The sequence below is a fragment of the Phaeospirillum tilakii genome, from assembly GCF_042683125.1.
Classification (GTDB): domain Bacteria; phylum Pseudomonadota; class Alphaproteobacteria; order Rhodospirillales; family Magnetospirillaceae; genus Phaeospirillum; species Phaeospirillum tilakii.
The window spans coordinates 1-57671 of record NZ_JBHUIY010000010.1; the positions used below are offsets into that span (position 1 = coordinate 1).

Genomic DNA, 57671 nt, shown 5'->3' on the forward strand with positions numbered 1-57671 from the left:
GGCGCCATCCGGTCCCATTGGTGATCCTTCAGGATCAGACGAACTTCGCTCATTCAAGTCCCCTTCTCGAAAGGAAGCCTTGAACCAGATTTTTCAGCCCATGGGAACCCAGAATGTCAACGCGCCCTAACCATTCGGCAATATTATTTCCGTTGGCCCGATGCGAATCGGTGGGCGGTTCGGCTTGAAAGCGCAACCGTTGCCCCCTTAGAATGCCGGCAGCCGTAAAACCCTTTGGCAACAAGGCCCGCCCGTGACCCACCGTCCCGCCGCCGCTTTGCTGATCGCCGCCGGTCTGGTCGCCGCGCTGTCCCTGTCCCCGGCCCCGGCCGCCGAGACGGGCGCGGCCCGTCAGGCGGTGGCGGCGGCCCGGCACGACCGCCTTGACGAGGCGCTGCGGCTGGCCCGCGCCGCCCATGACCCGGTGCTGGCCCGTCTGGTCACCTGGATCGATTACAGCTCGGGCGGCACCGATGCCGGCTTCGAGCAACTGTCCGCCTTCGTCGCCGCCAATCCCGACTGGCCGCTGCTGGGGCCGATCACCCGCCGGGCCGAGGCGGCGATCACCGCCGCGACGCCGCGCGCCAGGGTGATCGCCTGGTTCGACTCCCACCCGCCGCAGAGCGCCGATGGCGGCATGGCCTATGCCCGCGCCCTGCGCGCCGCCGGTCAGGCCGACAAGGCGGCCAGGGTCGCCCGCGACACCTGGGTCGAGCAGAGCTTCGGCCCGCAGCAGGAAACCCAGTTCCTCGCCGCGCTGGGCGATCTGCTGCGGCCGGAGGATCACTGGCGCCGGCTCGACCGGCTGCTGTGGGACCGCCAGGACGTCTCGGCGCGGCGGATGCTGCCCCGGGTCGAGCCCGGCGCCCGCGCGGTGGCCCAGGCCCGGCTCGGGCTTCAGGCCGACGAGGCGCCCGAGCCGCTGCTGGCGGCGGTGCCGGCCCATCTGCGCGACGATCCCGGCCTGATCTACGAGCGGGTGCGCTGGCGCCGCAGCCACGACCGCGACGAAGAGGCGATCGAGCTGCTGACCCACCCGGCCGGCAACAAGGTCCGCCCCGATCTGTGGTGGCAGGAGCGGGCGATCCTGGCCCGCCGCGCGTTGCAGAAGGGGTTGGTGTCGCGCGCCTACCAGACCGCCGCCGAGCACGGGCTGGAGGGCGGCACCCCCTATGTCGAGGCCGAGTTCCTCGCCGGCTGGATCGCCCTGCGCTTCCTCGACGACCGCGAGGTGGCGCTCGGCCATTTCCTGCGGCTGGAGGAACAGGCCAGCCACCCGATCGCCCGCGCCCGCGCCGCCTATTGGGCCGGGCGCGGCTGCGAGAGCCTCAACGACGGCCGCGCCCGCGAGTGGTTCGCCCGCGCCGCCCGCTATCCCACCACCTTCTACGGCCAACTGGCGGCGGCCCGCCTCGGCGAGCCGACCGGGGCGATGCCCGAGGATCCCCAGCCGAGCGAGGAGGATCTGGACCGCTTCCGCCAGCGCGACACCGTCCAGGCGGCGCGGATCCTGCTGTCACTCGACGAGGATGATCTGCTGCGGCCGTTCTTCCTCCGCCTCAACGACATCGTCCAGAGCCCGGGCGAGCGGGTGCTGGTGGCCCGGCTGGCCCGGCAGGCCGGCCGCGACGACCTCGCCTTGCTGGTGGCGCGCCGCTCCGACCGCGACGGCGTCACCCTGCTCGACGCCGGCTGGCCGCTGCCCAGCTTCACCGCCCAGGACGTCTCGGCCGAAAAGGCGCTGGTGCTGGCGCTGATCCGCCAGGAAAGCGGCTTCATGCCCGAGGTGGTGTCACGCGCCGGCGCGCGCGGCCTGATGCAGCTGTTGCCCGAAACCGCCGAGCGGGTGGCCCGGCGCGAGGATGTCGCCTACAGCCCGAAGCGGCTCGACGATCCCGCCGTCAACATCCGGCTCGGCTCGGCCTATCTCAAATCGCTGATCGACCGCTTCGACGGCTCCTACATGCTGGCGCTGGCCTCCTACAATGCCGGCCCCGGCCGGGTGCGGCGCTGGATCCAGGAAAACGGCGACCCGCGCGATCCCAACATCGACGTGGTGGACTGGATCGAGATGATTCCCTTCGGCGAGACCCGCAATTACGTTCAGCGGGTGATGGAAAGCGTCGCGGTTTACCGCGCCCGTCTCGGCCGCCCGGTCGAGGCCAGCCTTGAGGACGACCTGCGCCGGTGGAACCGCCGCGTGTCGCAGGCGACGCCATGACCCCCCCCGCCGCCGCCGCCAATCCCTTCTCCGGGGTGCGGGTGTGGGTGTTCGACGCCTTCGGCACCCTGCTCGATGTCGGCGATCTGGTCGCCGCCGCCCGCCCGCGCCTGGGCGACCGCGCCGGGGCGCTGGGCGAGCTGGTCCGGCGCAAGCAGCTCGAATATAGCTGGCTGCGCAGCCTGATGGGCCGCCACGCCGATTTCCTCCAGCTCACCGCCGACGCGCTCGATTACGCGCTGGAGGCGTTCGGCTGCGCCGACGATCCCGCCTTGCGCGCCGCCCTGCTCGAAGCGTGGCGTCATCCGCGCCCCTATCCCGACGCGGTGGCGCTGCTCGGCCGGCTGCGCGCCGCCGGCCGCGCCACCGCGATCCTGTCCAACGGCCCGCCCGCGATGCTGACCGGGGCGATCGCCAGCGCCGGGCTGGGCGACAGCCTCGACGCGGTGCTGTCGGTCGAAAGCGTCGGCCGCTACAAGCCCCATCCCGACGTCTACGCCCTGGCCCCGGCCCATTTCGGCCTCGCCCCCGCGGCGATCGGCTTCGTCTCCGGCAATGGCTGGGATGCCGCCGGCGCCGCCGCGTTCGGCTTCCGCGTCGCCTGGGTCAACCGCGCCGGCGCCCCGCGCGAACGCCTGCCGGCCGGCCCGGCCGCCACCGTCGCCAGCCTGGCCGAGATCGCCACGCTGGCCGGCGTATAATTCGCGGGCTCCCGCCCGCACCCGGCCGGGGCGATGCCCCGGACCCCCTTTGTTTTCGAAAAAAGGAGGGGTTCGGGGAGCTTGCTCCCCGAGCGGGTGCGGGCGGCAGCCCGCCAACAGGAGAGAGAGTTGAGATGAGTGAGACCGAGGCGCTGCGCGCCGAAAACGAGGCGCTGCGGCAGCGGATCGAGGAGCTGGAGATCGAACTGGCCGAGGCGCTGCACGAGGCCGACCTCGATGCCTGCCACGTCGCCGGCCTGACCGCGCAGATCAAGGCGCTGATCGCCGAGGGCGATGCCTGTCCCAACCGCGCCGCCCATCCGCTGCTGGCGCGCGAGACCTACACCCACGCCCAGACCGGCGAGACGGTGACCAAGACCCGGGCCTTCCCGCTCTACCGCGAGGCGTTCGACGCCGAGGCCGCCCGGCTGGGGATCGAGTCGCCCGAACAGTTCCGCGCCTGACCCATCGGGGCCAGACTTTCCACGGGGCCGCCCCGTGGCACCTTGAAAGGATCGAACCGTCATGCCTGCCTATCGTTCGCGCACTTCCACCCACGGCCGCAACATGTCGGGCGCCCGGGGCCTGTGGCGCGCCACCGGGATGACCGACGCCGATTTCGGCAAGCCGATCATCGCCGTCGCCAATTCCTTCACCCAGTTCGTCCCCGGCCATGTCCACCTTCAGGACCTCGGCCAGCTGGTGGCGCGCGAGATCGAGCAGGCCGGCGGCGTCGCCAAGGAATTCAACACCATCGCCATCGATGACGGCATCGCGATGGGCCATGGCGGCATGCTCTATTCGCTGCCCTCGCGCGACCTGATCGCCGATTCGGTCGAATACATGGTCAATGCCCACTGCGCCGACGCGCTGGTGTGCATCTCCAACTGCGACAAGATCACCCCCGGCATGCTGATGGCCGCGCTGCGGCTCGACATCCCGACCATCTTCGTCTCGGGCGGGCCGATGGAGGCCGGCAAGGTCAAGGTCGCGGGCCAGACCCACGCCGTCGATCTGATCGACGCGATGATCAAGGGCGCCGACAAGAACGTCTCCGACGACGTCGCGCTCGAATACGAACGCAATTCCTGTCCGACCTGCGGCTCCTGCTCGGGGATGTTCACCGCCAACTCGATGAACTGCCTGATGGAGGCGCTCGGCTTCGGCCTGCCCGGCAACGGCACCCTGATCGCCACCCACGCCGACCGCGCCGGCCTGTTCCGCGAGGCCGGCCGCCGCATCGTCGAGCTGGCCCGCCGCTGGTACGAACAGGACGACGTCACCGCCACCCCGCGCGGCATCGCCACCAAGGCGGCGTTCGAAAACGCCATGACGCTGGACATCGCGATGGGCGGCTCGACCAACACCGTGCTCCACCTGCTGGCCGCCGCGCGCGAGGCCGGGGTGGACTTCACCATGGCCGACATCGACCGCCTCAGCCGCCGCGTCCCCTGCCTGTGCAAGGTCGCTCCCAACGTCCATGACGTCCATGTCGAGGACGTGCACCGCGCCGGCGGCATCTTCGGCATCCTCGGCGAACTCGACCGCGCCGGCCTGATCGCCCGCGACTGCGCCACCATCCACGCCCCCAGCCTCGGCGCCGCGATCGAGCGCTGGGACGTCGCCCGCGCCAACGACCCGGCGGTGGCGACCTTCTACCGCGCCGCCCCGGCCGGCTTCCGCACCACCAAGGCGTTCGGCCAGGATCGCCGCTTCGCCGCGCTCGACACCGACCGCGCCAAGGGGGTGATCCGCTCGGCCGAGCACGCCTTCTCCAAGGATGGCGGCCTCGCCGTGCTGTTCGGCAACCTCGCCGAGGAAGGCTGCATCGTCAAGACCGCCGGCGTCGATGAAAAGGCCCTGGTCTTCGCCGGCCCGGCCGTCCTCTGCGACAGCCAGGAAGAGGCGGTCGACAAGATCCTCGGCGGCGTCGTCAATGCCGGCGACGTGGTGATCGTCCGCTACGAAGGCCCCAAGGGCGGCCCCGGCATGCAGGAGATGCTCTACCCGACCAGCTATCTCAAAAGCGTCGGCCTCGGCAAGGAATGCGCCCTGATCACCGACGGCCGCTTCTCCGGCGGCACCTCGGGCCTGTCGATCGGCCACGTCTCGCCCGAGGCGGCCGAAGGCGGCCTGATCGGGCTGGTCGAACCCGGCGACCGGATCGAGATCGACATCCCCGCCCGCCGCATCGTCCTGGTGGTGCCGGAAGACGAACTCGCCCGCCGCCGCGCCGCCCGGGGCCTCGCCCCCTGGTCGCCCGCCGGCCGCGACCGCGTCGTCTCGCCCGCGCTGCGCGCCTATGCCGCGATGACCACCAGCGCCGCCCGCGGCGCGGTGCGCGACGTCAGCCAGGTCGAACGCCGCGAAGGCTGACGGCCACCCGAACGGCGCCCGCCCCGGGGAGGGGGCGGGCGTCCGCCGGCATACCAAGGGGGGCGGGAATGTCGCTGCACTGGAACGAGATGATGAGCGTCGGCGTTCCCAGCCTCGACGCCGACCACCGCTTCCTGATCACCCTGATCAATCACCTCAACCGCGCCATCGGCGACGTCGAGGAATATCTCGCCGTCGCCAGCGTGCTGCGCGGAGTCGAGGATTACGCGGCGGTCCATTTTGCCCGCGAGGAACGGCTGATGCTGGCCTGCGGCTTCCCCCAGTTCGCCCGCCACCGCCAGACCCACCAGGGCTTCATCACCTCCCTCGCCGCGCTGCGCCACCGCTACGACCAGGACCGCGCCGGCGCCCGCGACAGCCTGGGCTTCCTCAATCGCTGGCTGATCGACCATATCTGTAGCTCGGACATGGGCTACCGCTCCTGGCTGGTGCTCCAGGACGCCGCCCTCGCCGCCGTCGGCCCCGAGCCGCTGTTCGCCCCGCCCGGCCCCGAGGCCGATTGGCGCCAACTCACCCTGCTGCTGGCCGAGGACAACCTCACCCTGCGCGAGATCCTGCTGACCTTCCTCCAGGGCGCCGGAGTCCGGGGCGATAGGGTGATGATGGTCGCCCACGCCGACGCCGCCCGCCGCGCCCTCGCCAGCGGCCGCGTGGACCTGATGCTGTGTGACGACGATTTCGAAGGCGGCGGCCTCGCCTTGATCGAACACAGCCGCCGCGCCGGCCTCGCTTTGCCGATGGTGCTGCTGACCACCGGCGGCCCCGACCGCCGCACCGCCGCCCGCGCCGTCGGCGCCGACGCGACCCTCGATAAGCCGGTCTCCGCCGCCGCCCTCGTCGCCACCCTCGCCGCGTTGACCGCCGGACTCTCGTTAAGAGGGTAGGGGAGGGGGTATAAAAGGGGAGAAAAACGCGGGCTCCGCCCGCCCCCGCCAGGAGCCAGCGGCTCCTGGACCTGCATCAATTGTCGGGCGCGGTTGGTGCCTTTCAGCTTGGGCGCTGGGGTCTTGTTCGCGCCCATCATGGTCAATCTGATCGGCTTTCCCTGCGTCCAAAAGTAGTCTGCTGAGGTCCTTGATGGTGCCCCTTGGGGATAGGTGGCGATTGCTATGCAACATTCTTGATGGTATCTTTATCAACATGGACTACGATCTTAAGCGATGTCGCTACCAGCCAAAGGCTAATATTGATGGCCGCCCTATAAAGCATAAATGGAAAAAGAACGAGCCTGGGTTTAGCTATGAGAAAGATAATCATCCCGAGGGGAATTGTCCAAGCACGATCAACACCAACATTGCGGAAAAAATTTTGCGCGATGGTATCCCCTATTCGCCGCAGGGTTGGCTGAAATCCCATCCGAAATGGGTGTTCAACATCTATCAGGGCGCCGTGTATAAAGCTGTCGAAACCGTGCCTGGGGAGTCGTATCATGGCTTTCCGTGCCCGGGGCCTAGAACACACCAAAGGAAGCCTGATATGCCCAAGCTCATAAAAGAAAAGCTTCTTGAGCGGGCTCAGGAGCGCGGTTGCTTGTCCGAGATCGAGGCTTGGTTCAAGGATCATCCGTAATGTATACGGCAACCTTCGACCTAAGCATCCAGTGGAGAAATACCGCCCCCGAGGGAACCGCTTTTGAGGCGACGGAAGGTTATGCGAGTCTGAGGCTTGGCGATAAAGAAGTATGGGCCGACGTTCATTGGCATTGGGTTGATCTACTTGCGTTTCTGGCGGAGAACTGGGTGTTCCTGAAAATGGAGCAAACCTATCCGGTTGGCTTGAGACCGAAGATGCCTCATCTGTTGAGGTGTGAGGCGGAGACGCGCTGGAAATTGGGGGAAAAAAGCGGAACAATCCTCGAAACTCAGGTCGAGGCTGAGGAAGAAAATGTATTTGCCTTTGAATATCGACATGACCTTGCCTGCGCCCTAGAAGGAAAATGGGTTCCATCGGTCTTTGTGTTGCGTGAAGGAAATCATATGATGATTTCCGGAGACGGGATTCTGATTCGTGAAAAATATTTATCTGTAATTTCTCTTTTGAATGACCTTGGTGACAAAATCGCCGAAAGGTTGAGGCAGATTGATGACGAACTAGCACGACTTCGGCTGGCGGAATGGGAACAAAGGGAAAAGCGCCCCTTCTCTCTGGAACTTGCCAGCTTGGTGACTGGGGCGTCGGTTGATTTCCTTGATGAAATCTTTAGCAATATAAACGCGGGCGTTAATCTTAACGACAACAGTCCAGAAATCCAAGATACGGTATTCATGGCCGTTGCACGGATGGCATATGGCGCCTCTCTATCAACTGTTAGTGCAACCACAATCTTGTCCATTGTCGCCAAAACCCCAAAATGTCGATCGCAGAACCTCCGTTGCTTGCAAGCAGAGGCCATGAACAAGCTGGATAATTTGTCGAGCAAGCTATCCGCTGCTGAAGAAGGCCGATTGTTGGCAGAGTGGGCGCGTGAACGGATTCTGCTATCGCAGCAGGAAAAAAAACATCCTGACCCGAAGGCTCTTTTTGACCGGTGGCAGGTGCCCGTACACAATATAGGGCTGTCTCACGATGGTGTGGACGCAATGCTCTGCTGGGGTGGCGAGCATGGACCCGTCGTTATCATAAATACGGGAAGTACACGCAATCGAAAATCAAGCGGACAGCGGGCAGCTCTGGCTCACGAGTTATGCCATTTGCTTTTTGACCTAGAAAATTCCCTCCCATTCGCCGAAGTCATTTCCGGATACAGCGACGACTGGGTGGAAAAACGGGCGAGAGCGTTTGCTGCCGAATTTCTTTTTCCGCGCCGGATCTGTGAGCGATATTTTAAAAATAATTCCGTCGCGTTTTTTATTGAAAAAATGTCGTCTGATTTCGATGTCAGCACTGAGGTTGTCGCATGGCAACTTTTTAGGTCTAATATCGGAAATACACTGTCAACTGAACAGAAGCGTGACATTAAAGGTTTTGTTTCGAATCCAGATGTTCTTGAATAGATTCTTTATTCTGATTGTTGCGAGCGATCGCCGCGCAGTCATCGCAGTCAGTGTTCTCTTTTCCAGGATCAACTCAGAAACCCGCCTTCCGCTTCCGCCCCAACCCTGCCATAGAAACGGAAGCCCATTGAGAGCCACGCAATCAATGATGCCTTGATATTACCAGCCCTCTCCCGACCCGCCAGCGCCCAAGCTGAGAGGCGCCGGCCACACCCGACAAACCGAAGCAGGTCCAGGAGCCGCTGGCTCCTGGCGGGGGCGGGCGGAGCCCGCGTTTTGTTCGGGACCTTTGAAACCCTTTCTCTTTCGGCTGGCGTGGGGGCGGGGGGGCTCCTATCCTTGGGGGCATCATGACCACTCCCTCGCTGACTCTCTGCGCCGACGATTACGGCCTGGCCCCCGGGGTGGGGCGGGCGATTCGGGCGTTGATCGGGGCTGGGCGGCTTCAGGCCACCGGCTGCATGACCTCGGGGCCGTACTGGGCGGCCGAGGCTGACCTTCTGAAACCCCTGGCCGGGCAGGCCGATCTGGGGCTGCATCTGACGCTGACCGACCATACGCCGCTGGGGGCGTTGCCGCGTCTGGCGCCGGAGGGGCGGTTTCCGGCGTTGGGGCGGCTGATGGGGCTGGCGCTGGCGCGGCGGCTGGACCGGGTTGAGATCGCGGCCGAGTTGGAGCGTCAGGTGGACGCCTTCGAGGCGGCGCTGGGGCGCAAGCCGGATTTCCTCGACGGCCATCATCACGTCCACCAATTGCCGATCGTGCGCGACGTTGTCCTCGACCTCGCGGCGCGGCGGCTGGGGCCGGGGGGGTGGGTGCGCTCCTGCTGGGAGAGTCCGGCGGCCATTCTAGGCCGGGGGGTGGATCCGGTGCGGGCGGGGGTGATCAGTTTGCTCGGGATCGGGCTGCGGCGGCGGCTGGCGGCGGCGGGGATTGCGCATAATCGCTCGTTCCGGGGCGTTTATGATCTCACCGGGCGGGTGCCGTATCGGCTGCTGTTCGAGCGGTTTACCGCCGCGCCGGGGCCGGCGACGCTGGTGATGTGCCATCCCGGCGAGGTCGATGACGAACTGCGCGCCTGCGAGCGGCTGACCGACCAGCGCGCGGTCGAGTATGCCTTCCTGGCCGGGGCGGAGATGGCGGACTCGCTGGCGGCGCGGGGGCTGGTGCCCGGGCGGCTGCCTCGGTGATGGGTTCGGTCGGGGTGGCGCCCCGGCTGGCGCTGTATTACGTCGCGCTGTTCTGCGTGATCGGGCTGCAACTGCCCTATTGGCCGTTATGGCTGGCGGCGCGCGGGCTGGGGCCGGTCGAGATCGCCTGGCTGATCGCGGTGCCGTCGCTGGTGCGGGTGTTCGCCACGCCGCTGGTGGGGGTATGGGTCGATCGGCGCGGCGACCGGCGGCGGCCGATGCTGCTGCTGGCCGGGGCGGCGGCGCTGGCCGGGCTGGCCTTTCCCGCCGCGTTCGGCTTCTGGCCGATTCTGGTCGCCACCGTGCTGCTGTTCGTGCCGCTGTACGGGCTGATGCCGGTGGGGGATTCGCTGGCGATGACCCTGGTCGCCCGCCACCGGCTCGATTACGGCCGGGTGCGGCTGTGGGGGTCGCTGTCCTTCATCGCGGTGGCCAGCCTGCTGGGCGGGCTGCTGGCGTGGCGGCCGCCGACCGATCTGCCCTGGATTCAATTCGGGCTGCTGCTGATGGTGGTGGCGAGCTGCCTGTTCCTGCCCGATGCCCGGGTGGCGGGGCGGGAAAGCGTGGCGCCGGCCCCGCTCGGGCCGCTGCTGCGTTCGCCGCTGTTCGGGCTGTTCCTGGCGGTGGCCGCGCTCAGCCAGGCCGCCCACGCCGTCTATTACGCCTTCGGCACCCTGCATTGGCGGGCGGCGGGGGTGGACGATGCCACCATCGGCCTGCTGTGGTCGGAAGGGGTGGTGGCCGAGATCCTGTTGTTCGCCTTCAGCAACCGGGCGGTGGCCCGGTTCGGCCCGGCCGGGCTGCTGCTGCTGGGCGGGCTGGGCGGAATGGTGCGCTGGCTGACGCTGGGGCTGACCACCGATCCGCTGTGGCTGGCGCTGGTGCAGGGACTGCATGCGGCGACCTTCGGCTGTACCCACCTCGGGGCGATGCATTTCCTGCAACGGGCGGTGCCGCCGGCCCTGGCGGTGCGGGCGCAGGGGATCTATGCGGCGGTGGCGGTCGGGCTGGTGCCGGGGCTGGCGACCATCGCGGTCGGGCCGCTCTACCAGCATTGGGGCGGCGCGGCGTTTCTGGCGATGGCGGCGCTGTCGGCCGGGGCGGCGCTGCTGGGCGGACCGCTGGTCCGGCGCTGGCGGCGGGCGGGCGCCGGGCCCTTAATGGGCAAAATTTAACGTTTTCTCATTAAAAATCGTTCTATGATTCCCATATATGAGGTTGTTTTTAACTGAAAACGGGGAGGGGCCGGTGTCGTTCTTGCAGCCCAAGTCCAATGCGGCCGAAGCGATCGTCGCGGCGCTGGAAAAATCGCTGGCGGTGATCGAGTTCCAGCCCGACGGCACCGTGATCCGCGCCAACGACAACTTTCTCAAGGCCCTGGGCTATCGCCTCGACGAGATCGTCGGCCAGAACCACGCGATCTTCGTCGAGCCGTCCTACCGCGCCAGCGACGAATACCGCCGGTTCTGGGAGCGGCTGCGGGCCGGCGAATTCCAGCGCGGCGAGTTCAAGCGGATCGGCCAGGGCGGGCGCGAGGTGTGGATCGAGGCCAGCTACAACCCGGTGCTCGACCGGCGCGGGCAGGTGGTCAAGGTGGTCAAGTACGCCAGCGACGTCACCACCGCCAAGAATGAATATGCCGACCTGCTCGGCAAGGTCACCGCGATCAGCCGGGTGCAGGCGGTGGTCGAGTTCAATCTCGACGGTACGGTGATCACCGCCAACGACAATTTCCTCAAGTTGCTGGGCTACCGGCTCGACGAGATCCGGGGCCGGCCGCATGCCACCTTCGTCGATCCGGCCGAGCATGACGGCGCCGAGTACCGCCGGTTCTGGGAGCGGCTGCGGGCCGGCGAGTTCCAGCAGGGCCAGTTCAAGCGGATCGGCCAGGGCGGCAAGGTGGTGTGGATCGAGGCCAGCTACAACCCGATCTTCGACCTCAACGGCAAGCTGATCAAGGTGGTCAAGTTCGCCACCGACATCACCCGCCAGATCGGCCTGCTGACCGACCTCAAGCGGCTGATCGACGTCAATTTCGCCGAGATCGACGGCGCGATCGACCAGAGCAAGGCCCAGGCGGGCGAGGCCGGGCAGGCGGCGGGGCGGACCTCGGCCAATGTCCAGACCATCGCCTCCAGCGCCGAGGAACTGGCCGCCTCGGTGCGCGAGATCGCCGCCAGCATGGCCAAGTCGCAGGGCGCCACCGACGGCGCGGTCGATCAGGTCAGCTCGGCCGGCGAGGCGACCCGGCGGCTGTCCGACGCGGCGGCGGCGATGGGCGGCATCGTCGGCCTGATCCAGACCATCGCCGGCCAGATCAACCTGCTCGCCCTCAACGCCACCATCGAAAGCGCCCGGGCCGGTGAGGCCGGCAAGGGCTTCGCCGTCGTCGCCAACGAGGTCAAGAACCTCGCCAACCAGGCCGCCCGCGCCACCGAGCAGATCTCCGGCGAGATCGAAGGGGTTCAGGGCATCGCCAACGAGGTGGTCGGCGCCCTCGGCCGCATCGGCGAGTCGATCGGGCAGGTGCGCGACCATGTCGCCAGCACCGCCGCCGCGGTCGAGCAGCAAAGCGCGGTGACCCGCGACATGTCCTCGACCATGCAGCAGGCCTCGCTGGAGGTCGATGCGATCAGCGGCAATATCGGCGCCATCGCCGAGGCGGTGGCCCAGGCCGGCACGCTGTTCGCCAAGACCAAGGAAGCCGCCCAGGTGCTGGCGCGCTGACCGGATGCCGAGGGGCGGAGCCTCTCGGCGTCAGCCCGCCCGGCGCCGCGACAGGTGGTGGGCGCCGGCCAGCAGCCCGAGCCACAGCGGCAGCAGCAGCACCGCCGTTGCCATCCCGGGGGTGAGGGCCAGCACCACCAGCACCCCGGCCATGAAGGCGAGGCAGAGGTAATTGGTCAGCGGCGCCGCCGGGCTGGGAAAGGCCGGGCGGGTGCCGGCCCGGCCCATCGCGGCGCGGAACTTGAGGTGGGTCAGGCTGATCATCCCCCAGTTCAGCACCAGCGCTGCCACCACCAGCAGCATCAGCAGCTCGAACGCCCGCCCCGGCAGCAGGTAATTGACCAGCACGCACAGTCCGGTGGCGGTGGCCGACACCGCCAGCGCCGCCACCGGCACGCCGCGCCGGTTGACCCGGGCCAGCCGGCGCGGCGCCTGCCCCTGCGCCGCCAGCCCGAGCAGGGTGCGGCTGTTGCAGTAGACGCAGCTGTTGTAGACCGACAGCGCGGCGGTCAGCACGATGACGTTGAGGGCGGTGGCGACCCAGTTCTGATCAAGCGAGTGGAAGATCATCACGAACGGGCTGCCGCCCTGCTGGACCTCGGTCCAGGGATAGAGCGACAGCAGCACCGCCAGCGCGCCGACATAGAACAGCAGGATGCGGTAGATCACCTGATTGGTGGCGCGGGGAATCGCGGTGGCGGGATCGGCCGCCTCGGCGGCGGTGATGCCGACCAGTTCGAGACCGCCGAACGAGAACATGATCGCCGCCATCGCCATCACCAGCCCGGTGGCGCCGTGGGGAAAGAACCCGCCGCGCGCCCACAGGTTGCTGACCGTCACCTGCGGCCCGCCGCCGCCGCTCAGCAGCAGCCACAGCCCGAAGCCGATCATCGCCACGATCGCGGCGACCTTGATCAGGGCGAACCAGAATTCCATCTCGCCGAACAGCCGGACATGCAGCAGGTTGATGGCGTTGATCAGGACGAAGAAGGCCAGCGCCGAGGCCCAGGACGGGATCTCCGGCCACCAATACTGGACATAGAGCCCGACCGCCGACAGCTCGGCCATCGCCACCAGCACGTACAGCGCCCAGTAATTCCAGCCGGCGACGAAGGCGGGGAATTCGCCCCAGTGGCGGCGGGCGAACTGGGCGAACGAGCCGGCGCCGGGATCCTCGACCACCATCTCGCCCAACTGGCGCATGATCAGGAAGGCGATCACCCCGGCCAGGGCATAGCCGAGCAGGGCGGACGGGCCGGCGAGGCGGATGGTCTGGGCCACGCCGAGGAACAGCCCGGTGCCGATCGCCCCGCCCAGCGCGATCAGCTGGATGTGGCGGTTGCGCAGGCTGCGGCTGAGGGGGGGATGCGGCTGGTCGATCTCGTGGGTCCTCCGCCGGCAGGTCCCGGGGCCGGCCCGGCGGCAGTATAATCGGGCCGGCGGACTCAGGCCAGGGCGGCGACGGCGGCGCGGGTGGCGACGGTCAGCGGCTCGGGCAGCGCGTCGAGGCCGAACCAGCCGAAGCCCTGGTGCTTGTCGGGCTCGACCAGCCGGGGCTCGCCCTCCCAGCTGTCGGCGCGATAGACCGGCGCGACCCAGTGCTCGCCGCCGGCCGGGTCGATCTGATCGACCACGCAGAGCAGCGAAAGCGGCCCGAGCCGCAGCCCCAGTTCCTCCGCGATCTCGCGCGCCACCGCCGCCGCCACCGGCTCCAGCCAATCGACCTTGCCGCCGGGCAGGCCCCAGCATCCGGCCTCGGGCGGGCGGCGGCGCTGGATCAGCAGGATCTGGCCGTCGTGGAGGATCGCGGCGCCGCAGCCCAGGCGCGGCTGGTTGGTGGTGGTCATCCTGTCTCTCCCGATGAAGGCGCCGCCGCGGCCAGGGTGAACTCGACCAGCACCGGCTGGTCCGGCCCGCGCTTGAACAGCTTCGGCGGCGGCGCGCCGTCGCAATCGCGGGGACGCCATTCGCGGCAGGCGGCGACGGTCAGCCCGGCGGCGGCGGCGGCGTTGAGGTGATCGGCGAAACGGTGGGCGAAGGTCGGCATCCGCACCACCACCGCGCCGTCACGGAAATGAGCCTGGACATCGCCCTGGGCCAGAAAGGGATGGATCTCGATCACCACGACCCGCCCGCCCGGCCGCAGCAGCCGGCGGGCCTCGGCCAGCGGCGCGGCGAGGTCGCCGACATGCTCCAGCGCCAGACAGAACAGCACCAGATCGGCGATCCCCCCGGCCAGCGGCGCCGGCTGGGTGATGTCGTGGCGGAACAGCAGCAGACCCGCCCCGCGCGCCCGCGCCCGCGCCAGCATCCCCGCCGACAGGTCGCAGCCGATCAGCCGCGCCGCGCCGGCCTGCCCCAGCCGGGCCAGATTGCGCCCGGTGCCGCAGCCGAACTCGACCACCGTCGCCCCGGCGACGGTTTCGGCCCAGCGCTCGATCACCCGCCCGGCCGCGAACAGCAGCGGGTTGTCATAGACGTCATACCCCGGCGCCCAGCGGTCATAGGCCGCCGCGAGCGGAAGAAACAGGGTCTGTTCGGACTCGGAGTTTGGTCGGACCATGGCGCGCTCCCCGGCGAGAACCCGTCTCGCCCGCGGGGCAAGTAGTTGTGCGGCCGGACCGTTCAGCTCCGCCAGAGCCCGGACTTGATAACAGCCCCTCCCGGGTCTGGTCAACCTTCCAGGGAAAAACGCGGGCTCCGCCCGCACCCGCCAAGGGCCGCAAGGCCCTTGGAACCCATTGATTTTTCATGGTTCATCCCGGATGGGCCGGCGCTCCTTCCCGTCAGGCGCGGGCTTGGTCCACGCCTGACGGGATGTCGCTTGGCGCCTCGCCCCGAACTGGTGCGGAAATGGCCGGGTCAAGCCCGGCCATCCATGCCCCCGCATGGGGGCGACGTCGCGCGCCTTGATCGCGGTGGCTTGGCCGTCGTTTCAATCCACGCCCCCGTGTGGGGGCGACCTCGCCGCCGTCCGCGCCCTTGACGATGGTGGTCGTTTCAATCCACGCCCCCGTGTGGGGGCGACAGGCCGCGCGGCTCGTTGACGCCGTTGCCCAGCACGTTTCAATCCACGCCCCCGTGTGGGGGCGACGTCATCAGCGCCGTGACCCCGTCGCGCAGGTCGCGGTTTCAATCCACGCCCCCGTGTGGGGGCGACGCCTTGACGGCGGACCCAGCGACCAACTGTTTGAAGTTTCAATCCACGCCCCCGTGTGGGGGCGACCATCTACCCCCGTAACACCACCAATGGGACGGGAGTTTCAATCCACGCCCCCGTGTGGGGGCGACCTCGCGGGGAGCGGATGCCTGTTTATTTCCAGCGTTTCAATCCACGCCCCCGTGTGGGGGCGACGCGACCTTGCGGTAGATCCGGATCAGCCACGCGCTGTTTCAATCCACGCCCCCGTGTGGGGGCGACGGGAATTATCTTCACTGCACCCTCCAAAGAGCGATTGTTTCAATCCACGCCCCCGTGTGGGGGCGACCCATTCGCCCGTGCCGCCATCGGCGACGGACTGGTTTCAATCCACGCCCCCGTGTGGGGGCGACGAAATTTTATGCCGGCCTCGCCCGGGGCCTGATCGTTTCAATCCACGCCCCCGTGTGGGGGCGACGGCCTTGGCCTACTGCTTAGCGCGCATAGCGCCGCAGTTTCAATCCACGCCCCCGTGTGGGGGCGACCCGAAACGCTGGTTGCGGTCAAGACGGGTGTGGACGTTTCAATCCACGCCCCCGTGTGGGGGCGACCCCCGAACTCAGCGGCAAGGCGATATGCCTGCCCCTGTTTCAATCCACGCCCCCGTGTGGGGGCGACGGGCGTGATCCAGCCAGGCGCGGTCGAGGGGGCGGAGTTTCAATCCACGCCCCCGTGTGGGGGCGACGCATCGCCTGCCAGGTCGCTTGGCCGTAGGTGTTGTTTCAATCCACGCCCCCGTGTGGGGGCGACGACGACCTGCGCCGGGCGCGGCTGGCGAGCATCCGTTTCAATCCACGCCCCCGTGTGGGGGCGACGAAGATCTCGGATGGGAGCCTGAAGCCTTCGATGTTTCAATCCACGCCCCCGTGTGGGGGCGACGTGACGATATGTCAGCCGTCGTCCCGGCTGTGAGGTTTCAATCCACGCCCCCGTGTGGGGGCGACCCGACAGTTAGAAAGGACATGATGAGATGAGCGGAGTTTCAATCCACGCCCCCGTGTGGGGGCGACCTTCGGCGGTGAGCCATACCTGCCCGGGATCGACGTTTCAATCCACGCCCCCGTGTGGGGGCGACGCCAAAATGTGGGTGTAGACGGTCAGCAGGTCGCCGGTTTCAATCCACGCCCCCGTGTGGGGGCGACTACGAGCCGGGGCTGAATGGCGGCATCCGTCTGTGGGTTTCAATCCACGCCCCCGTGTGGGGGCGACGGTGGGTCGGTGTCGGACGGCGACCGGCCATGGCGGTTTCAATCCACGCCCCCGTGTGGGGGCGACCACGTCCATTTGCCCTGCGCCCAGGCCTCGAAGCAGTTTCAATCCACGCCCCCGTGTGGGGGCGACTCCTGCCACCGCTTGGCGTACTTCCCTCCAACCGAGTTTCAATCCACGCCCCCGTGTGGGGGCGACACGTGCGCCAGACGCTCACACCGCAGCAGGCGATCGTTTCAATCCACGCCCCCGTGTGGGGGCGACTCCTCCTGAAATAACAGATTGGGCTCATTGCGAAAATCGTTGCATTGGCGCGAACCTGCGGGACGAGGAGGGGCCATCCTTGGCGACGGGCCGGGGTGGGGGTCACAATGATTCACGATATCAAAGAGCTAGCCCTGGTGCGAACCGGCCGGGGAGTCGCGACACGCTTGGGGATCGCACCGAGCGATTGAGGCGATGGTGCCAGTTCGCGCCGGGGAGAGGGGCGTGCGGACACCCGGGCAGCGTCGCGATGATGGTATCGAAAAAATGAGGGGTTTGGGGAGCTTTGCTCCCCAAGCGGGGTGGCGGGGCGGCAGCCCTGCCCAACACAACGCGGCGCCCGACGAGAAACTACCGCACCCGGTCGAGGCTGGCGCGGGCGGCCTGGGTGACGGTTGGCGGCAGGGGGATGTAGCCGAGGGCGGCGGCGGTGGTCTGTCCCTCGCCGAGGCCGAAGGCGACGAAGGCGCGCAGGGCGGCGGCGCGGGTGGGATCGTCATAGCCGGCCCGCAGCAGCAGCCAGGAATAGGTGACGATCGGGTAGGCCTGGGCCCCGGTGGGGGCATCGAGCGGGGCAATGGGGTCGGCGCCGCCGGCCAGGGCGGCGGTACCGGCGGCGCGGCTGGGGCGGACGAAGGCCCCGGCGGCGTTTTGCAGCGCGGCCATCGGCAGGCCGAGTCGTTCGGCGAAGCCGTATTCGACATAGCCGATCGACCAGTCGCTGATGCGCAGGCGGGCGGAGACGGCTTCGTTGCCGCGTGCCTTCATCACCGCGCCGGGCCAGGCGATGGTCTTGCCGGTGCCGAGACGGGCCTCGCGCCAGAGCGGACTGGCGGCGGCGAGGGCGCGGGTGAAGGCGGCGGTGGTGCCGCTGGCCTCCTGGCGCACCACCACCGCGATCGAGCGGTGGGGCAGTTTGAGGCCGGGATTGGCGGCGACCAGCGCCGGATCGTCCCAGAAGCGGATCCGCCCGGCGAAGATGCCGGCGGTGGCGTCGGCCGGCAGGCGCAGGTCCCCTTGGAGGCCGGGCAGGTTGTAGGCCACCACCACCATCCCGGCGGTGGCGGGGACCAGCACCAGCCCGTGGCCGGCGCGGGCGGCCTCCGGCGGGCTGGGCGGCTGGTCGCTGGCGCCGAAATCGACCGCGTCGGCGAGGAAGCGGGCGAGGCCCTCGCCGCTGCCGACGCTGGCATAGGACACCGTCACCCCGGGATGGTGGGCCTGGAAATCCTCGGCCAGCCGCAGGTAGAGCGGGGCGGGGAAGCTGGCTCCCGCCCCGGTCAGCGCCAGGGTCTCGGCCCGCGCCGGGGCGGCGAGGGCGCAGGCCAGGGCCAGCAGGCCGAGGCCGGGCAGCGGAAACCAGCGCATCGCCGCCTCCCCTGGCTCAGCTGAACTCGCCGCGAATGTATTCCTTGGTCAGCTTCTCGCGCGGATCGTGGAAGATCTGGCGGGTCTCGCCGACCTCGACCAGATAGCCGGTGCGGCCGCCCTGCGAGATATCGACCGAGAAGAACGCTGTGATGTCGGCGACGCGGGTGGCCTGCTGCATGTTATGGGTCACCATCGCGATGGTGTAATCCTGCTTCAGCTCCAGCATCAGCTCCTCGATCCGGCGGGTGGCGATCGGGTCGAGCGCCGAGCAGGGCTCGTCCATCAGCAGCACCGACGGCTCGGTGGCGACGGCGCGGGCGATGCACAGGCGCTGTTGCTGGCCGCCCGACAGCGACAGGCCGCTGGCCTTCAGCTTGTCCTTGACCTCGTCCCACAGCGCGGCGCGGCGCAGCGCCAGTTCGACCTTTTCGTCAAGGTCGCCCTTGAAGCGGTTGAGCCGCAGGCCGAAGGCGACGTTGTCGTAGATGCTCATCGAGAACGGGTTGGGCTGCTGGAACACCATGCCGATGTAGCGCCGCACCACCACCGGGTTGACCTTGGGGTGATAGATGTCGCTGCCGAGGAAGTGGACGTTGCCGGCCAGCGAGAAGCCCCGCACCATGTCGTTCATGCGGTTGAGGCTGCGCAGCACCGTGCTCTTGCCACAGCCGGACGGGCCGATGAAGCCGGTGATCTTGCCCTTCTCGATCTGGATCGCGCTGTCGCGCACCGCCAGGAACGAGCCGTAATGGATCTGGTCGATCCGGACGTCGATGGCGACCGGATTGGCGCCGGGGGTGACGGTGTCGGCGCCCGGGGTGATGTTCTGTTCGATCGCGGCCATGTCGCGCGCTCCCTTGCTAGACCTTCGGGCGCCCGATCAGGCGCGAGGTGATGTTGAACAGCAGGACGATCAGCACCAGCACCAGCGAGGCGGCCCAGGCCAGCTCGATCTGGTTGTCGAACGGCATGCTGGAGAAGTTGTAGATCAGGATCGACAGCGAGGCGGTCGGCTCACCCAGGCTGGTCAGCCAGTAATTGCTGAACAGGGCGGTGAACAGCAGCGGGGCGGATTCGCCGGCGACGCGGGCCACCGCCAGCATCACCCCGGTCAGGATCCCGGGCAGGGCGGTCGGCAGCACCACCTGCCAGATCATCTGGCTGTGGGTGCAGCCCATCCCCAGCGCGGCGTCCTTCATCTTGCGCGGCACCATCGCCATCGCCTCGGCGGCGGTCAGGATCACGGTGGGCAGCATCAGCACCGCCAGCGCGAGGCCGCCGGCCAGCGCGGAATAGCGCCCCATCGTCAGCACCACCGCGGCGTAGACGAACACCCCGGCCAGGATCGAGGGGAAGCCGGTCAGCACCTTGGCGACGAAGCGGGTGGTGCCGGCCAGCCGGCTGTCGGGGCCGATCTCGGCCAGATAGACCGCCGCCAGGATCCCGAGCGGGATGCTGACCACCGAGGCCAGCGCCACCATCACCAGGGTGCCGAGGATGGCGTTGCCGAAGCCGCCGCCCAGCTCGAACCCGGCCGGGGGCAGCTCGGTGAACAATTCGAGCCCGAGCCGGGCGCCGCCGGTGCCGATCAGCATCACCAGCACCGAGATCAGCGGCACGGCGGCGGCCAGCGCCACCACCCAGGTCAGGCCGGACAGCAGCAGGTTCTTGATCTCGCGCGGCTCGGTCAGCGAGCGGTGCAGCCGGGGCGGCGCGGCCCGGTCGGCGGCGAGGGAGGTGTCGATCGCGGTCATGATTTCCCCGAAATCCGGCGTTGGGTGAGGGCCAGCAGCAGGTTGCCGGCGATGTTGACCAGCAGCGTGATCGCCAGCAGCACCAGGGCGGCGTACATCAGGGCGCCGACCTCGACCTCGCCCGCCTCGGGGAAGTGCGAGGCCAGCAGCGAGGCCAGGGTGTCGCCCGGCGAGAACAGGCTGAGGCTGATCTGGTTGGAATTGCCGATCAGCATGGCGAGCGCCATCGTCTCGCCCAGGGCGCGGCCGAAGCCCAGCACCAGGGCGGAGAAGATCCCGCCGGCGGCGGTCGGCAGCAGCACCTTGAGGATCGCCTCCCACTTGGTGGCGCCCATCCCGTAGGCGGCCTCCTTGGTGCGGTAGGGGATCGATTGCAGCGCGTCCTGGGAAATCGCGGTGATGGTCGGCAGCACCATGATCGCCAGCACGATGGTGGCGGGCAGCAGGCCGGGACCGCTCAGCGTGGTGCCGAAGAACGGCAGCCAGCCCAGCTCGGCATTGAGCCAGTCGGCCAGCGGACGGATGGTCGGGATCACCACGAAGATGCCCCACAGGCCGAACACCACGCTGGGGATCGCGGCCAGCATCTCGATCACGGTGCGGAACAGCACGGCGAGGCGCGGCGGCAGGAAATCCTGGGTCAGGAAGATCGCCACCGTCAGCCCGAAGAAGCCGGCCACGCCCAGCGCCAGCAGCGAGGAATACAGCGTGCCCCAGATCTCGGGCAGGATGCCGAACGAGCGGTTCGACACGTCCCAGGCCGAATCGGTCAGGAAGGCGAAGTGGTGCTCGCCGATCGCCGGCAGCGCCTTGACCCCGATTTTCCACAGGATGTAGGCCAGCAGCAGGATCAGGGCGGCGGCGGCGACCAGCGCGAGGGAGCGGAAGGCGCGGTCGGCCAGATGGTCGAACGCCGAGGGCGGCCGGGTGAGGGCGCCTTCCGGCAAGGCGGCGGAGAACGGCTCGGATGACATGGGGTGGCCTTTGTCCCGGGAGCGGGGAAGGGCGGGGGCGGGCGGCGGCCGCTGCCGGCCCGTCGCCCGCCCTCGCCCGGAGCGGGTTACTGGATCGCGGCCGAGGCGGCGCGGACCTTGGCGACGATGTTGGCCGGCAGCGGGATGTAGCCCATCGCATCCGCCGCCTTCTGCCCGTCGGTCAGGCCGTATTCGACCAGCTTGCGCAGGATCTCGGCCTTCTTCGGGTCCTGGTGCTGGTAGAACAGCATCCAGGTGAACGAGGCGATCGGATAGGCCTCGGCGCCGTCGGGGTCGGGGATCCACATCCGCAGGTCGGTGTCGCTCGGCGGCTGGGCGCCGGCCAGGGCGGCCTTGCCCGAGGCCTCGCCGGCGGCGACGAACTTGCCGGCCTTGTTCTCGAGCAGGGCGGTCTCGGCTTTGGTCAGCTTGGCGTAGCCATATTCGATGTAGCCGATCGCGCCGGGGGTCTGCTTGACGGTGGCGGTGACGCCGTCATTCTTGGGGGCGGCGACGAACTTGGGCGATTTCGGCCACTGCACGGTGGTGCCGGTGCCGACCTCCTGCTTGAAGGCCGGGCTGATCGCCGCCAGATGCTGGGTGAAGTTGTAGGTGGTGCCCGAGCTGTCGGAACGCAGCACCACGGTGATCGGCAGATCGGGCAGCTTGAGGCCCGGATTGGCCTCGGCGATCGCCGGATCGTTCCACTTGGTGACGCTGCCGCTGAAGATGCCGGCATAGGCGGCGCGGGTCAGCTTCAGCCCCTTGATCCCGCCCGGCAGGTTGTAGGCCAGCACGATCTCGCCGGCGGTCATCGGCAGCAGCACCGCGCCGCCCTCGACCCGGGCGATTTCCTCGTCCTTCATCGCCGCGTCGCTGGCGGCGAAATCGACCGTCTTGTTGATGAAGTCCTGGATGCCGGCGCCGCTGCCCTTGGCCTGATAATCGACCGTCACCCCGGGGGTGTGCTTGCTGAAATCCTTCAGCCAGGCCGAATAGATCGGGAAGGGGAAGCTCGCCCCCGACCCGACCAGACGCAAATCCTCGGCCCGGGCCGGCGCGGTCGCCGCGGTCAGCGCCACGCCCAGGGCAAGACAAAGGGCGGTCGGTTTGAAGATCGTCATGCGGTGTCCCCTTGGTTCCGTTTAGAAGTCGCGTTCCGGCGAAGCGAGCCGGGCGAGCCACGCCCCAGACCTTTGGAGAATATCCTTCGTCATGGGTCATTTTCCTGCGCCGCGCGGCCCGGGATGTCGGGGGAGTAGGTAGCGGAAAGCGGTCCGGTTATTTGTGAAATATATGTTTAGATTTCCAATCTCCTTGGATCGCTTTGAATTGCGTTGTTTTTTGTGGTGAAAATTTCACAAAACCGCCATGGGAGCGTCACGAAGGGGCGGAAGCCGGTTCCCTTTGGCGACCAGCGGCTCTAGGATCCCGGCGCGAGCGGAACAGGTGGACCAAATGGACGCGGAAGTGGCGGTGATCGGGGCCGGGCCGGCCGGGCTGATGGCGGCGCAGCGTCTGGCCGAACGCGGCCACGCCGTCGCCCTCTACGAGGCCCAGCCGACTCCCGGCCGCAAGCTGCTGCGCGCCGGCAAGGGCGGGCTCAACCTGACCCATGGCGAGCCGGCCGAACGCTTCCTCACCCGCTACGGCGCCCGCGCCGGCCGCCTCGCCCCGCTGCTGGCGGCGTTCGGCCCGGCCGAACTGCGCGCCTGGGCCGCCGATCTCGGTATCGAAACCTTCGTCGGCAGTTCCGGCCGGGTGTTCCCGCGCGTGATGAAGGCGGCGCCGTTGCTGCGGGCGTGGCTGGGCCGGCTGGCCGATCTCGGCGTCACCCTCCATCCCCGTCACCGCTGGCTGGGCTGGACCGAGGACGGCGCCCTCAGCTTCACCACCCCCGACGGGCCGCGCACGGTGCGGCCGGCGGCAACGGTGCTGGCGCTCGGCGGCGCCTCCTGGCCCCGGCTCGGCAGCGACGGCGCTTGGGTCGGGCCGTTGACCGCAGCCGGCCTCGCCATCGCCCCCCTGCGCCCGGCCAATTGCGGTTTCGATTGCGACTGGAGCCCCGCCTTCGCCGCCCGCGCCGCCGGCAGCCGCCTCGCCCCGGTCACCTTCAGCTTCGCCGGCCAGTCGCGGCGCGGCGAACTGACCCTGACCGCCAGCGGGATAGAGGGCGGTCTGGTCTATGCCTTCGCCGCCGCCCTGCGCGACGCGCTGGAACAGACCGGTGCCGCCGCGCCGACCCTCGATCTGCTGCCCGACTGGCCGGCCGCGCGGGTGGCGGCGGCGCTGGCCCGCCCACGCGGCGCCCGCTCGTTCTCGACCTTCCTGCGCAAGGTGCTGCCGCCGCTCGCCGCCCCGGCGGTCGGCCTGCTGCGCGAATGCCTGCCGGCCGAGGCCCTCGCCGATCCCGCCGCCCTGGCGTCAGGCATCAAGGGGCTGCCGCTGCCGCTGCGCCGGCCCCGCCCGCTGGCCGAGGCGATCTCCACCGCCGGCGGCGTCGATTTCGCCGAGATGGATGACGGGTTGATGGTCCGCACGCGGCCGGGATTGTTCCTCGCCGGCGAGATGCTGGATTGGGAGGCGCCGACCGGGGGCTATCTGCTGACCGCCTGTTTCGCCACCGGCGCCGCCGCCGGGAGCGCGGCGGCCGATTGGGTCGAGCGGCCGGCGTAGCGGCGGGGTTGCCACCCCGCACCCCGCTCGGGGCGATGCCCCGAACCCCCTTTGTTTTTAAGCCGCAATACCATGGGCGATCCGCCCCAGGAGGGTTTCGACCTCACGCGCGCCCTCCTCGGTGTCGAGCAGGTCGAGCGGTCGCCTGCCCCCCAGGCTGGCGGTTGTCCTGAGCAGCCACGCGCGCCCCTTGGCCGGATCGGCAAAGGTCTGTTCGGCCAGGGTCTCTACCGCAAGGTTCATGACCGTCTCCATCCCAAACCGCCTCACGGTACGGGCGTTTGGTCGGAGGGCGCAAGCGCGGGGGCGGTTTGCGGCTGGAAACCCTTCCGCATCGCGCACCGCCGCGCCACCGGCAGCCCGGCCCGGCCCTCGGCCGCCAGGATCGCCCGCAGGCGCGGGGAGAGCTCCGCCTCGTCCAACGTGACGAAGCCCAGTCTGCGATAAAACGGTTCGTTCCAGGCGACCGCGCGGAAGGTGGTCAGGGTCAGCGCGTCGATCCCGCGCGCGGCGGCATGGTGCTGGGCGGCCTCGATCAGGCGCCGCCCGATTCCGCGCCGTTGCTGGTCGGGATGAACCGCGATCTGCCACAGATGCAAGGCATCCCCGGCCGGTTGTCCGTTGAGGAAGCCCGCCAGCCCGAAGCCGTCCACCTCGGCGACCAGGGCCAGCCCGTCGGCGATCAGGGCGCGATGCTGCTCCGCCGATTGCACCGTGTCATCGGCAATCCATTCCAGCCCCGGCACCTGCCGGAACAGTTCGCCGGAGCTGCGTTCGATCGCCGGCAACAGCGGGCAGTCGTCGTCGGTGGCGGGTCTGATGTTCAGCATAAGCGGGAGTTTAGCGGGGGTGCCGGAGGGTGTCTCGCCTGTCGGCGATGGGCTGCCGCCCAAACCCGCCTGGGGCGAGCCCCAGACCCCCCTTGTTTTTGTCAATGGGGAGATTGCAACGGCGTTTAGGTCTGCCGTGGAGGCAATTGTTGCCGCAGACGGTCGAGCAGATTCCGCACGATTTCGATGTCGGTGTCGGGTGCCGTCGCCTCTGGCGCGGAGATCTCGGCCGCGGCGAGAGTGATTTCTTGTTGCCCTGATGCGTTCTCCAGCCGCGCAGCGTATCGTTTGTTTGCCGAAGGAAGCTTCTCGACGGCGGTCAAAATGCTATCGAGGGCATCCAGATCACGCTGGGTAAACAGGCTGTTCGTCCAGCCCCGCATGTCCCCGCTCAGGGGGTAGCGGATGTCGTGCAGGTTGACCACCATCGGGGGCCAAAAAAGCCACCAAACCATCGCGGCCTCCTCTCTCCCTTCAGGCTTGGCGGCTATGTTATTTTGGTGGCAATTTTTTCGCCATAAAAAATCATAGGTTTATATTGCTGCCGGTGGCGAGTGGAGAGACTCAGGAGGTTCGGTGCGATGTCGAGGACGAGGGCTTCGCTCTTTTGTGCGGTGGCGATAAAAGTTCCCAGCAGCAGGACATCGAGGCTGCAAAGGCACTGGCCGCAGAATGGAAGGAGTAAACGAGATGGCGGAGCCTCTCTTCAGTCGTTACGATTCTGCCGATTACCTCAAAACCGAGGCCGATATCATTGCCTATCTTGATGCGGTAATGGCCGAAGGCGGCGACGATCCGGCCCTTCTCGCTCATGCCCTCGGAGTCGTCGCTCGCGCCCGCAACGTCAGCAAGCTGGCCCGCGACACCGGAATGAGCCGTGAGGGCCTGTATAAGGCCCTCTCCGGGGAGGGCAACCCCAGTTTTGCGACGATAGCAAAAGTTGCGAAAGCGCTTGGTTTGCGAATTAACTTTAGGCCCGATCAACCAGTCGCGTGATAAAGAATTAGATTCCGCCTTGCGTAAGTAAAATGCAGACAAGTACCCATAATAGCCGGTCCACATGTTTGCGTCTGTTTCTGATGGAGCCCATCATCATCTTGTCGCATTAATAAAGATTGTTGTTTAATTTTTATGTATTACGTTTTTTTTGCAAAAACAATATGAATTTTAGTGCGACATTGTTTAGTTTGCTGTTGCTCTGTTGTCATTTGGTGGCTTTTGCAAAAGTATCTGATCTTCATCTTATTTAAATAGCCAGTACGGTGAAATTTGTCTCACCGCGATATGGTATTTTCGCGTGTCGTGCGTGCAATCTCAGCTAGTCGTCGGATAAGGTCGTGTCGCCCGATCAGTTCCAAGCGTGATGGCATCCAGGGCTTTAGAAGTGGATCAGTGCGCAATTTTGGGGCGAAATCAGAGGTGGTTGTTAGAAATGCTTTACTGGCACCATCCGATTCTAAAACACCGATTAGAGCCCGCACATGATCAGCTTTAACCAAATTGGGTGGTTTATAAGCCTTGACCTGATCAATAACCCGGATCTGACCAATCCCTTTTTTCACGGCGATTACGTCTCGCCCGTAATCTCCGCTGCGAGGTGTAAGTATAACTTCATCATAACCAGAATTTTTGTAAGCACCAGCGATGATTTCTTCCCATTTGTCCGGAGGAATCTCCCAAGCGGCATTCTGGTTGCGTTGTAGGAGTTCAATGATCTCAAACCAAGGCAACGAGACAGCAGCTACTATTCGACCTGCATCGACGTCTTTCTCTGGCTTTACTACAGTTTGTAGAATGGCGCCCACATCAAGTAAATTTATGTCGTGTGTTTTTCTAATATCATTCTCTATTAGCTGAAAAAGATTGCGCGGTATTCTTTTGGCGCCGTTGGCTCCGGTGATGAATGATGAATTTTTTTGCCGATTTATAGCGGCAATCAGCAGAAGCTCTGCCCGGTGGCGACCGCAACCCTCGACGAGTTCGACCGCTTTGGGACCAATTTTAATTGCATCGGCAAAAAGTTCTGAATATAGATCGATTCCGCTAAAATTTGATGTGTGTTGCATTTCATATTGCTTGTCTATTTCAGAAATAATATCTGATAAAAAATCAGTCAATGATTTTGGGAAAATACTAAATCCTACAAGCCGAAGTGATTCTAGCAGGGATTCGGAGAATTTAAAGACACCGTCTTCGTTCTCTAATATTGCGTCTATTCTGTGGTGTATGTGGCTGCCTTCGACTAGATGGATCTGGGATGCAAGTCGTTCTAGTATTTCTGCGGCGCGAATGTTTCTATTATCATTGGGAAATTCGACGGCCTTCAATTGACGCCAACTGGCGGTGCTAGTTATTTCAATTCCAACAGTTTCATCTAAATCGATCATATTTAGCGTGCTTTCTTTTGGTGGCTGTGCATCATCTCAAAAATACGATTTTTAAGTTTTAATTTGTGTTGCCAGTGCTCTCGCATTGAAGATAAACATATAGAATAGCTTATTTAAGCTACAGGCAGTTGGCTTGGCGTGCGAGTTTTTATTCGGTTGTGTTTTTTATATTTGGGGGTGGCCGGCCCGCTCCCGGCCCAATCCAGATTTCTTTTCTCTGGCTCAGGATAACCCTTTCTGCCGCCATCCCGCCAGCCCCATCCCGATTCGCGAGCGCCCAAGCTGACCTGCGCTGGCCACACCCGACAAACCGAAGCAGGTCCAGGAGCCGCTGGCTCCTGGCGGGGGTGGGCGGAGCCCACGGATGGGGGTCCTTCCTGACATTCCGTACATGATCTATAAATCTAGTAGCAAACTCTGATTAAGCCGTGCTTTAATCCCCTCCGGTTCGCGAGGGCCCGTGCCGTCCGCCTATGCCGCCCTATCCGGCGGCGGGGGCGGGGCAGGGGGCCGCCCAACGCCAGAGGAATGAACGTGATGACTGAGACTTCCCGCCCGGCCGTGCTTGGCCTGATCGGCAACACGCCCCTGATCGAGATCACCCGGCTCGACACCGGCCCGTGCCGGTTGTTCCTCAAGCTTGAGTCCCAGAATCCGGGCGGCTCGATCAAGGACCGGGTTGGGCTGGCGATGATCGAGGCGGCGGAGCGGGACGGGCGGCTGTCGCCTGGGGCGACGATCGTCGAGGCCACCGCCGGCAACACCGGGCTGGGGCTGGCTTTGGTGGCGCGGGCCAAGGGCTACCGGCTGGTGCTGGTGGTGCCCGACAAGATGGCCGCCGAAAAAGTGTTGCAGTTGAAGGCCCTGGGTGCGGTGGTTCACGTCACCCGGTCGGATGTCGGCAAGGGGCATCCCGATTATTACCAGGATTACGCGGCGCGGCTGGCGGCGGGGATTCCGGGGGCCTATTTCGTCGATCAGTTCAACAACCCGGCCAATCCGGCGGCGCACGAGCATTCGACCGGGCCGGAGATCTGGGCCCAGACCGCGCATGCGGTCGATGCGATCGTCTGCGGCGTCGGCTCGGGCGGGACGCTGACCGGGCTGACCCGGTTCTTCCGCCGGGCCAGTCCCTCGACCCAGTTCGTGCTGGCGGATCCGCAGGGGTCGATTCTGGCCGATTACATCCGCACCGGCGAGATCGGCGCGGCCGGCTCGTGGGCGGTGGAGGGGATCGGCGAGGATTTCATTCCGCCGATCGCCGATCTGTCCGGGGTGGCGGCGGCCTATGCCATTCCCGATGCCGAGAGCTTCGCCGCCGCGCGCGAGCTGCTGCGGGCCGAGGGGATTCACGGCGGCTCCTCGACCGGGACGCTGCTAGCGGCGGCGCTGCGCTATTGCCGCGAGCAGACCGAGCCGAAGCGGGTGGTCAGTCTGGTCTGCGACACCGGCACCCGCTATCTGTCGAAGGTCTACAACGACAGCTGGATGGTCGATCAGGGGCTGCTGCCGCGTCCGAGCTTCGGCGACCTGCGCGACCTGATCAGCCGCCGTTTCGAGGAGGGGTCGGTGGTCAGCGCCGGGCCGGAGGATCCGTTGCAGACGGTGTTCGTGCGGATGCGCGGCGCCGAGGTGTCGCAGGTTCCGGTGATCGAGGGCGGCCGCATCGTCGGGCTGATCGACGAAACCGACCTGCTGGCGCGGGTGCGGGCCAATCCGGCCAGCTTCCGCGACCCGGCCGGCTCGGCGATGAGCACCGCGCTGGAGATCCTGCCGCCCGACGCCGGGCTCGACGCCTTGCAGGGGGTGCTTGACCGGGGGCTGGTGGCGATCATCGCCGAGGGCGAGACCTTCCACGGCCTGGTCACCCGTTTCGACCTGCTCAACCACCTGCGCAAGAAGGCCGCCTGACGCGATGAGCCACGATACCACTTCCCGCCGCGCCGCCTTCGGCACCCGCACGATCCATGGCGGTCAGGTCCCCGACCCCTCCACCGGGGCGGTGATGACGCCGATCTACGCCAACTCGACCTATGTGCAGGAGGCGCCCGGGGTCAACAAGGGCCTCGATTACGGCCGCTCGCACAACCCGACCCGCTGGGCGCTGGAACGCAGCCTCGCCGACCTGGAGGGCGGCGACAAGGCGTTTGCCTTTTCCTCCGGCCTCGCCGCGATCGCGGCGGTGCTGGAACTGCTGGAGGCCGGGTCGCACGTCATCGCCGGCGAGGATCTCTACGGCGGCACCTACCGCCTGCTGGAGCGGGTGCGGCGCAACAGTGCCGGCCTCGCGATCGATTACGTCGATCTGTCCTCGCCCGAGGCCCTGCGCGCGGCGATCCGGCCCGAGACCAAGCTGATCCTGGTCGAGACCCCGACCAACCCGCTGCTGCGGCTGGTCGATCTGGCGGCGGTGGCGGAGATCGCCCACGCCCATGGCATCCTGACGGTGGCCGACAACACCTTTGCCACGCCGTGGGTGCAGCGCCCGCTGGAGTTCGGCTTCGACGTGGTGGTGCATTCGACCACCAAGTACCTCAACGGCCATTCCGACGTGATCGGCGGCGCCGCGATCGCCCGCACTCCGGAGCTGGCCGAGCGGATCGGCTTCCTCCAGAACGCGGTCGGCTCGATCGCCGGCCCGTTCGACGCCTTTCTGACCCTGCGCGGGATCAAGACGCTCGACGTGCGGATGGAACGCCATTGCGCCAACGCGCTGACCTTGGCCCGCTGGCTGGAAAGCCATCCCACGGTCGAGCGGGTGATCTATCCCGGCCTCGAGTCCCATCCCCAGCATGAGCTGGCGAAGCGGCAGATGCACGGCTTCGGCGGGATGATCTCGGTGGTGCTGAACACCGACCTCGACGGCAGCCAGCGCTTCCTCAAGGCCTGCCAGCTGTTCACCCTGGCCGAAAGCCTGGGCGGGGTCGAAAGCCTGATCGAACTGCCGGCGCTGATGACCCACGCCACCATCCCGCCCGAACAGCGGGCGCGGATCGGCATCGGCGATTCCCTGATCCGCCTGTCGGTCGGAATCGAAGCCGCCGCCGATCTGCGTGACGATCTGGCCGGGGCGCTGGAGGTTATTTGAGGAAAACGCGGGCTCTGCCCGCACCCGCCAGGAGCCAGCGGCTCCTGGACCTGCTTCGGTTTGTCGTGTGCGGCCGACGCCAGAGCCCAAGCTGAAGGCTGCTTGGGCTCCCGACCATTGATGCAGGTCCAGGAGCCGCTGGCTCCTGGCGGGTGCGGGCGGAGCCCGCGTTTTCCTACAACTTTTTCAAGGCGTCCCGCAGGGCTTCGACCGGTTCATCCCATTGGCCGGGGGTGGTCTGGCGGAACAGGCGCAGGGTGGGGTACCACGGGGTGGTCTCGCCGTCGCGGCCCCAGCGCCAATCGCCGTCGTCGCGCAGCAGCACCCAGGCCGGGCGGCCGAGGGCTCCGGCGAGGTGGGCGACGGCGGTATCGACGGTGATCACCAGATCGAGCTGGTTGACCAGCACGGCGGTGGCGGCGAAATCGTCGAGGCCGGCGGTGGCGTCGGCGATGCGGCCGCGCCAGGGGGCGGCGTCGCGGTCGGCGGCGCGCGGGCCCATTTGCAGGCTGAGCCAGGCGATGTCGGGCAGTTCGAACAGCGGGGCGAGGTGTTCGAGGGTCAGGCTGCGGGCGGCATCCTTGAGGTAGGCGCCGGCGCCGGCCCACACCAAGCCGACCTTGAGCCGGGCGGCGGGCAGGGCGGGCGGCGGGGCGGGCGGGGCGGTGAGGTAGGGGCCGGGCCACAGCGCCTCGGCCGCAGCGATGCCGAGCCGCTGCGGCAGGCTGGCCAGCGCCAGTTCGGCGCCGAACGGCGGCAACGGCTCCTCCAGCCCGCGTGCCTCGGCGATGCCGGGGGCGGTGGCGAGCAGCCGGCGCAACGGCGGGGCGATCAGCAGCACCGGGCAATGGCCGCGTTCGATCAGCGCGGCGGCGAAGCGGACGAACTGGATCGCGTCGCCATAGCCCTGGTCATGCCACAGCGCCACCAGGGTGCCGATCGGCTCGTCGCCGCGCCACGAGGGCAGGTCGGCCAGCTGCGGCGGGCGCTTGTGGCGCGATTTGCGCCGCTCGTAGAGGGCGAAGCCCTCGGCCCAACGCTGGTGCGACAGCAGCAGGCAGGACAGGTCGAACGCGGCGAGGTCGAAGGCCGGGTCGGTGGCCATCGCCCGGCGGAAGCTGCGCTCGGCCTCGTCGTCCTTATGCTCGGCCTTCAGCGCCTGCCCAAGGTTGGTCCAGCCCAGCACGTCGCCGGGATAACGGGTGACCAGGGCGCGGTAACGCGCGGTCGCCGCCGGGAAATCGCCCGACAGGTAATGGAGGTTGCCGATCTGGAGCAGCGCCTCGGCCTCGGATTCGGGCGACAGTTCAAGCAGGGTCTCGAACGCCTCGATCGCGCCGGCGGTGTCGCCCAGTTCCTTCAGCGTCATCGCCAGATTGTGGCGGGCGGCGGTGAGATCGGGGCGCAGGCGCAGGGCGCGCCGCCACGCCTCGGCTGCCTCGGCCAGCCGCCCGGCCCGGCGCAGCGCCGAGCCGTGGTTGTAGGCGATGTCGGCGCGGTGCGGCACCATCCCGGCCAGATCGCCGAACAAGGCGAGGGCGACGTCGTGCTGGCCCTGGGCGCTGCGGATGCAGGCCATCAGGATCAGCGCCTCCAGGCAGTCGGGCTGTTGCAGCCAGGGGCGGCACAGCGCCTCGGCCTCGTCGAGCCGGCCGGCATCGAGCGCGGCGACGATCGCCCGCCGTTCCTCCGCGCCGATCGCGCCCCCCTCACCGGTGGTCGGCGGTCCGCCTTCGCTCGCCATTCTGGCCGTCTCCCGTGCTTTACATCCTGTGGGCGAAGTTTAAACCGGACGCGGCGTCAGGGCCAGCGGACAGCGTGGCCGGCGTCTGGGGGCCTCCGTGGATGCGTGGATCACGTCCACGCATGACGGAAGGGACGAGGACCGTCCCGCCTCGATTCTCGGTGACGGGCCAAAAACTCACCCCTGTCGGGTGGGGAAGCCGGCCCGTTTCCACGCCAGCAGGCCGCCGCGCATCCGCACGATCTCGCTTGGCCAGCCGGCGGCGACCAGCCGCGCCGCCGCCGGGCCGCAGCGCACCCCGCGTTGGCAATGCAGCACCAGATGGCCATTTGCCGGCGGGGTCGGCACCCGGGCCGGGTCGAACGAAGACAGCGGCAGGCTGAGCGCGCCCGCGATCGCCTCGGCGCGGTGCTCGTCGGGCTCGCGCACGTCGATGAGGGTGACGGCGCCGTCGCGCCACCAGCCGTGGATTTCGGCCGGGTCGGCCTGCCGCACCGGGGCGCGGGCTCCGGCGGCGAGGCCGCGAAAGGCGGCGATCAGGCGGGCCAGCATCGGCGGGATCCTCAATAGGGGCAGTCGGGCCGGCCGCAGGGCTTGCGGTGGCCGGACGGCTGCCACACCCGGCAGACCGGGCATTCGACCATCGCCTCGACCGGGGCGGCATCGGCGGTGCTGGTCCGGTCGCGGGCGGCGGGGCGGTCGGGCTCGCGCCCGAGGCCCAGCCGCGCGGCCAGATCCCGCGCGCGGCGGGCGGCCAGCCAGATCAGCGCCACGAACAGGGCGAACAGGACCAGGAAACGCATCATGAATCCCTTATCCTCCTCGCCGCCGGAGCGGTCAAGTCCGCCCGGCCTCCGCATTTTCCCCGATGGCGGTGGCCGGGGCGGCCTGCTCGGCCCGGTCGATCCCGGCCAGGAAGCGGTTGACCTCGTCGGCCAGGGCGGTGGCGCGGGCGATCAGGTCGTCGGCGGTCTCCCGCATCCGCGCCACCCCGGCGCCGGTGCGCTCGGCCGCCTGACCGACCCGGCCGATGCTGGCGGTGACGTCCTGGGCCCCGCGCGAGGCCTCGCCGACATTGTGGGCGATCTCGTCGGTGGCGGCGGTCTGCTGCTGGACCGCGGCGGCGATGGTGGTGGCGGTGTGGTCGATCTCGCCGATGGTGGCGGCGATCCCGCCGATCGCCGCCACCGCCTCGCGGGTGGCGGTCTGCACCGTGGCGACCTGTCCGCCGATCTCGCCGGTGGCGCGCGCGGTCTGGCTGGCCAGTTCCTTGACCTCGTGCGCCACCACGGCGAAGCCCTTGCCGGCCTCGCCGGCCCGCGCCGCCTCGATGGTGGCGTTGAGCGCCAGCAGGTTGGTTTGCGACGCGATGTCGTCGATCAGGGTGACGACGTCGCCGATCCGGGCGGCGGCCTCGCTCAGGCCGCCGACGATGTCGGTGATCCGCCCGGCATCGCCGACCGCCTCCCGCGCCACCGTCGAGGAGCGCAGGATCGAGCGGGCGATGTCATGGCCGGACGCCACCAATTGCCCGGTCGCCGCCGCCACCGACTGGACGTTGGCGGCGGCCTGATCGGCGGCGGCGGCGACCCGGGCGGATTCGCCCCGGGTTTCCTCGGCGACGCCGCCGATCGTCTCCGCCACCTCGCGCAGGCGCAGGGCGGACTCGCGCACCGCCCCGGTGATCGCGCCGACCTCGGCGCGGAAGCTGTGGGTCAGCTGCTCGACCGCCTGCTGGCGCCGGCCGGTCCGGGCTTCCTCGGCCGCCTGCCGCGCCGCCAGCGCCGCCTTTTCGATCGCGTTGTGCTGGAACACCGCGACGGCGCGGGCCATTTCGCCGATTTCGTCGCCGCGCGCCCGGTCGGGCAGCGGCTGGGTGGTGTCGCCCTCGGCCAGCGCCCGCATCGCCCCGGTCAGCCGGGTCAGGGCGCGGACGATGCCGCCGGCCAGCAGCAAAGCGGCGATCAGCCCGAGCAGCAGCACGCCGCCGGCCACCGCCAGGGCGCGGGCGCGGGCGGCGTGGTACTGGGCCTGATAGGCGGCGGCGTCCATCACGATCTCGACCACCGCCGCCGGCTGGCCGCGATAATCGGCCACCGGGGCCAGCAGCGCCGCCACCGGGCGGCCGTCGCTCTCGCCCCGCCGCAGCAGGGTCGCGCCGGCCAGGGCGCGGCGGCGGTCGGCCTCGGCGAAGAACGGGCGGGCGGCGGTGTGGGCCACCGTGACCATCTCGGCCGGGGCGGCCGTGCCGGCGCGCGGGGCGGGGGCGTGCAGGGCGATTTCGGTGCCGAAGCGGCGCTTGAAGGATTCGGCGAAGGCCTGGCCGAAATTCATCCCGACCTCGACCGTGCCGAGCGGGCGCTCGCCCTGGCGCATCGGCAGCACGGCGCGGATGCCGAGTCCCGACACCCCGCTTTCCAGCCCGACCACCGGGGTCTGGCGCCGGTTGGCATCGACCACGGTCTGGCGAAAGGCGCTGAGATCGTCGCCGAACTTTTCCGGCAGGTGCAGCCGCAGGAACGAGGTGGCCGGCGGCAGGTGGAACTGGATCTGGTCCACTGCCTGGCTGGCCTTCAGCGCGGTGAAGGAGGGCAGCAGCAGGGCGGTCAGGCGGTCGCGGTCGCCGGCGGCGAAGGCGGCCTGGGCGTCGGGCATCGCGGCGATCAGCCGGGCCAGGGTCTCGCCGCTGGCGGTGCCGGTCTCCACCGCCGCCTCGAACGCGGCGCGGAAGCCCTGCAACTGGCGGTCCTCGGCCTGGGCGATGGTGTCGGCGATGTCGCCCAGCATCAGCGGCACCACCAGCCCGGTGGCCAGGGTCAGCATCGCCACCAGACTGAGCACCAGCCGGGTTCGCAGATTGAGCTGGGGCATCCGTTTTCTCCGCCGGCTGGCCGTTGGTCATGGGCTCTGCCGGGCGGGGCAGGGGGCTTGACCGGTCCGGCGGAGGCGGACCATATCCGACGGTTCTGTCTTAAGCCAAGGTCGCACAGCCAAAGTAATATGCAACCGGGGTATTCGGCAGCGTCGGGTTGACAACTACCGCAGATATCAGGTGCGGACCCGAGACGGGGGGCTCAGCCGCGATCGCGCGGCAGCAGGGTGGCGGCGGCGGCGACCGCCAGCGCCAGCCCGGCCAGCAGCCCGAGCAGCAGGGTGAAGCCGCCGGTGGCGCCATAAAGCAGCGACACCAGCGGCACCGCGAGGCTCGACACCCCGAACGACAGCACGAATTTCAGCCCGAAGGCGGTGCCGCGCCAGCGCGCCGGGCTGTAGCGGGCCAGCAGCACGTTTTCCGCCGGGATCCCGGCCATGTTGACGCTGACCGCCAGCAGCCCGACCAGCAGCAGCGCCGGACCGCCCGCCACCGCCAGCCCGGCCAGCAGCGGCGCCTGGAGGAGCGCCGCCAGCAGGTAGACCCGGCGCGGCGGAAAGCGGTCGGCGAGGTGTCCGGCGGCGATCTGGGTCAGCCCGGCGACGAAATAGACCAGCGACACCGCCCCGGCGGCGGCGAGCAGGCCGTCATTGCCCAGCCGCTCGGCGAACAGCTTGGGCAGGATCGGCGGCAGCGACTGGGCGATCAGCCCGGCCCCCAGCATCGTTCCCGACAGCACCAGCCCGGCCCGCAGCGCGTCGCCGCGCTCGGCCGGCGGCTCGGGCCGGCGATCGACGCGGCGGTCGCGCAGCACCCCCCGCGCCACCAGCACCAGAAAGGCCAGACCGGTGGCGATCACCAGCAGGCCGGGGACGATGAAGGCGGCGCGCCAGCCCCATTCCGCCGTCAGCAGCCCGGCGGCGGCGGTGGCCAGCGCCGGCCCGACTCCGCCGAACACCCCGTTGAGCCCGATCGCCTTGCCCTTGTCCACCGCGTTGGCCAGCAGCCACGCGGTGCCGACCGGGTGATAGATCGAGCCGAACAGCCCGACCAGGGTCAGCGCCGCCGCCAGGGTCCAGGGCGAGGGCGCCAGCCCGGCCGCCACCGCCGCCCCGCCGAGGCCGAGGAAGAACACCCCCATCATCCCGACCGTGCTCCAGCGGTCGCCCAGCCAGCCGGCGGCGGGCGCGGCCAGCCCGTACAGCAGCTTGCCGGCGACGATCAGCGCCAGCGCCTCCTGGTAGCTCAGCCCGAATTCGCCCGGCAGCACCAGCGCCACCAGGAAGAAGATCGGCTCGAAGATGTGGGCATAGGCGTGGCCGATGCCGGAAAAGCCCAGCGCCAGCCGGGCCTGGGCGGGAGAACCGGCGGAGGAAATGTCAGCGGAGGACATCGCGGAATCCTTGGGGGGACGACCAATACAGGCGGTGTCGCCGCACTCTGCCCGCCCTTTTCGTTCGATGCAACCCGCCCCGCCACCGGCGCGGCTTGCATCGGCGCCGGGTTTGACCCACAGTGGCGCCGCATCCTCCCGTCAACTTGCCGCGCCGTTTCCGCCATGTCGATGTCGTCCATCGTGATCGTCAGTGTCGCCGCCGCCGTGTTCCTGGTCATCGGCGGCGGGCTGCTGATGTACATGTCCAATCTGGTCCGCAGCGCCTACGAGCTGAAGGTGCAGATCGCCGCCGACGTCGAGGCGCGCTTCGCCAAGATGACCGAGGAATTCGAGAAGAAGGGGCGCTGGATCAAGCGCGACCTGATCGAGGAGGTCGAGAAGATCAAGGCGGCGGTCGAGACCGAGAATGCCCGCCGCTTCCAGACCTTTTCCGAGCCGGTGACCCGCGCGGTCGAGGGACTCGACAGCCTGATCCGCAACGAGCGCAAGGAATGGGTCGCGGCGATCGAGCGCGATCGCGGCCTGATCGCCCAGCTCGACAGCCGGGTCGATTTCCTTCGCCGCGATCTCAAGGCGCTGGCCGGCCCGGCCCCGGTTCCGGCCCCGGCGCCCGCGCCGGTCCCCGCCCCGGCGGCGGGGGAGGCGTCCGATCCGGCCCCGGCCGATGACGCGGCCGAGGCGGCGCTGGCCGCCGGCCCGGCCGATCCGGTGGCGATGAGCGAGTTCCTGCCCGATCTCGGCCGCAAGGCCTGACCGTCCGGCGGCGGCCGGGCGCCACCCTCAAGGCGAGGCGCACCCATGACCTATCAGCATCTCGGTGATTTCGGCGATCTGTCGCTGGCGGTGGTCGTCACCAGCCCGCCCTGGTACGAAAACAGCTATCTGGTGCTGCACCGCCCCAGCGGGGCGCTGGCCCTGGTCGATCCCGGCGACGATGCCGCCCGCCTGCGCGAGGCGGTGGCCGCGCTCGGCGGGCGGCCGGCGGCGATCCTGCTGACCCACGGCCATCCCGACCATCTCGGCGCCGCCGCCGCGATGGAAACCGAGTACGACATCCCCACCCGCGCCCATCTCGGCGAAAAGACGGTGATCGCCGCCGCCGGCGATCTCAGCCGCGCCTTCACCGGCCAGCCGCTGACCGTCCCGGCCCGGCTCGATCTGTTCGAGCCGCCGGTCGCGCTCGATCTCGGCGGGGCGCCGATCCGGGTGATCGCCACCCCCGGACACAGCCCGGGCGGGGTTTGCTACGATTTCGGGGCGTTCGTGCTGACCGGGGATACCCTGTTTCGCGGCGGGGTCGGGCGTACCGATCTGCCCGGCGGCAGCGAACAGCAATTGTGGGATTCGATCGAGCGGCTGCTGGCCGGTCTGGCCGACGAGGTTTGGCTGTTCAGTGGTCACGGGCCGGGCTGGACCGCCGCCGAAGCCCGCCGCTGGTGGGCGCTCGCCGGCTAGGTCGGGACCGAAAGTTGCGCGGGCGCTGCCCGCGAGCCCGCCGGGGCGATGCCCCGGACCCCCTTTCTTTTTGAAAATTATCCTGGCGGTGGGTTCGGGGGCTTTATAGGCCTCCGAAGTCAATCTCCGCGTTTATGACAGTTTGCTCAAGGAGAGCGATCGGGCGTTTTGGGCCTGGACCGGGCTCTTCTTTCGTGAATAATCGGTGGGGTGTTCTTTCGGCGTCATCGTGACTGTTCGATGTCGGGCCGACTCTTCCCGTCCAACCACGAAGGGGGTTGTAGGGTGAGCATCTCCACCTTGTCCGATCTCAACCAACTGGTGGCGCGCGTCCAGGCCGCCCAGCAGGTTTTCGCCAATTTTTCCCAGCAACAGGTCGATCTGATCTTCCGCAGCGCCGCCCTCGCCGCCGCCGATGCCCGCATTCCGCTCGCCCGCATGGCGGCCGAGGAAACCGGGATGGGCGTGGTCGAGGACAAGGTGGTCAAGAACCATTTCGCCTCGGAATACATCTACAACGCCTACAAGGACGACAAGACCTGCGGCATCGTCGCCGAGGACCAGGAGGCCGGCACCCTGACCATCGCCGAGCCGGTCGGGCTGATCTGCGGCATCGTGCCGACCACCAACCCCACCTCGACCGCGATCTTCAAGGCGCTGATCTGCCTCAAGACCCGCAACGGCATCGTCTTCAGCCCGCATCCGCGCGCGGCCAAATCGACCTGCGCCGCCGCCCGGCTGGTGCTCGACGCCGCCGTCGCCGCCGGGGCGCCGCCCGACATCATCGGCTGGATCGACGCCCCGTCGCAGGAACTGTCGGCGGCGCTGATGCATCATCCCGCCGTCAACCTGATCCTCGCCACCGGCGGCCCCGGCATGGTGCGGGCGGCCTATTCCTCCGGCAAGCCGGCGATCGGGGTCGGCGCCGGCAACACCCCGGTGGTGATCGACGAAACCGCCGACATCAAGCGCGCGGTCGCCTCGATCCTGATGTCGAAGACCTTCGACAACGGCGTGGTCTGCGCCTCGGAACAGTCGGTGATCGCGGTCGAGTCGGTCTATGACGCGGTGCGCGACCGCTTCGCCAGCCATGGCGGCTATATCCTCACCCCCGAGCAGCGCGCGGCGGTGTCGGCCATCCTGCTGGTCGATGGCTCGGTCAATGCCGAGGTGGTCGGCCAGCCCGCCGCCCGCATCGCCGAACTGGCCGGCTTCACCGTGCCGCGCGCCACCAAGGTGCTGATCGCCGAGGTCGAGGACACCGTCCTGGCCGAGCCGTTCGCCCACGAAAAGCTGTCGCCGACCCTCGCCCTCTACCGCCGGCCCGATTATGCCGGCGCGGTGGCGGCGGCGGTCGAACTGGTCGCGCTCGGCGGCATCGGCCATACCTCGGTGCTCTACACCGATCAGGATCTCCAGCCCGAACGGGTGGTCGATTTCGGCAAGCGGATGAAGACCGCCCGGATCCTGATCAACACCCCGTCCTCCCATGGCGGCATCGGCGATCTCTACAATTTCAGTCTGGCGCCGTCGCTGACGCTGGGCTGCGGCTCGTGGGGCGGTAACTCGATCTCCGAGAATGTCGGTCCCAAGCACTTGATCAACCACAAGATCGTCGCCAAGCGGGCCGAGAACATGCTGTGGCACAAACTGCCCAAATCGATCTATTTCCGTCGCGGCGCCCTGGTCGAGGCGATCAAGGACCTCACCGGGCGCAAGCGGGCGCTGCTGGTGACCGACCGCGGGCTGTTCGATGCCGGTTTCGCCAATGATACCATCCGGTTGCTGAAGGAAACCGGTCTGGAGGTCGAAAGCTTCTTCCAGGTCGAGGCCGATCCCACCCTGTCGATCGTCAACAAGGGGGTCGAGGTCGCCCGCGCCTTCCAGCCCGACGTGATCGTGGCGCTGGGCGGTGGTTCGCCGATGGACGCGGCCAAGCTGATCTGGGTGCTGTACGAGCATCCCGAGGTCAATTTCGCCGACCTCGCCTTGCGCTTCATGGACATCCGCAAGCGGATCTACCGCTTCCCCCGCCTGGGCGACAAGGCCCAGCTGGTGGCGATCCCCACCACCTCCGGCACCGGCTCCGAGGTGACGCCGTTCGCGGTGGTCACCGATGATGCCACCGGGATGAAATACCCGATCGCCGATTACGAATTGACCCCGACGCTGGCGATCGTCGATGCCAATTTCGTGATGACCCTGCCCAAGAGCCTGACCGCGTTCGGCGGCATCGACGCGGTGGTCCATGCGCTGGAAGCCTATGTCTCGATCATGGCCAGCGAATTCACCGACGGGCAGGCGATCCAGGCGCTGAAGCTGCTGAAGGAATACCTGCCCTCGGCCTACGCCAACGGCGCCAAGGACCCGGTGGCGCGCGAGAAGGTCCACAACGCCGCCACCATCGCCGGCATCGCCTTCGCCAACGCCTTCCTCGGCGTCTGCCACTCGATGGCCCACAAGCTCGGCGCCGCCTTCCACCTGCCGCACGGTCTGGCCAACGCTTTGCTGATCAGCAACGTGATCCGCTACAACGCCAACGACAACGCGCCGAAACAGACCGCGTTCTCGCAGTACGACCGGCCCAAATCGCGCCATCGCTACGGCGAGATCGCCATCGCCCTCGGCCTCGACGGCGTCAACACCGCCGCCCGGATCGAACGCCTGCTCGATTGGCTGGAGGGGCTGAAACGCGACCTCGGCATCCCGCCCTCGATCCAGGCCGCCGGCGTCCCCGAGGCCGAGTTCCTCGCCCGCCTCGATGCCCTGGCGGTCGAGGCGTTCGACGACCAATGCACCGGGCCCAACCCCCGCTTCCCGCTGGTGGCCGAACTGAAGGCGATCCTCCGCGCCTCCTATTACGGACGCCCGTTCCGCGAGGAGGATGTCGATCCGGCGCCGTAAGGGGGAGGCGTCGGGCTGCCGCCCGAACCCGCTTGGGGCGAAGCCCCAAACCCCCTTTGTTTTTGAAAATCAAGGGGGTGATCGGCTTGCATTCGCGCGGGGTGGGAAGGACCAAGCCCGTCCTTCCCACCCCCGCCAAGGGCCGAAGGCCCTTGCAACCCTTTCCTTGCCCGTCGCGCGGCAAACATCCGCGCCCAAGCTGAAAGGCCGGTCCACGCCCGACCATCAAGGGGTTCCAAGGGCCTTGCGGCCCTTGGCGGGTGTGGGCGGAGCCCACATCACCCCAAAGGCCTTGATGTTTTACTCGCCGAGACGCTCGCGCCAGAGGGCGGCCTCGGCGGCGAGGGCGTCGGCGCCGTAGGGGGTGGCGGGGACCGCGCCCCACACCGGGCGGGGCCAGGCCGGGTCGGTGGTGAAGCGGGCGATCAGGTGGACATGGAGCTGCGGCACCACGTTGCCGAGGGCGGCGACGTTGATCCGTTCGGGGCTGAGGGTGGCGCGCAGCACCGCGCCGGCGCGGGCGATTTCCTCGATCAGGGTGGCGCGGTCGGCGGGGTCGAGCTCGCCGATCTCGGCGATGGCGGGGCGGCGCGGCACCAGCACCAGCCAGGGGTAGGTGCGGTCGTCGAGCAGCAGCACCCGGCACAGCGGCCAGTCGGTGACCGGGGCGGTATCGGCCGTCAGCCGGGGATGAAGCGCGAACATTTCGGTCGGTCTCCTCATTGCGTCGGGTGACGCATTCGCGGTATCAGGGAAAGGGGGCAGGCAGGTCAGGTTCGGATGCGTCGTACTCGTTCCACTCCGCTCGGTCGAGGCTTTTCCATCGTTGCCACCGTGCTGCTGGCCGTGGTGCTGGCGCTGCTGCTGGCCGAGGGGCTGGCCGGGCTGGCGCTCAAGACCCTGCGCGACAAGCGTCCGGCGCTGATCCAGTCGTTCGACGACGACGCCCTGCGCCGGCTGTACGACACCGCCCAGCCCGAGCATTACCGCGCAGTGCTGGCCGAAAGCTGGCGCGAGGCCGCCACCGTCTACAGCCCGTTCACCGAATTCCGCATGGCGCCCTATCGCGGCCGCCACGTCACCGTCTCGGCCGAGGGGGTGCGCGGCAATGGCGGCGCGCCGCCGGCCTTCGACGATCCCGGCCCCAAGGTGTTCGTGTTCGGCGGCTCGACCGCCTTCGGCATCGGCGTCGGCGACGAGGAGACCATTCCGGCGGCGGTGGCCCGCACCCTGGCGGCGGCCGGGCGCGACGACGTCCGGGTCTACAATCTCGGCGTGGTGTCCTATTACTCGACCCAGGAGCGGATCGCGCTGGAGCGGCTGCTGACCGCCGGGATCAAGCCCGACGCGGCGGTGTTCATCGACGGCGCCACCGACTTCTATTACTGCGCCCTGCCCGACGTCAGCGCCTGGGACGACACCCTGGAACAGGCGGCGCGGTGGCGGGGGCGGCCGTCGCTGGTGGCCGAGCTGCTGCACCGCTCGAACCTCGCCCAGCTCGCCCGCCATCTCGGCGGCGACAAGGCGGTGATGCTGCGCGAAAGCGGCAGCTTCTGCGCCGACGAGGCGGCGGTGGCCCGGGTGGCGCAGCGGCTCGACACCAACCGCCGCATCATCGACGCCACCGCCCAGCGGCTGGGCTTTTCCGCCCTGTTCGTCCAGCAGCCGGTGCCGACCTACGCCTACGACAACCGCAAGCGGCCGCTGCCGGTGCGGGAGGAAATGCTCGGCTATCACATGAACAGCGCGCGCGGCTATCCGCTGATGGCGGCGCAGAAGGCCCAGGGCAAGTTGTGGGAGCACGGCCTGCTGTGGCTGGCCGAGCTGGAGCCGGCCGAGGGCAACGCCTATATCGACGTGTTCCATTATTCGCCCCGCTTCAATCAGGCGATCGGCGAGCGGATCGCCCAGGCCCTGCTGGCCGAGGGCCGGCTGCCGCCGCGTCCGGCGCCGTGAGCCTTGGGAAATCGTGACGCTCGGGCGGGGAGGCGCGCATCGGTGCCCTGCGAATCCATCGGTTGCGGTGGGGGCGGCCGGCGGTGAAAATTACTTGTCGACGGGAGCGCGCCTCCGCCCCGGGCACGACCCCAATTCCCTTCTCCGACGTCGTTTCAGCGGGATAAAGCCATGGCTTCGCCGAATGTCAGTCATAGCGTGAACGAGGGCTGCGCCGCGGCCGGCGCGTCGCGTTGGGACGAGGTCCGCGCCGAACTGGCGCTGGGCGACGGCGCCCTCAACATCGGCCATGCCTGCGCCGACCATCACGTCGCCGCCGGGCGCGGCGGCCGGGTGGCGGTGCGCGCCCTTGGCGCCCATGGCGAGCCGCGCCTTCTCACCTATGCCCAACTGGCCGAGGCGTCGGGGCGGTTCGCCGCCGCGCTGACCGCGCGCGGCATCGGCCCCGGCGACACCGTCGCCCTGTTGCTGCGCCGCACCCCGGAACTGTTCGTCGCCGCCCTCGGCGCGCTGAAGGCCGGGGCGGTGGTCTGCCCGCTGTTCCCCACCTTCGGCCCCGGTCCGATCCGCTCCCGCCTCGATCTGGCCCAGGCCCGGCTGCTGGTGGCGGCCGAGGATCTCTATGCCCGCAAGGTCGCCGCCCAGCGCGGCGCGCTGCCCCGGCTCGAACAGGCCGTGCTGGTGGGCGAGGACGGCGCCGCCGCCCGGCCGGCGCCGGGCTGCCTCGATTACGCCGCGCTGCTGACCGGCGCCGCCCCGGCCCCGGCGGTGGCGACCCGGCCGCTCGATCCGGCCCTGCTGCATTTCACCAGCGGCACCACCGGCACCCCCAAGGGGGTGGTCCATCCCCATCGCGCCGTGCTGGCCCATCTGCTGACCGGGCGCGAGATGTTCGGGCTTGGCCCCGACGACGTGTTCTGGTGCACCGCCGATCCCGGCTGGATCACCGGCACCGCCTACGGCATCATCGCGCCGCTGGCCTGCGGCGCCACCGTGCTGGCCGACGAGGCCGACATCAACCCGCGCCGCTGGTACGGCATCCTTGCCGACGAGCAGGTCACCGTCTGGTACACCACCCCCACCGCGATCCGGGCGATGATGCGGTTCGGCGCCGCGCTGGCCCGGTCCTATCGCGGCACCTCGCTGCGGGTGGCGGCCAGCGTCGGCGAGCCGCTCAATGCCGAGGCGGTGCTGTGGGGCCGCCGCGCCCTCGGCGTGCCGTTCCTCGACACCTGGTGGCAGACCGAGATCGGCTCGGTGGCGATCGCCAACCGGCCGGACGATTCGATCCGTCCCGGCAGCATGGGCCGGCCGCTGCCGGGGATCCAGGCCGCCGTGGTCCGCCGCGACGGCAATCATGTCGAGCCGATCGACACCCCCGACACCGTCGGCGAACTGGCGATCCGCCCCGGCTGGCCGTCGATGCTGTCGGGCTATCTGGGCGAGGGCGTGCTGCTCGGGGTCGGGCTGCATGACGGCTGGTACCTGACCGGCGATCTGGTCCGCCGCGACGCCGACGGCTGCTTCTGGTTCGTCGGCCGCGCCGACGACATGATCAAGTGCGGCGGGGTCCAGATCGGCCCGTTCGAGGTCGAGGGCCTGCTGATGAACCATCCCGCTTTGGCCGAGGTCGGCGTGGTCGGCAAGCCCGATCTGCTGCTGCGCGAGGTGCCGGTGGCGTTCGCCTCGCTCAATCCCGGCTTCCAGGCTGGCGACGCCCTGCGCGCCGAGGTGCTGAGTTATGCCCGCCAGGAACTGGGCTCGGCGCTGGCCCCGCGCGAGCTGCATTTTCTCGCCGAACTGCCCAAGACCGTCGCCGGCAAGATCCTGCGCCGGGTGCTGAAGGCCAAGGCGGTCGAGGAACCCGAGGAATCCGAACCGTTGCCGGCGGTTGGCGTGCTCGGTCCCGAGGCCTGACGGATGATGGCGGCCGGGCCGGCCCGCCCCCGGGGAGGGGACGTGGCGCGCCAGCCCCTTCCGGTGGCGCGGATCCTGTCGGCCTGGCGCGGTCTGCGCCCGTCCCGCCGCGAATGGCTGGTCGCCGCCTGGCTGGCCGCGATCGCCCTGGTCGGGCTGTGGTTCTGCCTGTCGGCCGGCGATGACCGCCGCAAGGCGCTGGCCGAGGCCGAGCGCCAGCTCGGGGTTCAGACCGAACTGGCGGCGGTGGACATCGACGGCAAGTTCGAATCGACCGATCTCGGCCTGCGCACCGCCATCGCCCTGATCGGCGCCAATCCGCAATGGCAGGGGCTCGCCCCCGATCCGCTGCTGTGGCGGATCCTGCACGACGTCGCGGCGACGATGACCTCGGTGCCACGGATGATCCTGGTCGATGCCGAGGGCCGGCTCAGGCTGCGCAGCGACCTGCCCCATGCTGAGCCGCTCGATCTGTCCGACCGCGATTATTTCCGCCAGCACCGCGACCACGGCACCGCCGCCCCGGTGCTGGGCGAGGTGGTGGTCGGCCGCATCAGCAAGGTCGCCGGCCTGCCGCTGACCCGCCGCCTGACCGGTCCCGACGGCGGTTTCCTCGGCGTGGTGAGCGCCCCGCTCGATTTCGATTCCGTCACCGCCTTGTTCCGTTCGCTCGAACGGGGCGGCCGGATCGCCTTCGCCCTGGTCCGCCCCGACGGGGTGGTGCTGGCCCGCCACCCCTGGGTCGCCGGGGCGATCGGCGCGACGGTCGATCTGCCCGGGCTGGTCGGCCCGCTCGCCGCCGATCGCGCGGCCGGCTGCGTCCGCGCCGACGACGGGGGCGGCGAGCGGCTGGCCTGTTTCCGCCGCCTGTCCCATTTCGGCCTCGCCGTGGTCGCCGCCACCCCGCTCGACAGCGCGTTGCGGGCGTGGCGGCGCCAGACGGTGCGGATGGGCTGGGTGATCGCCGGCGGCCTGTTCCTGGTGACGCTGGCCGGGCTGCTGCTGCTCGGCCACATCCGCGCCGAGGCCGAGGCCCGCCGCCGCCTCGCCGCCAGCGAGGCCAGCCTCAACCGCGCCCAGGCGCTGGCCCGGGTCGGCAGTTGGCAGCTTCATCTGCCGGCGACGGTGCTGACCTGTTCGGCCGAGGCCCGCCGCCTGTTCGCCCTGCCGGCCGAGGGTCCGGTCGCGTTCGAGACGGTGCTGGCCCGGGTCCATCCCGCCGACCGCCGCCGGTTGCTGGCGGCGCTGCGCCGCAGCGGCCGGGGCCATCCGCTCGATCTCGAACACCGGCTGCTGATCGACGGCGCGGTGCGCTGGATCCGCCTGCGCGCCGAGACCGCCGCCGAGGCCTCGGGCGAGATCGTCGGCACCGCCCAGGACGTCACCGAGCGCCGGCAGGCCGAGGAATCGCTGCGCCGTCAGGCCGAGGAACTGGCCCGCTCCAACACCGAACTCGAACAGTTCGCCTATGTCGCCAGCCACGATCTGCGCGAGCCGCTCCGGATGATCGCCAGCTTCATCGACCTGCTGGCGCGGCGTTATGGCGACCGGCTCGACCGCGACGGGCTGGAATTCATCGCCTTCGCCCGCGACGGCGCGGCGCGGATGGACCGGCTGGTGCTCGACCTGCTCGATTATTCCCGCATCGGCCGGATCTGCGCGCCGATGCAGCCGGTGCCGCTCGATCCGGTGCTGACCCGGGTCTGCCGCGCCCTGGCCCTCAAGATCGCCGAGGCCGGGGCCGAGGTGCTGCCGCCGGCCGCGCCGCTGCCGACCGTCACCGGCGATCCGGGCGAACTGGCCCGGCTGCTGCAAAATCTGATCGACAACGCGATCAAGTACCGCGATCCGGCCCGGCCGCTGCGGGTGACCCTGACCGCCGAGCGGCAGGGCGGGGTCTGGCTGCTGTCGGTGGCCGACACCGGCATCGGCATCGAACCGTCCTATTTCGAGCGGATCTTCGGCATCTTCCAGCGCCTGCACACCCGCGACGCCTATGAGGGCACCGGGATCGGGCTGGCGATCTGCAAGAAGATCGTCGAACGCCATGGCGGGCGGATCTGGGTCGAATCCGAACCGGGCCGGGGCAGCGTGTTCCGCTTCACCCTGCCGGCGGCCGAGGCGGGCTGATGGCGCTGCGGCGTGGCCGGGCCGCCGTGCTGGTGGCCGGCGGCGGCATCGCCGCCCTGTGCGCGGCGATCGCCGCCCGCCGCGCCGGTGCCGCCGTCACCCTGCTCGACGCCGCCCCGCCCGACCTGCGCGGCGGCAACACCCGCCATTCCCGCAATCTGCGCCTGTGCCACGACGCGCCGTCGCCGCTGTTCCCCGATCGCTATCCCGCCGCCGATTTCGCCGCCGATCTCGCCACCGCCGCCGGGGCGGGGGGCGATCCGGCGCTGGCGGCGCTGCTGGTCGAACGCTCGGCCGAGCTGCCGGTCTGGCTGGCGGGGCAGGGGGTGGTGTTCCAGACCCGGGCCCAGGGCGGCCTGCCCTGGTCGCGCAAGACCGCCTTCTTCCTCGGCGGCGGCCGGGCGATGATCAACAGCCTCTATCGCACCGCCCTCGGCCTCGGGGTGCGGATCCATCATCAATGCGCCGTCACCGCGCTCGATCCCGGCGGCGGGGTCTGGCTCGCCGGCCCGGGCGGCCCGGCCCGGCTGTCGGCCGGGGCGGTGGTGGTGGCCAGCGGCGGCTATCAGGCCAACCCGTCCCGGCTGGCCGAGGGCTGGGGCGATCTCGCCGGCCGGCTGGTGGTGCGCGGCACCCCCTATGCCGACGGCGCCCCGCTCGCCGCCTTGTTCGGCCTCGGCGCCGCCGCCAGCGGCCAGCCCGGCGCCGGCCATCTGGTCGCGGTCGATGGCCGCCTCGCCGCGCCCGATGGCGGCATCGTCACCCGGGTCGATGGGCTCGCCCTCGGGCTGGTGGTCGATGCCGCCGGCCGCCGCCCGGTCGAGGAAACCAGCATCACCGGCCCGACCCGCTACGCCCGCTGGGGGCAGGTGGTCGCCGCCTGTCCCGGCGCCACCGCCTGGGCGGTGTGGGACGCCGCCGCGCGCGGGCGCCTGCCGCCCGCGGTGCTGTCGCCCGAAACCGCCCCCAGCCTCGACGCGCTCGGTCACGCCCTGGCGATTCCGGCAGGTACCCTGGGCCGGGCGATGGGGGAATGCGGGCGGGTCGCCACCCCGCCGTTCTTTTATGTGCCGATCCGGCCGGGGATCACCTTCACCAGCCATGGGGTGCGGGTCGATCGGCAGGCCCGGGTGGTCGATGCCGCCGGGCGGCCGCTCGACGCCCTGTTCGCCGCCGGGATGGTGATGGCGCCCTCGCTGCTCGGCACCGGTTACCTCGCCGGGGCGGCGCTGACCATCGCCGCCGTGTTCGGCCGCATCGCCGGGGAACAGGCGGCGCGGCAGGGCTAGCGGGGCTGCCGCCCCGCACCCCGCCCGGAGGCGGAGCCTCCGGACCTCCCCTCTTCTCAATGGATCGGTGGGGGTTGCAATACCTAATGGTTACGGCCATGTCTTTCGGCGTATAAGGGATGTGCGCAGGCTTGCGCCGCTCGGGTGGCCGGGAGAAAGCCGCAATGACCGGATTCATGACCATTCGCGGGCGTCTGCTCGCCCTCGCCATCGCCATGATCGCCTTGCTCGGCGTGGTCGTCGCCGGCTGGTGGGGGGTGTTCAACCACCTCAAGGTCAACGGGCCGGTCTATCAGCGTCTGGCCCAGACCGCCGCGCTGGTCGCCGACATCCTGCCGCCCCCGGCCTATATCGTCGAAGCCTATCTCGAAACCGCGCTGGCGCTCGACGGGCCGGACTCGGCGGTCGCCGCGCACCGGAACCGGCTGCGTGCGCTGGAGGCGGAGTATCAGGCCCGCCATCGCTTCTGGGCCACCCAGGGACTGGCCCCCGAGCTGGCCGGGTTGATCCTCGATCGGTCGTTCGCGCCGGCCACCGCTTTCTTCCGCGAGGCGGAAGAGGGGTTGTTTCCCGCCCTTGAGCGGGGCGACCGCGTCGCCGCCGCCGCCAGCTTCGCCCGGCTGACCGGGTTCTACCAGGCCCATCGCGCCGAGATCGACCGGCTGGTCGCCGCCGCCCAGGTCGAGGCCCAGCGGGTCGAGGCCGAGGCCGCCGCCGAGGATGGCGACGCCAAGCTGCTGGTCGGGCTGCTGAGCGGGCTGGGCGGGTTGACCGCGCTGGCGGCGATGCTGTGGGTGGCCCGGGGGGTGGTGCAGCCGCTGCACCGCCTGCGCGCCGAGGTCGGCCGGCTGGGCCAGGGCGACACCGGGACCCCGGTGCCCGATACCGACCGCGCCGACGAGATCGGTCCGCTGGCCCGCGCGCTGGAGGATTGGCGCCGCGGCCTGATTGCCGCCGCCGAGCGCCGCCGCCAGGATGAGGCGGAGGTCGCCCGGCGCGAACGCCGCGCCCAGACATTGCAAGAGGCCTCGCGCCGCTTCGAGGGCGGCGCGGTCGAGGTGATGGAAGGGCTCGGCGCGGCGATTCTCCATCTCCAGGACGCCGCCGGCACCCTGTCGGCCACCGCCGACCAGACCGAGCGCCAGTCGCGCGCGGTTGGCGCCGCCAGCGAACGCGCCGCCGCCTCGGTCGAGGCGGTTGGCGCCACCGGCGAGGCGCTGGAAGGCGCGGCGGCGGAAATCTCCCGTCAGGTCGGCCAATCCGCCGCGATCGCCGCCAGCGCGGCGGGCGAGGCCGACGCCGCCAGCCGCCATCTCGACGGGCTGACCGGGGCGGTCGAGCGGATCGGCGCGGTGCTGACCCTGATCGATTCGATCGCGGCGCAAACCAACCTGCTGGCGTTGAACGCCACCATCGAGGCCGCCCGGGCCGGCGAGGCCGGCAAGGGCTTCGCGGTGGTGGCGGGCGAGGTCAAGGCGCTGGCCAACCAGACCGCGCGGGCGACCGAGGACATTGTCGGCCAGATCGAGTCGGTGCGCGAGGAAACCCGCCAGACGGTGGCCTCGATCGGCGGGATCGGCGCCACCATCGCCCGGATGTCCGATTTGTCCACGGCGATTTCCGGCGCGGTCGAACGCCAGAGCGCCGGCACCGCGACGATTGCCCGCGAGGTGGCCGAGGCCGCCGCCGGCACGCGCGGGGTTGCCGCCAACATCGCCGACGTCACCCGCGCCGCCGGTGCCACCGGCGCGGTGGCGCAGGGGGTGCTGGCCGCCGCCGCCGATCTCGACCGCCACAGCCGCCGGCTGGCCGAGGAAATTTCCCGCTTCGTCGCCGAAATCGAGGCGGCCTGATCGAAAAAAGCTCAATTCGCGTCAGGTCTTAAAGCAGGCCCCCCGCGCCCAAGCTGAAAGGCGTGTCGCTGCCCCCCCATCAAAGGGATCCAAGGGCCTTGCGGCCCTTGGCGGGTGTGGGCGGAGCCCACATCACCGCACCGCTCAGCTGCGGACCCTGATCGGCTCGATGAAGGTGAACATCCGGCGCAGATTGCGCAGGCGTTCGATCTGGGCCTCGGTCAGGCGGGTGGGGGCGGCGAGGATCAGATGGCCGTTGCTCTGGCGGATGTCGGTCAGGATGGTGTGGCCGACCCGCAGCGCCGACAGCGGGATTTCCGACACCACCGGCGCGGCGTCGGTCATGGTCTTTTCCAGCGCGGTGCGGACGCCGCCCAGCAGGCGGGGATCGAACCGGCCGCGCTGGCGGTCGAGCGCGGCGAAGGCGGCGGTGGTCAGCGGTCCGCCCTCGGTCGCCAGCGCCAGTTCCTTGAGGATGTGCAGCAGGCGGGCATCGAACGGCACCGCGTCGCCGCCGGGGCGGTCGGGCGGAAAGCCGCCGCCGTCGTAATCCTTGTCCTGGAGGTAGAGGATCTCCGCCACCTTCTCCAGCCGGGGAATGTTGGCGAGCAGGGTGCGGGCGGTTTCGGGGGCGCGTTCGAGGATCTGGCGCTCGATTTCGGTGAGGGTCTCGCCGCTGCGCTGGCGGGCGCCGACCTCGGGCGGCACCGCCACCTGGCCCAGATTGATCAGGGTGGCGGCGACGTCGAGCTGCCAGCGGCTGGGCATCCGCATCTCGACCGCGATGGTGCGGACCCATTCGCGCAGCCGCTGGGCGAGGTGATGCCCGACCGGGTCGTTGAGCGCCACCACGTCCACCAGCAGCTTGAGGCTGCCGGTCAGGGTCTTTTCCAGCAGGTCGCGCTCGGCATTGACCAACCGGTACTGCTCGACCCCGGCGGCGATGCCCTCGCGCAGGATCTCGGCCGGGCAGGGCTTGGTGTAGAAGCGCAGGATCGCGCCCCGGTTGATGGCGTCGATCGCGGTCTGCTGGTCGGCATTGCCGGTCAGCATCATCCGCACCGTGTCGGGGGCGAGGGTGCGGATCGCGCTCAGGGTCTCGATCCCGTCGAGCCCGGGCATCCGCATGTCCGACACCACCACGGCGAAGGGCGGGCCGGCGCGCACCGCCTCGATCCCGGCCTCGCCGCCGGCGGCGGTGGTCAGGTCGAAATCCTCGTCGAGCTGGCGGCGCAGCGCCGACAGCAGGTGGGGGTCGTCGTCGATCAGCAACACGCGGTCGGTCATGGGGTGGTCTCCTCGGCCGGTTGCGTCGCCAGCGCGCGCCACAACGGGATCTGCTTTTCCAGCCCGGCCTCGGCCAGATAGCTCTGGTCGAGCGGGCCGGGGGTGGCGGGGCCGAGCGGCGAGGCCGGCCCGAGCGCGGTGGCGGCGTGCAGCGCGGCCAAGGCGAGATTGTCGCGCCCGGGGCAGGCCGACGGCCGGTCGCGATAGGCCACCGCCTCGACGATCAGGTCGGAAAAGCCCCACAGCCCGAGCAGATAGGCCCCGATCAGCGCCTGATCGGCGCCGAACGCCGCCGTTTCCGCCTCGGGCCGCGACTGGTCGGGGCCGAGCCCGGCCAGCAGCGCCGGATAGGCCTCGGGGTAGGCGTCGAGCAGCACCAGCCCGCCGATGTCGGCCAGCATCGCCGCGATCCGCGCCGCCTTGGCGGTGGCGCCATCGGCCCCGGCGGTGGCGGCGATCCCCTCGGCCAGCGCCGACAGGGTCAGCGCCCGCCGGGTCAGTCCCTCCAGCAGCGGCGCCAGCTCGGCCCGGCCGGTGAACTGGCGGAACACCCCGGCCTGGAGCACCAGCGCCTGCACCACTTCGAGCCCGAGCAGCCGCACCGCCTGCAACGGCGTGGTGGCGGTGCTGGCGGCGGAGAAATAGGCCGAGTTGGTCACCTTCAGCAATTGGGCGGTCATCGCCAGATCCTGGCCGATGATCGCGGCCACGTCCTTGGCCGAGGAGTCCGGCGCGGTCAGCGCCTGTTGCAGCTCGACGAACACCCGGGGCAGGCTGGGCAGGTTGGTCAGCCCGGCCAGGGTGGCGCGCAGGCCGGGATCGGCCAGCCGGGCGCGCAGCCCGATCTGGCGGGTCAGCGCCCGGTGCAGCGCCGCCGCGTCGCACGGCTTGGCGAGATAGATGTGGGCCGGCCCGACCGTGCGCAGCACCGCCTCGGCATCGGCATAGCCGGACAGGATCACCCGGATGGTGGCGGGGTGCAGTTCGCGCACCCGGCCGAGCAGGGTGGCGCCGTCCATCCCCGGCATCCGCATGTCGCTGACCACCACGTCGAACGGCTGGCGGCGGATTTCCTCCAGCGCCGCGTCGCCCGAGCCGAAGAAATCCATCTCCCACTCGTCTTCCATCGCCGCCATCGCCCGGCGCAGCCCGCGCAGGACGTGGGGATCGTCATCGACGAAGGCGATGCGGATCGGCGTGGTCATTATTCCGCCGCCTCCTCCAGCGCCGGCCCGCCGTCGAGCGGCAGGCGGACGATGAATTCGGCCCCCTCGCCCGGGGTGCCGCCGGCCTCGATGGTGCCGCCATGCTTGACCGTCACCACGTCGCGGCAGATCGCCAGCCCCTGGCCGGTGCCCTTGCCGACCGGCTTGGTGGTGAAGAACGGGTCGAACAGCCGTTCGCGGATCGCGGGGGGAATGCCGGTGCCGCTGTCGGCGACGCGGATCTCGACCCAGCCGGCCTCGTGCCGGGTCGAAAGGCGGATCCGCCCCGGCAGCGGCTTGCCGGCCCCCTCGATCGCCTGGGCGGCATTGACGATCAGGTTGAGGAACACCTGGTTCATCTCGCCAGCATAGCACACCACCGGCGGTAGATCAGGGTCGAAGTCACGCTCGATTTCGGCCACGTGCTTCCAGGTGTTGCGGCTGACGGTCAGGGTGCTTTCGAGGGCGCGGTTGAGGTCGGTCGCGGTCTTGGCGGTGGTGCCGGGGTGGGAGAATTCCTTCATCGACAGCACGATGCGGGCGATCTGGCCGACCCCGTCGAGCGATTCCGCCACCGCGTCGGGCAGTTCGCCCAGCAGGCGGGTGACGCGGACCTTGCCGGCGGTCTGCTCGAACCCGGCCGCCGCCTCGGCCAGTTCGGCCGGGGGGGCGGGCAGGGCGGCGGCGCTGGCGGCCAGGGTCCGCCCGGCCTCGATCACCCGGCCGAGCTTGCCCAGCGCCTCGGACAGATAGCGCAGATTGTCGCCGATATACTGGATCGGGGTGTTGATCTCGTGGGCGATGCCGGCGGCGAGCTGGCCGATGCTGGCCAGCCGGGCCGATTGCATCGTCTCGTGCTGGGCCAGCTTCAGCACCGCGATGTCGCGGAACGACACGATCACCGCCCGGCCCAGCGTTTCGTCGCTGAGCGGGGCCGAGGCATAGGCCACCGCCAGGGTGCGGCCGTTGGCGAGCAGGAAGCTCGCGTCGTTGTCGCAGGCCGGCGGGCCGCCCTCCAGCACCCGGGCGAAGGGCGAGGCGGCGAAGCCGACCTCGCCGTCGCGGGTGCGCAGATGCATCAGGTCGTCAAGGGCATAGCCCTCGATCTCGCCCCAATTGGCGCAGTCGAGCAGGGCGCGGGCCGACGGGTTGGCGAAGGCCAGCCGGCCGGCGCGATCGACCACCACCACCCCCTCGACCAGACTGTCGGTGATCCCCTTCAGCCGCTCGCGCGAGGCGCGCAGCGCCGCCTCGGTGCGGGTGCGGACCTCGGCGGCGCGGACCAGCTCGGCGGTGCGCTCGGCCACCTGCCGCTCCAGCTCCTTCTGCTGGTTGGCCAGGGTCCATTCATATTGCAGCCGGAGGGTGGCGTCGCGGAACAGCAGCACCGCCCCGGCGGCGCAGCCATGTTCGACGATCGGCCCGACGTAATAATCGATCGGCAGGTCCTGGCCGTCGCCGCGCAGCACGGTCTGGCCCTGGCCGCTCTGCTCGCTGCCGTCGCGGCAGGCGGCGAGGATCGCCGGGCCGGCAATGCCGATACTGCCGGCGAGGCCGATGCTGCCACCGAGGCCGGCGGGGCCGATGGTATCGGCGGTGCCGCCGGGGCTGCCCTGGCCGATCAGGTCGCCGAGCGGGCGGCCCTCCATCTCGTCGGCATCGTAGCCGAGCAGGCGGGCGGCGGCGGGATTGGCGAACATCACCCGCCCGGCCGAATCGAGGCCGAGGATCCCCTCGCCGGCGGCGTCGAGGATCAGGCCGTAGCGGCGGCGCAGCTGGTCGAGTTCGGCCTCGCGTCGCTTCAGTTCGGTGATGTTGATCCGCACCGAGATCACGCCGCCTTCGCGGGTGGCGAATTCGCGGCTCTGGAACCACTGGCCGTCGCTGGTCTGGACGATCACCGCCTCGCCGTTGGCCTCGCGGTGGCGGCGGATGCGGTCCTCCAGCCAGACCTCGAACCGCTGCGGCCCGATGTCGAACAGGCGCTGGTCATAGGCATAGGTGATCACGTCGCGGAAGGTGATGCCGCCGGCGGCCAGGGACGCATCGATCTTCAGCAGGTCGCGATAGGCGGCGTTGCTGATCACCAGCACGTCGTCGCGGTCATAGACGGCGATGGCGTCGGCGAGGTTTTCCAGCGCATCGACCAGTTGCTGCTGGGCGCGCTGGGCGCGCGCCTCGGCCTGGGCCTCGCGGGTGATGTCGGCACCGACGCCGCGATAGCCGTGGAAGGCGCCGTCCTGGCCGAACACCGGGGTGCCGCTGATCCGCACCGTGCGGAAATCCTTGCCGCCGGGCGGGCCGATATTGAGGGTCAGGTCGCGGAAGGCGGCGCGGGCGGCGATGTCGCGGCGGTGGGTTTCGGCCAGGACGGGATCCTCCTCGCCCAGGCCGAGATCGAACCAGCTGAGCCCGACCACCGCCGCCGGCTTGACCCCCAGCACCGAGGCGATCAGTTCCGAGGCGTAGGTCAGGCGGTATTCGGCGTCGGTTTCCCAGAACCAGTCCGAAGCCGAGGCGGCGAGATCGCGGAAGCGGCGTTCGCTGTCGCGCAGTTCGGCCTCGACCTCCTCGCGCCGCTGGATCGCCACCGTCAGCTCCTCGACCCGCCCGCGCACGGCATGGGCCATCGCGTTGAAGGCGGTGCCGAGCTGGCCGATCTCGTCCTCGCCCTCGGCCAGGGCGATCGAGGTGTAATCGCCGCGCGCCACCGCTCCGCTGATGCGGGTGAACTGGTCGAAATGGCGGGTCAGCCAGATCCCGATCGCGGTCAGTAGCGCCACCGACAGCAGCAGGGCCCCGCCCGAGATCGCCAGCCCCTGGATCAATTGGGTATGCAGCGCCGCCACCTGCGGGGCGAGGTCGAGCCCGAACTGCAACCGTCCCAGATCCTGGCCGAGCAGCCCGATCGGGGCGGCGACGTCGAAGCGGTGGACGTTGGGCTCCTTCTCGACGAAGGACAGCACCCGGTCGGGGGCGGGCAGGGCGCGGTCGGGCGGCCAGCCGCTGATCGCGACGATGCGGCCGCGATTGTCGCTGACGGCGAGATAGGCCAGGGCGTCGGCGACCAGACTCTCGTCGAGGATCGCCTGGACGGTGGCGTGGTCGCGCTGGGCCAGCGGGGTGATCAGCGCCGCCTGGAGCACCGGCACCAACTGGCGGGCCTGGCTTTCCGCCTGGGTCTGGAGACTGTCGCTCAGCACCCTCAGCCCGCTGCCGACCAGCAGGGCCAGCATCGCCACCTCGACCAGCACCGCCGCCAGCAACAGCCGGGCCCGCACCGTCCGCAGCAGCGACGGGGCGGTCATGGCGTCCTCTGGCTTTCGAGGATGGCCCGCACCTCGCGGGCGAAGGGTTCGAGCGCGCTCAGCTCCTCCGGCCGCACGGCGCGGTAGCCGCCCAGCGCGGTGGTCTCGAAATAACGCTGCCCGGCCGGGCTGGCGGCGAAGGTGTCGAGGGCGGCGTCGATCGCCGGACGTTGCCCCGCCAGCCGCCGGTTGAGCAGATAGACCCGCCCCAGCATCGGCTCGGACCGGACCAGGAAGCGCAGCCGCGCCTGCACGTCGGGATTGAGGGAAAGGAAATTGGCGGTGGAAAGCAGCCCGGCGGCGGCGTCGCCGGCCAGCACCAGCTGGGCGACGCTGTCGGCGGCGCTGACATAGCGGACGTCGGCGGCGACGTGGTGGGCGTTCAGCCAGTGCAGGCCCCATTGCGTCACCAGCGAGGTCGGGCTGAGCCCGATCACCCGGCTGCCGTCGAGCGCCTCGGGACCGCTGGCGGCGGAGTCGCGCGGCACCACCACCACGGCACGGAATTCGGCGGCATAGGTGCGAATCGGCAGATAGCCGGCATCGACCCGCAGCAACTGGGCCTGATGGCCGGTGGTGATGGCGAGGTCGTATTCCTGGGCCAGGGCGCGGCGGACGAAGGTGGTGAAATCGGGCGCGGTGATCACCTCGACCGGGCGGCCCAGCGCCTGTTCGAGATGCTCGCGCAGCGGCTGGTACAGTTCGAGCACGAAGCGGGCGCTGGTGTGCGGCACCACCCCGATCCGCAGCGGCTGATCCTCGGCGCGCGCCGGCCCCGCCGTCAGGACCGCGAGCGCCAGCCCGAGCAGCCCCGTGATCGCCTCGCGTCGTCTCATCGCCCGCCTCCGTTCACCGATCTTCACTAAAGATATAGCGCAATTCATCGAGACTTCTATCCATAACGTATGGGACGGCATTGGCGAAGGTGTCGAGAATGATCAGGCCGTTGACCAGGGCATCGCGCGACAGGCCGGCGCGCAGGCGCCGGGCCATCCCGGCATTGACCTGGACCACCCCGGCGACGCGGTCGCGCAGGCCGTCGAGGGTGGCCGGCTCGCCTTGCATCAGCCGGCCGAGCAGATGGGTGGCGAACAGCCGGACCAGGGTTTCCTCCTCGCTGGCGAAGGGGAGATGGAGGCGGGCCATCGGCCGGAAGAAGGCCAGCAGCGGACAGCCGCAGGTGGCCCCGACCAGCCCGATCAGCGAGGCGGTGCCTTCCTGGAGGGCGCCCTTGGCAATCATGGTGCGGCGGGGGGTGACCACCTCGACCACGGTGATCTCGTAGGAATAGAACTGGGTGAAATGCGGCACCAGCGGCGCCAGCGCCCGGGCGAACGGACAAAGCGGGCTGGCGGCCGGATCGAGCGGGCAGCCGGCGCAGCGGCTGAATTCCAGCGCGGTCCAGGGCGGCGGGGAAAAGTCCGGCGGGTCGAGCAGATCGAATTCCGGCGAGAACCGTAACCGCACCGTCTCGCCGCCGCCGCTGGCGAAGTGGAAATGATAGGCGATCTCGCTCGGTTCGGTCGTCATCTTACCCGCTCTGGCCGGAGGAGGGCACGACAGAAGTATTGCATATCCGTGCCGGGTTAGACTACCTGGACGTTGGCGCGAACCATGCGGGCCGGCCGGCGGAGGCCGAACAAGCTTTTGAACGGAAATGGGATTTTGGGGCGGCGACGCCTGAGCCCGCCCGGCCCATGACCTGCCCCGTTGGGTCGGTGGATGAAGCCCGCCCTGCGCGCCGCCCGTGGTGACGGCGTCTAACTTCGGTCTTGTCAGGGCAGGTATAAGGGCATAATCTGACGCGCGTAAATAGCGGCAAGATACGTTACCGTTAATGGCCGTGCCCGATGCCGCTTTCGGATGTCGTGCTTAAGCAACGCAACCAAATCAGTAAAATTTTTAGTTTGAGTTGTTTTAATTTTATTGGATGAGACTTGTTCCATCTAATATGGATCGCCTTACGTAACTTACTACTTTTGGTATATTTATCGCCGGATCGGTTCGCGTTAAATCGGCAGCCGCTGGATTTTCAATATGGGTCCGAAAGACGGACGGCTCTTGTCGGGGGCCTGGGGGGCCTTTCCTTGCCCTTCGCGCGGCACGCCCCCGCGCCCAACCATCAATGGGTTCCAAGGGCCTTGCGGCCCTTGGCGGGGGTGGGCGGAGCCCACATCACCCGACAACCGAGATGAGACGGCTTGACGGAGAATGATTTCGGATGGGGGGGATGGCATCTTCCGGACGGGTCCATCGACTGGGTTCAGCGATTTTCCGTCGCCTGAAGCAACGGCTGCCCCTGCCGGTGGCGGCGGTGGTGATGGTCGATCTGTTTCTACTGGGTGTCCTTACTTTCTCGCTGGTGACGGGGTAT

Annotated in this window: 46 protein-coding genes and 1 CRISPR repeat array (1 of these 47 running past the window's edge); of the genes, 23 read left to right on the forward strand and 23 right to left on the reverse strand. The window is 69.1% G+C overall.

All coding sequences use genetic code 11. From position 1 onward, the window contains the following. The first annotated feature begins 253 nt into the window (after positions 1-253). From ACFSNB_RS06705 to ACFSNB_RS06750, 10 genes are all read left to right on the forward strand, one after another. A complete protein-coding gene (locus ACFSNB_RS06705) occupies positions 254-2221 on the forward strand; it encodes a lytic transglycosylase domain-containing protein (RefSeq protein WP_377315268.1) in 1968 nt (655 codons plus the stop codon). Continuing rightward, the gene (locus tag ACFSNB_RS06710; RefSeq protein ID WP_377315269.1) at positions 2218-2922 is read left to right on the forward strand and encodes a haloacid dehalogenase type II; all 705 of its coding nucleotides are present in this window, start codon (positions 2218-2220) and stop codon (positions 2920-2922) included. The genes ACFSNB_RS06705 and ACFSNB_RS06710 overlap by 4 nt, the downstream gene beginning before the upstream one ends. 134 nt (positions 2923-3056) lie before the next feature. Beyond that, entirely contained in the window at positions 3057-3386 is a 330-nt protein-coding gene (locus tag ACFSNB_RS06715; RefSeq protein WP_377315270.1) for a hypothetical protein, read from the forward strand. A 61-nt stretch (positions 3387-3447) separates the two neighbouring features. Continuing rightward, the gene (ilvD, locus tag ACFSNB_RS06720; protein WP_377315271.1) at positions 3448-5298 is read left to right on the forward strand and encodes a dihydroxy-acid dehydratase; all 1851 of its coding nucleotides are present in this window, start codon (positions 3448-3450) and stop codon (positions 5296-5298) included. 68 nt (positions 5299-5366) lie between these two features. After that, positions 5367-6203: a bacteriohemerythrin gene (locus ACFSNB_RS06725; protein ID WP_377315272.1), complete on the forward strand. Its 837-nt coding sequence runs from the start codon at positions 5367-5369 to the stop codon at positions 6201-6203. 256 nt (positions 6204-6459) lie between these two features. After that, a complete protein-coding gene (locus ACFSNB_RS06730) occupies positions 6460-6888 on the forward strand; it encodes a hypothetical protein (protein WP_377315273.1) in 429 nt (142 codons plus the stop codon). After that, entirely contained in the window at positions 6888-8312 is a 1425-nt protein-coding gene (locus ACFSNB_RS06735; protein WP_377315274.1) for an ImmA/IrrE family metallo-endopeptidase, read from the forward strand. Before ACFSNB_RS06730 ends, ACFSNB_RS06735 begins: the two co-directional genes overlap by 1 nt. Before the next feature lie 350 nt (positions 8313-8662). Continuing rightward, complete coding sequence (locus ACFSNB_RS06740) at positions 8663-9502, forward strand: ChbG/HpnK family deacetylase (RefSeq protein WP_377315275.1); 840 nt, start codon at positions 8663-8665, stop codon at positions 9500-9502. After that, on the forward strand, positions 9502-10677 hold the full coding sequence (locus tag ACFSNB_RS06745; protein ID WP_377315372.1) for an MFS transporter: 1176 nt from the start codon (positions 9502-9504) through the stop codon (positions 10675-10677). Before ACFSNB_RS06740 ends, ACFSNB_RS06745 begins: the two co-directional genes overlap by 1 nt. 73 nt (positions 10678-10750) lie before the next feature. After that, positions 10751-12229 (forward strand): methyl-accepting chemotaxis protein, encoded by a 1479-nt coding sequence (locus ACFSNB_RS06750; protein WP_377315276.1) that lies wholly within the window; start codon positions 10751-10753, stop codon positions 12227-12229. 30 nt (positions 12230-12259) lie between these two features. Here the strand turns inward: ACFSNB_RS06750 and ACFSNB_RS06755 are convergent, their stop codons facing one another. From ACFSNB_RS06755 to pstS (ACFSNB_RS06790), 8 genes are all read right to left on the reverse strand, one after another. Then, positions 12260-13747 (reverse strand): amino acid permease, encoded by a 1488-nt coding sequence (locus tag ACFSNB_RS06755; RefSeq protein WP_377315374.1) that lies wholly within the window; start codon positions 13745-13747, stop codon positions 12260-12262. Continuing rightward, on the reverse strand, positions 13675-14076 hold the full coding sequence (locus ACFSNB_RS06760) for an NUDIX hydrolase (RefSeq protein ID WP_377315277.1): 402 nt from the start codon (positions 14074-14076) through the stop codon (positions 13675-13677). The genes ACFSNB_RS06755 and ACFSNB_RS06760 overlap by 73 nt, the downstream gene beginning before the upstream one ends. Further along, positions 14073-14792 carry a class I SAM-dependent methyltransferase gene (locus ACFSNB_RS06765; protein ID WP_377315278.1) on the reverse strand — a complete coding sequence of 240 codons (720 nt, stop codon included), beginning with the start codon at positions 14790-14792 and terminating at the stop codon, positions 14073-14075. The genes ACFSNB_RS06760 and ACFSNB_RS06765 overlap by 4 nt, the downstream gene beginning before the upstream one ends. 369 nt (positions 14793-15161) lie before the next feature. Beyond that, positions 15162-16901: direct repeats of the CRISPR family, unit length 31 nt; unit sequence GTTTCAATCCACGCCCCCGTGTGGGGGCGAC. A gap of 351 nt (positions 16902-17252) precedes the next feature. Next, positions 17253-18269, reverse strand: coding sequence for a phosphate ABC transporter substrate-binding protein PstS (gene pstS, locus ACFSNB_RS06770; protein ID WP_377315279.1), 1017 nt, complete (start codon positions 18267-18269; stop codon positions 17253-17255). Positions 18270-18285: 16 nt separating this feature from the next. Next, complete coding sequence (gene pstB, locus ACFSNB_RS06775) at positions 18286-19116, reverse strand: phosphate ABC transporter ATP-binding protein PstB (protein ID WP_377315280.1); 831 nt, start codon at positions 19114-19116, stop codon at positions 18286-18288. A 16-nt stretch (positions 19117-19132) separates the two neighbouring features. Beyond that, positions 19133-20026, reverse strand: a complete 894-nt coding sequence (gene pstA, locus ACFSNB_RS06780) for a phosphate ABC transporter permease PstA (protein ID WP_377315281.1) — start codon at positions 20024-20026, stop codon at positions 19133-19135. After that, on the reverse strand, positions 20023-21000 hold the full coding sequence (gene pstC, locus ACFSNB_RS06785) for a phosphate ABC transporter permease subunit PstC (protein ID WP_377315282.1): 978 nt from the start codon (positions 20998-21000) through the stop codon (positions 20023-20025). Before pstC ends, pstA begins: the two co-directional genes overlap by 4 nt. An 86-nt stretch (positions 21001-21086) precedes the next feature. Further along, on the reverse strand, positions 21087-22124 hold the full coding sequence (gene pstS, locus ACFSNB_RS06790) for a phosphate ABC transporter substrate-binding protein PstS (protein ID WP_377315283.1): 1038 nt from the start codon (positions 22122-22124) through the stop codon (positions 21087-21089). Between the two features lie 334 nt (positions 22125-22458). Here pstS (ACFSNB_RS06790) and ACFSNB_RS06795 point away from each other — a divergent pair, with 334 nt between their 5' ends. Further along, positions 22459-23676 carry a BaiN/RdsA family NAD(P)/FAD-dependent oxidoreductase gene (locus ACFSNB_RS06795; RefSeq protein ID WP_377315284.1) on the forward strand — a complete coding sequence of 406 codons (1218 nt, stop codon included), beginning with the start codon at positions 22459-22461 and terminating at the stop codon, positions 23674-23676. A gap of 57 nt (positions 23677-23733) precedes the next feature. Here the strand turns inward: ACFSNB_RS06795 and ACFSNB_RS06800 are convergent, their stop codons facing one another. The 3 genes from ACFSNB_RS06800 to ACFSNB_RS06810 all read right to left on the reverse strand — a co-directional run bounded on the left by ACFSNB_RS06800 (position 23734) and on the right by ACFSNB_RS06810 (position 24961). Next, positions 23734-23919: an antitoxin Xre/MbcA/ParS toxin-binding domain-containing protein gene (locus tag ACFSNB_RS06800; RefSeq protein WP_377315285.1), complete on the reverse strand. Its 186-nt coding sequence runs from the start codon at positions 23917-23919 to the stop codon at positions 23734-23736. A gap of 23 nt (positions 23920-23942) precedes the next feature. Then, a complete protein-coding gene (locus ACFSNB_RS06805) occupies positions 23943-24464 on the reverse strand; it encodes a GNAT family N-acetyltransferase (protein WP_377315286.1) in 522 nt (173 codons plus the stop codon). Between the two features lie 167 nt (positions 24465-24631). Continuing rightward, entirely contained in the window at positions 24632-24961 is a 330-nt protein-coding gene (locus ACFSNB_RS06810) for a hypothetical protein (RefSeq protein WP_377315287.1), read from the reverse strand. A gap of 235 nt (positions 24962-25196) precedes the next feature. On the opposite strand from ACFSNB_RS06810, the gene ACFSNB_RS06815 reads away from it, so the two are divergent. Further along, positions 25197-25502 carry an addiction module antidote protein gene (locus ACFSNB_RS06815; RefSeq protein ID WP_377315288.1) on the forward strand — a complete coding sequence of 102 codons (306 nt, stop codon included), beginning with the start codon at positions 25197-25199 and terminating at the stop codon, positions 25500-25502. A gap of 278 nt (positions 25503-25780) precedes the next feature. Here ACFSNB_RS06815 and ACFSNB_RS06820 read toward each other — a convergent pair whose 3' ends face one another. Continuing rightward, on the reverse strand, positions 25781-26893 hold the full coding sequence (locus ACFSNB_RS06820; RefSeq protein ID WP_377315289.1) for a restriction endonuclease: 1113 nt from the start codon (positions 26891-26893) through the stop codon (positions 25781-25783). A 537-nt stretch (positions 26894-27430) separates the two neighbouring features. Between ACFSNB_RS06820 and ACFSNB_RS06825 the strand changes: the two genes are divergently transcribed. Together ACFSNB_RS06825 and ACFSNB_RS06830 are read left to right on the forward strand one after the other, a co-directional pair. Further along, positions 27431-28804 carry a pyridoxal-phosphate dependent enzyme gene (locus tag ACFSNB_RS06825; RefSeq protein WP_377315290.1) on the forward strand — a complete coding sequence of 458 codons (1374 nt, stop codon included), beginning with the start codon at positions 27431-27433 and terminating at the stop codon, positions 28802-28804. 4 nt (positions 28805-28808) lie between these two features. Then, a complete protein-coding gene (locus ACFSNB_RS06830) occupies positions 28809-29981 on the forward strand; it encodes a trans-sulfuration enzyme family protein (RefSeq protein ID WP_377315291.1) in 1173 nt (390 codons plus the stop codon). Between the two features lie 175 nt (positions 29982-30156). On the opposite strand, the gene ACFSNB_RS06835 is transcribed toward ACFSNB_RS06830, so the two are convergent. The 5 genes from ACFSNB_RS06835 to ACFSNB_RS06855 form a co-directional block, all read right to left on the reverse strand. Beyond that, positions 30157-31725 carry a tetratricopeptide repeat protein gene (locus ACFSNB_RS06835; protein WP_377315292.1) on the reverse strand — a complete coding sequence of 523 codons (1569 nt, stop codon included), beginning with the start codon at positions 31723-31725 and terminating at the stop codon, positions 30157-30159. 177 nt (positions 31726-31902) lie between these two features. Next, positions 31903-32277 (reverse strand): rhodanese-like domain-containing protein, encoded by a 375-nt coding sequence (locus ACFSNB_RS06840; RefSeq protein WP_377315293.1) that lies wholly within the window; start codon positions 32275-32277, stop codon positions 31903-31905. An 11-nt stretch (positions 32278-32288) separates the two neighbouring features. Then, positions 32289-32531: a hypothetical protein gene (locus tag ACFSNB_RS06845; protein ID WP_377315294.1), complete on the reverse strand. Its 243-nt coding sequence runs from the start codon at positions 32529-32531 to the stop codon at positions 32289-32291. 31 nt (positions 32532-32562) lie between these two features. Next, positions 32563-34596, reverse strand: coding sequence for a methyl-accepting chemotaxis protein (locus ACFSNB_RS06850; RefSeq protein ID WP_377315295.1), 2034 nt, complete (start codon positions 34594-34596; stop codon positions 32563-32565). Between the two features lie 203 nt (positions 34597-34799). After that, on the reverse strand, positions 34800-35990 hold the full coding sequence (locus tag ACFSNB_RS06855) for an MFS transporter (protein WP_377315296.1): 1191 nt from the start codon (positions 35988-35990) through the stop codon (positions 34800-34802). A 165-nt stretch (positions 35991-36155) separates the two neighbouring features. On the opposite strand from ACFSNB_RS06855, the gene ACFSNB_RS06860 reads away from it, so the two are divergent. The 3 genes from ACFSNB_RS06860 to adhE all read left to right on the forward strand — a co-directional run bounded on the left by ACFSNB_RS06860 (position 36156) and on the right by adhE (position 40352). Beyond that, positions 36156-36746, forward strand: a complete 591-nt coding sequence (locus ACFSNB_RS06860) for a hypothetical protein (protein WP_377315297.1) — start codon at positions 36156-36158, stop codon at positions 36744-36746. A gap of 45 nt (positions 36747-36791) precedes the next feature. Then, positions 36792-37448, forward strand: a complete 657-nt coding sequence (locus tag ACFSNB_RS06865; RefSeq protein ID WP_377315298.1) for an MBL fold metallo-hydrolase — start codon at positions 36792-36794, stop codon at positions 37446-37448. A 240-nt stretch (positions 37449-37688) separates the two neighbouring features. Then, the gene (gene adhE, locus ACFSNB_RS06870; RefSeq protein WP_377315299.1) at positions 37689-40352 is read left to right on the forward strand and encodes a bifunctional acetaldehyde-CoA/alcohol dehydrogenase; all 2664 of its coding nucleotides are present in this window, start codon (positions 37689-37691) and stop codon (positions 40350-40352) included. A gap of 300 nt (positions 40353-40652) precedes the next feature. Here adhE and ACFSNB_RS06875 read toward each other — a convergent pair whose 3' ends face one another. Next, a complete protein-coding gene (locus ACFSNB_RS06875; protein WP_377315300.1) occupies positions 40653-41057 on the reverse strand; it encodes an HIT domain-containing protein in 405 nt (134 codons plus the stop codon). A 75-nt stretch (positions 41058-41132) separates the two neighbouring features. Here ACFSNB_RS06875 and ACFSNB_RS06880 point away from each other — a divergent pair, with 75 nt between their 5' ends. The 5 genes from ACFSNB_RS06880 to ACFSNB_RS06900 all read left to right on the forward strand — a co-directional run bounded on the left by ACFSNB_RS06880 (position 41133) and on the right by ACFSNB_RS06900 (position 49497). Next, positions 41133-42308, forward strand: coding sequence for an SGNH/GDSL hydrolase family protein (locus tag ACFSNB_RS06880; RefSeq protein ID WP_377315301.1), 1176 nt, complete (start codon positions 41133-41135; stop codon positions 42306-42308). Between the two features lie 171 nt (positions 42309-42479). After that, positions 42480-44225 carry an AMP-binding protein gene (locus ACFSNB_RS06885; RefSeq protein ID WP_377315302.1) on the forward strand — a complete coding sequence of 582 codons (1746 nt, stop codon included), beginning with the start codon at positions 42480-42482 and terminating at the stop codon, positions 44223-44225. Between the two features lie 42 nt (positions 44226-44267). Further along, the gene (locus ACFSNB_RS06890) at positions 44268-46355 is read left to right on the forward strand and encodes an ATP-binding protein (RefSeq protein ID WP_377315303.1); all 2088 of its coding nucleotides are present in this window, start codon (positions 44268-44270) and stop codon (positions 46353-46355) included. Then, a complete protein-coding gene (gene tcuA, locus ACFSNB_RS06895; protein WP_377315304.1) occupies positions 46355-47644 on the forward strand; it encodes an FAD-dependent tricarballylate dehydrogenase TcuA in 1290 nt (429 codons plus the stop codon). Before ACFSNB_RS06890 ends, tcuA begins: the two co-directional genes overlap by 1 nt. 176 nt (positions 47645-47820) lie before the next feature. Then, positions 47821-49497, forward strand: coding sequence for a methyl-accepting chemotaxis protein (locus ACFSNB_RS06900; protein WP_377315305.1), 1677 nt, complete (start codon positions 47821-47823; stop codon positions 49495-49497). Positions 49498-49641: 144 nt separating this feature from the next. On the opposite strand, the gene ACFSNB_RS06905 is transcribed toward ACFSNB_RS06900, so the two are convergent. The 5 genes from ACFSNB_RS06905 to ACFSNB_RS06925 are packed head-to-tail and all read right to left on the reverse strand — an operon-like array spanning position 49642 to position 56827. Further along, on the reverse strand, positions 49642-50784 hold the full coding sequence (locus tag ACFSNB_RS06905) for an HD domain-containing phosphohydrolase (RefSeq protein WP_377315306.1): 1143 nt from the start codon (positions 50782-50784) through the stop codon (positions 49642-49644). Further along, positions 50781-51989 carry a response regulator gene (locus ACFSNB_RS06910; RefSeq protein WP_377315307.1) on the reverse strand — a complete coding sequence of 403 codons (1209 nt, stop codon included), beginning with the start codon at positions 51987-51989 and terminating at the stop codon, positions 50781-50783. Before ACFSNB_RS06910 ends, ACFSNB_RS06905 begins: the two co-directional genes overlap by 4 nt. Next, positions 51989-55297 (reverse strand): PAS domain S-box protein, encoded by a 3309-nt coding sequence (locus ACFSNB_RS06915; RefSeq protein WP_377315308.1) that lies wholly within the window; start codon positions 55295-55297, stop codon positions 51989-51991. The genes ACFSNB_RS06910 and ACFSNB_RS06915 overlap by 1 nt, the downstream gene beginning before the upstream one ends. Further along, complete coding sequence (locus ACFSNB_RS06920) at positions 55294-56133, reverse strand: phosphate/phosphite/phosphonate ABC transporter substrate-binding protein (protein WP_377315309.1); 840 nt, start codon at positions 56131-56133, stop codon at positions 55294-55296. The genes ACFSNB_RS06915 and ACFSNB_RS06920 overlap by 4 nt, the downstream gene beginning before the upstream one ends. 13 nt (positions 56134-56146) lie before the next feature. Further along, positions 56147-56827, reverse strand: a complete 681-nt coding sequence (locus tag ACFSNB_RS06925) for a DUF6901 family protein (RefSeq protein WP_377315310.1) — start codon at positions 56825-56827, stop codon at positions 56147-56149. 691 nt (positions 56828-57518) lie between these two features. On the opposite strand from ACFSNB_RS06925, the gene ACFSNB_RS06930 reads away from it, so the two are divergent. Next, positions 57519-57671 carry the 5' portion of a bifunctional diguanylate cyclase/phosphodiesterase gene (locus ACFSNB_RS06930; protein ID WP_377315311.1) on the forward strand. The gene runs 3201 nt beyond the window's last position, so only the first 153 of its 3354 coding nucleotides appear in the window; the start codon lies at positions 57519-57521; its stop codon lies off the right edge, out of view.

Coding starts and splice junctions, on each gene's coding strand:
- ACFSNB_RS06710 (WP_377315269.1), top strand. CDS start 2,218: ATGACCCCCCCCGCCGCCGCCGCCAATCCCTTCTCCGGGGTGCGGGTG.
- ACFSNB_RS06715 (WP_377315270.1), top strand. CDS start 3,057: ATGAGTGAGACCGAGGCGCTGCGCGCCGAAAACGAGGCGCTGCGGCAG.
- ilvD (WP_377315271.1), top strand. CDS start 3,448: ATGCCTGCCTATCGTTCGCGCACTTCCACCCACGGCCGCAACATGTCG.
- ACFSNB_RS06725 (WP_377315272.1), top strand. CDS start 5,367: ATGTCGCTGCACTGGAACGAGATGATGAGCGTCGGCGTTCCCAGCCTC.
- ACFSNB_RS06730 (WP_377315273.1), top strand. CDS start 6,460: ATGGACTACGATCTTAAGCGATGTCGCTACCAGCCAAAGGCTAATATT.
- ACFSNB_RS06735 (WP_377315274.1), top strand. CDS start 6,888: ATGTATACGGCAACCTTCGACCTAAGCATCCAGTGGAGAAATACCGCC.
- ACFSNB_RS06740 (WP_377315275.1), top strand. CDS start 8,663: ATGACCACTCCCTCGCTGACTCTCTGCGCCGACGATTACGGCCTGGCC.
- ACFSNB_RS06745 (WP_377315372.1), top strand. CDS start 9,502: ATGGGTTCGGTCGGGGTGGCGCCCCGGCTGGCGCTGTATTACGTCGCG.
- ACFSNB_RS06760 (WP_377315277.1), bottom strand. CDS start 14,076: ATGACCACCACCAACCAGCCGCGCCTGGGCTGCGGCGCCGCGATCCTC.
- ACFSNB_RS06765 (WP_377315278.1), bottom strand. CDS start 14,792: ATGGTCCGACCAAACTCCGAGTCCGAACAGACCCTGTTTCTTCCGCTC.
- pstS (WP_377315279.1), bottom strand. CDS start 18,269: ATGCGCTGGTTTCCGCTGCCCGGCCTCGGCCTGCTGGCCCTGGCCTGC.
- pstB (WP_377315280.1), bottom strand. CDS start 19,116: ATGGCCGCGATCGAACAGAACATCACCCCGGGCGCCGACACCGTCACC.
- pstA (WP_377315281.1), bottom strand. CDS start 20,026: ATGACCGCGATCGACACCTCCCTCGCCGCCGACCGGGCCGCGCCGCCC.
- pstC (WP_377315282.1), bottom strand. CDS start 21,000: ATGTCATCCGAGCCGTTCTCCGCCGCCTTGCCGGAAGGCGCCCTCACC.
- pstS (WP_377315283.1), bottom strand. CDS start 22,124: ATGACGATCTTCAAACCGACCGCCCTTTGTCTTGCCCTGGGCGTGGCG.
- ACFSNB_RS06795 (WP_377315284.1), top strand. CDS start 22,459: ATGGACGCGGAAGTGGCGGTGATCGGGGCCGGGCCGGCCGGGCTGATG.
- ACFSNB_RS06800 (WP_377315285.1), bottom strand. CDS start 23,919: ATGAACCTTGCGGTAGAGACCCTGGCCGAACAGACCTTTGCCGATCCG.
- ACFSNB_RS06810 (WP_377315287.1), bottom strand. CDS start 24,961: ATGGTTTGGTGGCTTTTTTGGCCCCCGATGGTGGTCAACCTGCACGAC.
- ACFSNB_RS06815 (WP_377315288.1), top strand. CDS start 25,197: ATGGCGGAGCCTCTCTTCAGTCGTTACGATTCTGCCGATTACCTCAAA.
- ACFSNB_RS06820 (WP_377315289.1), bottom strand. CDS start 26,893: ATGATCGATTTAGATGAAACTGTTGGAATTGAAATAACTAGCACCGCC.
- ACFSNB_RS06825 (WP_377315290.1), top strand. CDS start 27,431: ATGACTGAGACTTCCCGCCCGGCCGTGCTTGGCCTGATCGGCAACACG.
- ACFSNB_RS06830 (WP_377315291.1), top strand. CDS start 28,809: ATGAGCCACGATACCACTTCCCGCCGCGCCGCCTTCGGCACCCGCACG.
- ACFSNB_RS06835 (WP_377315292.1), bottom strand. CDS start 31,725: ATGGCGAGCGAAGGCGGACCGCCGACCACCGGTGAGGGGGGCGCGATC.
- ACFSNB_RS06840 (WP_377315293.1), bottom strand. CDS start 32,277: ATGCTGGCCCGCCTGATCGCCGCCTTTCGCGGCCTCGCCGCCGGAGCC.
- ACFSNB_RS06845 (WP_377315294.1), bottom strand. CDS start 32,531: ATGATGCGTTTCCTGGTCCTGTTCGCCCTGTTCGTGGCGCTGATCTGG.
- ACFSNB_RS06850 (WP_377315295.1), bottom strand. CDS start 34,596: ATGCCCCAGCTCAATCTGCGAACCCGGCTGGTGCTCAGTCTGGTGGCG.
- ACFSNB_RS06855 (WP_377315296.1), bottom strand. CDS start 35,990: ATGTCCTCCGCTGACATTTCCTCCGCCGGTTCTCCCGCCCAGGCCCGG.
- ACFSNB_RS06860 (WP_377315297.1), top strand. CDS start 36,156: ATGTCGATGTCGTCCATCGTGATCGTCAGTGTCGCCGCCGCCGTGTTC.
- ACFSNB_RS06865 (WP_377315298.1), top strand. CDS start 36,792: ATGACCTATCAGCATCTCGGTGATTTCGGCGATCTGTCGCTGGCGGTG.
- adhE (WP_377315299.1), top strand. CDS start 37,689: ATGTCGGGCCGACTCTTCCCGTCCAACCACGAAGGGGGTTGTAGGGTG.
- ACFSNB_RS06875 (WP_377315300.1), bottom strand. CDS start 41,057: ATGTTCGCGCTTCATCCCCGGCTGACGGCCGATACCGCCCCGGTCACC.
- ACFSNB_RS06880 (WP_377315301.1), top strand. CDS start 41,133: ATGCGTCGTACTCGTTCCACTCCGCTCGGTCGAGGCTTTTCCATCGTT.
- ACFSNB_RS06885 (WP_377315302.1), top strand. CDS start 42,480: ATGGCTTCGCCGAATGTCAGTCATAGCGTGAACGAGGGCTGCGCCGCG.
- tcuA (WP_377315304.1), top strand. CDS start 46,355: ATGGCGCTGCGGCGTGGCCGGGCCGCCGTGCTGGTGGCCGGCGGCGGC.
- ACFSNB_RS06900 (WP_377315305.1), top strand. CDS start 47,821: ATGACCATTCGCGGGCGTCTGCTCGCCCTCGCCATCGCCATGATCGCC.
- ACFSNB_RS06905 (WP_377315306.1), bottom strand. CDS start 50,784: ATGACCGACCGCGTGTTGCTGATCGACGACGACCCCCACCTGCTGTCG.
- ACFSNB_RS06910 (WP_377315307.1), bottom strand. CDS start 51,989: ATGACCACGCCGATCCGCATCGCCTTCGTCGATGACGATCCCCACGTC.
- ACFSNB_RS06915 (WP_377315308.1), bottom strand. CDS start 55,297: ATGACCGCCCCGTCGCTGCTGCGGACGGTGCGGGCCCGGCTGTTGCTG.
- ACFSNB_RS06920 (WP_377315309.1), bottom strand. CDS start 56,133: ATGAGACGACGCGAGGCGATCACGGGGCTGCTCGGGCTGGCGCTCGCG.
- ACFSNB_RS06925 (WP_377315310.1), bottom strand. CDS start 56,827: ATGACGACCGAACCGAGCGAGATCGCCTATCATTTCCACTTCGCCAGC.